General features: G+C 63.4%; 55 protein-coding genes, 1 tRNA gene, 1 pseudogene and 1 riboswitch (2 of these 58 cut by a window edge). Of the genes and pseudogenes, 25 read left to right on the top strand and 32 right to left on the bottom strand.

Features of this window, described 5'->3' with window-relative positions; genetic code table 11:
• The 3 genes from LB556_RS20360 to LB556_RS20350 form a co-directional block, all read right to left on the bottom strand.
• Positions 1-1026, bottom strand: partial view of a site-2 protease family protein gene (locus LB556_RS20360; protein WP_224569523.1) — the 5' portion only. It extends 225 nt beyond the left edge of the window; the window shows 1026 of its 1251 coding nt (coding positions 1-1026); it begins with the start codon at positions 1024-1026; its stop codon lies off the left edge, out of view.
• 444 nt (positions 1027-1470) lie between these two features.
• The gene (locus tag LB556_RS20355) at positions 1471-2007 is read right to left on the bottom strand and encodes a hypothetical protein (protein ID WP_224569522.1); all 537 of its coding nucleotides are present in this window, start codon (positions 2005-2007) and stop codon (positions 1471-1473) included.
• Positions 2008-2022: 15 nt separating this feature from the next.
• Positions 2023-3429 (bottom strand): trypsin-like peptidase domain-containing protein, encoded by a 1407-nt coding sequence (locus LB556_RS20350; RefSeq protein WP_224569641.1) that lies wholly within the window; start codon positions 3427-3429, stop codon positions 2023-2025.
• Between the two features lie 288 nt (positions 3430-3717).
• On the opposite strand from LB556_RS20350, the gene LB556_RS20345 reads away from it, so the two are divergent.
• Together LB556_RS20345 and LB556_RS20340 are read left to right on the top strand one after the other, a co-directional pair.
• Positions 3718-4977 (top strand): AAA family ATPase, encoded by a 1260-nt coding sequence (locus LB556_RS20345; RefSeq protein WP_224569521.1) that lies wholly within the window; start codon positions 3718-3720, stop codon positions 4975-4977.
• Positions 4970-5638 (top strand): HNH endonuclease, encoded by a 669-nt coding sequence (locus LB556_RS20340; protein ID WP_224569520.1) that lies wholly within the window; start codon positions 4970-4972, stop codon positions 5636-5638. Before LB556_RS20345 ends, LB556_RS20340 begins: the two co-directional genes overlap by 8 nt.
• A 41-nt stretch (positions 5639-5679) precedes the next feature.
• Here LB556_RS20340 and LB556_RS20335 read toward each other — a convergent pair whose 3' ends face one another.
• Positions 5680-6105 (bottom strand): hypothetical protein, encoded by a 426-nt coding sequence (locus LB556_RS20335; protein ID WP_224569519.1) that lies wholly within the window; start codon positions 6103-6105, stop codon positions 5680-5682.
• 140 nt (positions 6106-6245) lie between these two features.
• Here LB556_RS20335 and LB556_RS32020 point away from each other — a divergent pair, with 140 nt between their 5' ends.
• Both LB556_RS32020 and LB556_RS20325 read left to right on the top strand, forming a co-directional pair.
• Positions 6246-6395 (top strand): CRISPR-associated endonuclease Cas1, encoded by a 150-nt coding sequence (locus LB556_RS32020; RefSeq protein WP_224569640.1) that lies wholly within the window; start codon positions 6246-6248, stop codon positions 6393-6395.
• Between the two features lie 326 nt (positions 6396-6721).
• On the top strand, positions 6722-8668 hold the full coding sequence (locus LB556_RS20325) for a caspase family protein (RefSeq protein WP_224569518.1): 1947 nt from the start codon (positions 6722-6724) through the stop codon (positions 8666-8668).
• A gap of 382 nt (positions 8669-9050) precedes the next feature.
• Here the strand turns inward: LB556_RS20325 and LB556_RS20320 are convergent, their stop codons facing one another.
• The 22 genes from LB556_RS20320 to LB556_RS20215 all read right to left on the bottom strand — a co-directional run bounded on the left by LB556_RS20320 (position 9051) and on the right by LB556_RS20215 (position 32239).
• Entirely contained in the window at positions 9051-9779 is a 729-nt protein-coding gene (locus LB556_RS20320; protein WP_224569517.1) for an ABC transporter ATP-binding protein, read from the bottom strand.
• The gene (locus LB556_RS20315) at positions 9731-11017 is read right to left on the bottom strand and encodes a lipoprotein-releasing ABC transporter permease subunit (protein ID WP_224569516.1); all 1287 of its coding nucleotides are present in this window, start codon (positions 11015-11017) and stop codon (positions 9731-9733) included. Before LB556_RS20315 ends, LB556_RS20320 begins: the two co-directional genes overlap by 49 nt.
• Complete coding sequence (proS, locus tag LB556_RS20310) at positions 11014-12342, bottom strand: proline--tRNA ligase (RefSeq protein ID WP_224569515.1); 1329 nt, start codon at positions 12340-12342, stop codon at positions 11014-11016. Before proS ends, LB556_RS20315 begins: the two co-directional genes overlap by 4 nt.
• Before the next feature lie 653 nt (positions 12343-12995).
• Positions 12996-13280 (bottom strand): DUF1467 family protein, encoded by a 285-nt coding sequence (locus tag LB556_RS20305; protein ID WP_224569514.1) that lies wholly within the window; start codon positions 13278-13280, stop codon positions 12996-12998.
• The gene (mce, locus tag LB556_RS20300; protein WP_224569513.1) at positions 13277-13681 is read right to left on the bottom strand and encodes a methylmalonyl-CoA epimerase; all 405 of its coding nucleotides are present in this window, start codon (positions 13679-13681) and stop codon (positions 13277-13279) included. Before mce ends, LB556_RS20305 begins: the two co-directional genes overlap by 4 nt.
• Positions 13682-13854: 173 nt before the next feature.
• Positions 13855-15525 carry a ribonuclease J gene (locus tag LB556_RS20295; protein WP_224569512.1) on the bottom strand — a complete coding sequence of 557 codons (1671 nt, stop codon included), beginning with the start codon at positions 15523-15525 and terminating at the stop codon, positions 13855-13857.
• Positions 15526-15618: 93 nt separating this feature from the next.
• Positions 15619-16440 (bottom strand): biotin--[acetyl-CoA-carboxylase] ligase, encoded by an 822-nt coding sequence (locus LB556_RS20290; RefSeq protein ID WP_224569511.1) that lies wholly within the window; start codon positions 16438-16440, stop codon positions 15619-15621.
• Positions 16441-16444: 4 nt separating this feature from the next.
• Positions 16445-17881 carry an NADH-quinone oxidoreductase subunit NuoN gene (gene nuoN / locus LB556_RS20285; protein WP_224569510.1) on the bottom strand — a complete coding sequence of 479 codons (1437 nt, stop codon included), beginning with the start codon at positions 17879-17881 and terminating at the stop codon, positions 16445-16447.
• Positions 17882-17900: 19 nt separating this feature from the next.
• Complete coding sequence (locus tag LB556_RS20280; RefSeq protein WP_224569509.1) at positions 17901-19406, bottom strand: NADH-quinone oxidoreductase subunit M; 1506 nt, start codon at positions 19404-19406, stop codon at positions 17901-17903.
• Positions 19406-21379 (bottom strand): NADH-quinone oxidoreductase subunit L, encoded by a 1974-nt coding sequence (nuoL, locus tag LB556_RS20275; RefSeq protein WP_224569508.1) that lies wholly within the window; start codon positions 21377-21379, stop codon positions 19406-19408. Before nuoL ends, LB556_RS20280 begins: the two co-directional genes overlap by 1 nt.
• A gap of 10 nt (positions 21380-21389) precedes the next feature.
• Positions 21390-21698 carry an NADH-quinone oxidoreductase subunit NuoK gene (gene nuoK / locus LB556_RS20270; protein ID WP_010910101.1) on the bottom strand — a complete coding sequence of 103 codons (309 nt, stop codon included), beginning with the start codon at positions 21696-21698 and terminating at the stop codon, positions 21390-21392.
• A 1-nt stretch (position 21699) separates the two neighbouring features.
• Complete coding sequence (locus tag LB556_RS20265) at positions 21700-22320, bottom strand: NADH-quinone oxidoreductase subunit J (protein WP_224569507.1); 621 nt, start codon at positions 22318-22320, stop codon at positions 21700-21702.
• Between the two features lie 130 nt (positions 22321-22450).
• Positions 22451-22942: an NADH-quinone oxidoreductase subunit NuoI gene (gene nuoI / locus LB556_RS20260; RefSeq protein ID WP_023763316.1), complete on the bottom strand. Its 492-nt coding sequence runs from the start codon at positions 22940-22942 to the stop codon at positions 22451-22453.
• Positions 22942-23985 carry an NADH-quinone oxidoreductase subunit NuoH gene (nuoH, locus tag LB556_RS20255; protein ID WP_224569506.1) on the bottom strand — a complete coding sequence of 348 codons (1044 nt, stop codon included), beginning with the start codon at positions 23983-23985 and terminating at the stop codon, positions 22942-22944. The genes nuoI and nuoH overlap by 1 nt, the downstream gene beginning before the upstream one ends.
• A gap of 2 nt (positions 23986-23987) precedes the next feature.
• Positions 23988-26069 carry an NADH-quinone oxidoreductase subunit NuoG gene (nuoG, locus tag LB556_RS20250; protein WP_224569505.1) on the bottom strand — a complete coding sequence of 694 codons (2082 nt, stop codon included), beginning with the start codon at positions 26067-26069 and terminating at the stop codon, positions 23988-23990.
• Between the two features lie 73 nt (positions 26070-26142).
• On the bottom strand, positions 26143-26835 hold the full coding sequence (locus LB556_RS20245) for an NADH-ubiquinone dehydrogenase (RefSeq protein WP_224569504.1): 693 nt from the start codon (positions 26833-26835) through the stop codon (positions 26143-26145).
• A gap of 66 nt (positions 26836-26901) precedes the next feature.
• On the bottom strand, positions 26902-28206 hold the full coding sequence (gene nuoF / locus LB556_RS20240; RefSeq protein ID WP_224569503.1) for an NADH-quinone oxidoreductase subunit NuoF: 1305 nt from the start codon (positions 28204-28206) through the stop codon (positions 26902-26904).
• Between the two features lie 10 nt (positions 28207-28216).
• Positions 28217-29491, bottom strand: a complete 1275-nt coding sequence (locus tag LB556_RS20235; RefSeq protein ID WP_224569502.1) for an NADH-quinone oxidoreductase subunit E — start codon at positions 29489-29491, stop codon at positions 28217-28219.
• Positions 29492-30682 carry an NADH-quinone oxidoreductase subunit D gene (locus LB556_RS20230; protein WP_224569501.1) on the bottom strand — a complete coding sequence of 397 codons (1191 nt, stop codon included), beginning with the start codon at positions 30680-30682 and terminating at the stop codon, positions 29492-29494.
• A gap of 9 nt (positions 30683-30691) precedes the next feature.
• Positions 30692-31297: an NADH-quinone oxidoreductase subunit C gene (locus LB556_RS20225; RefSeq protein ID WP_224569500.1), complete on the bottom strand. Its 606-nt coding sequence runs from the start codon at positions 31295-31297 to the stop codon at positions 30692-30694.
• Between the two features lie 4 nt (positions 31298-31301).
• Complete coding sequence (locus LB556_RS20220; RefSeq protein ID WP_015317338.1) at positions 31302-31883, bottom strand: NuoB/complex I 20 kDa subunit family protein; 582 nt, start codon at positions 31881-31883, stop codon at positions 31302-31304.
• Positions 31874-32239: an NADH-quinone oxidoreductase subunit A gene (locus LB556_RS20215; protein ID WP_010910112.1), complete on the bottom strand. Its 366-nt coding sequence runs from the start codon at positions 32237-32239 to the stop codon at positions 31874-31876. The genes LB556_RS20220 and LB556_RS20215 overlap by 10 nt, the downstream gene beginning before the upstream one ends.
• 333 nt (positions 32240-32572) lie before the next feature.
• Here LB556_RS20215 and LB556_RS20210 point away from each other — a divergent pair, with 333 nt between their 5' ends.
• The 8 genes from LB556_RS20210 to LB556_RS20175 all read left to right on the top strand — a co-directional run bounded on the left by LB556_RS20210 (position 32573) and on the right by LB556_RS20175 (position 42542).
• Entirely contained in the window at positions 32573-33772 is a 1200-nt protein-coding gene (locus LB556_RS20210; RefSeq protein WP_224569499.1) for a winged helix-turn-helix domain-containing protein, read from the top strand.
• Between the two features lie 29 nt (positions 33773-33801).
• A riboswitch (cobalamin riboswitch) is annotated at positions 33802-34010 on the top strand.
• A 37-nt stretch (positions 34011-34047) separates the two neighbouring features.
• Complete coding sequence (locus LB556_RS20205) at positions 34048-34476, top strand: DUF1636 family protein (RefSeq protein WP_224569498.1); 429 nt, start codon at positions 34048-34050, stop codon at positions 34474-34476.
• 2 nt (positions 34477-34478) lie between these two features.
• Positions 34479-35516, top strand: a complete 1038-nt coding sequence (cobW, locus tag LB556_RS20200) for a cobalamin biosynthesis protein CobW (protein WP_224569497.1) — start codon at positions 34479-34481, stop codon at positions 35514-35516.
• Positions 35517-35535: 19 nt separating this feature from the next.
• A complete protein-coding gene (gene cobN, locus LB556_RS20195; RefSeq protein ID WP_224569496.1) occupies positions 35536-39015 on the top strand; it encodes a cobaltochelatase subunit CobN in 3480 nt (1159 codons plus the stop codon).
• Positions 39012-40391: a precorrin-3B synthase gene (gene cobG, locus LB556_RS20190; protein WP_224569495.1), complete on the top strand. Its 1380-nt coding sequence runs from the start codon at positions 39012-39014 to the stop codon at positions 40389-40391. Before cobN ends, cobG begins: the two co-directional genes overlap by 4 nt.
• Before the next feature lie 2 nt (positions 40392-40393).
• Positions 40394-41026, top strand: coding sequence for a precorrin-8X methylmutase (locus LB556_RS20185; RefSeq protein WP_224569494.1), 633 nt, complete (start codon positions 40394-40396; stop codon positions 41024-41026).
• Positions 41023-41781: a precorrin-2 C(20)-methyltransferase gene (locus tag LB556_RS20180; RefSeq protein WP_224569493.1), complete on the top strand. Its 759-nt coding sequence runs from the start codon at positions 41023-41025 to the stop codon at positions 41779-41781. The genes LB556_RS20185 and LB556_RS20180 overlap by 4 nt, the downstream gene beginning before the upstream one ends.
• Positions 41778-42542 carry a precorrin-3B C(17)-methyltransferase gene (locus LB556_RS20175; protein WP_224569492.1) on the top strand — a complete coding sequence of 255 codons (765 nt, stop codon included), beginning with the start codon at positions 41778-41780 and terminating at the stop codon, positions 42540-42542. The genes LB556_RS20180 and LB556_RS20175 overlap by 4 nt, the downstream gene beginning before the upstream one ends.
• Here the strand turns inward: LB556_RS20175 and LB556_RS20170 are convergent.
• Positions 42506-43264 carry a cobalt-precorrin-6A reductase gene (locus LB556_RS20170; RefSeq protein ID WP_224569491.1) on the bottom strand — a complete coding sequence of 253 codons (759 nt, stop codon included), beginning with the start codon at positions 43262-43264 and terminating at the stop codon, positions 42506-42508. The genes LB556_RS20175 and LB556_RS20170 overlap by 37 nt on opposite strands.
• 154 nt (positions 43265-43418) lie before the next feature.
• On the opposite strand from LB556_RS20170, the gene cbiE reads away from it, so the two are divergent.
• The 10 genes and pseudogenes from cbiE (at position 43419) to LB556_RS20120 (ending at position 51059) form a co-directional block, all read left to right on the top strand.
• Positions 43419-44645: a precorrin-6y C5,15-methyltransferase (decarboxylating) subunit CbiE gene (gene cbiE / locus LB556_RS20165; RefSeq protein ID WP_224569490.1), complete on the top strand. Its 1227-nt coding sequence runs from the start codon at positions 43419-43421 to the stop codon at positions 44643-44645.
• Positions 44642-45028, top strand: coding sequence for a cobalamin biosynthesis protein (locus LB556_RS20160; protein ID WP_224569489.1), 387 nt, complete (start codon positions 44642-44644; stop codon positions 45026-45028). The genes cbiE and LB556_RS20160 overlap by 4 nt, the downstream gene beginning before the upstream one ends.
• A complete protein-coding gene (gene cobM / locus LB556_RS20155; protein ID WP_224569488.1) occupies positions 45025-45789 on the top strand; it encodes a precorrin-4 C(11)-methyltransferase in 765 nt (254 codons plus the stop codon). Before LB556_RS20160 ends, cobM begins: the two co-directional genes overlap by 4 nt.
• Entirely contained in the window at positions 45786-46604 is an 819-nt protein-coding gene (gene cobA, locus LB556_RS20150) for a uroporphyrinogen-III C-methyltransferase (RefSeq protein WP_224569487.1), read from the top strand. Before cobM ends, cobA begins: the two co-directional genes overlap by 4 nt.
• A complete protein-coding gene (locus tag LB556_RS20145; RefSeq protein ID WP_224569486.1) occupies positions 46601-47914 on the top strand; it encodes a cobyrinate a,c-diamide synthase in 1314 nt (437 codons plus the stop codon). Before cobA ends, LB556_RS20145 begins: the two co-directional genes overlap by 4 nt.
• Before the next feature lie 2 nt (positions 47915-47916).
• A complete protein-coding gene (gene cobS / locus LB556_RS20140) occupies positions 47917-48693 on the top strand; it encodes an adenosylcobinamide-GDP ribazoletransferase (protein WP_224569485.1) in 777 nt (258 codons plus the stop codon).
• 40 nt (positions 48694-48733) lie between these two features.
• Positions 48734-49744, top strand: coding sequence for a nicotinate-nucleotide--dimethylbenzimidazole phosphoribosyltransferase (gene cobT / locus LB556_RS20135; RefSeq protein ID WP_224569484.1), 1011 nt, complete (start codon positions 48734-48736; stop codon positions 49742-49744).
• 90 nt (positions 49745-49834) lie between these two features.
• Complete coding sequence (locus LB556_RS20130) at positions 49835-50233, top strand: hypothetical protein (RefSeq protein ID WP_224569483.1); 399 nt, start codon at positions 49835-49837, stop codon at positions 50231-50233.
• 142 nt (positions 50234-50375) lie between these two features.
• Positions 50376-50471, top strand: a pseudogene (locus LB556_RS20125) (nicotinate-nucleotide--dimethylbenzimidazole phosphoribosyltransferase); the annotation flags it as partial.
• A 276-nt stretch (positions 50472-50747) separates the two neighbouring features.
• Positions 50748-51059, top strand: coding sequence for a hypothetical protein (locus LB556_RS20120; RefSeq protein WP_224569482.1), 312 nt, complete (start codon positions 50748-50750; stop codon positions 51057-51059).
• Between the two features lie 247 nt (positions 51060-51306).
• Here LB556_RS20120 and LB556_RS20115 read toward each other — a convergent pair.
• Positions 51307-51382: transfer RNA gene (locus LB556_RS20115), tRNA-Lys, on the bottom strand.
• A gap of 128 nt (positions 51383-51510) precedes the next feature.
• Positions 51511-52419: a PhzF family phenazine biosynthesis protein gene (locus LB556_RS20110; RefSeq protein ID WP_224569481.1), complete on the bottom strand. Its 909-nt coding sequence runs from the start codon at positions 52417-52419 to the stop codon at positions 51511-51513.
• Positions 52420-52520: 101 nt separating this feature from the next.
• On the opposite strand from LB556_RS20110, the gene LB556_RS20105 reads away from it, so the two are divergent.
• The 3 genes from LB556_RS20105 to LB556_RS20095 are packed head-to-tail and all read left to right on the top strand — an operon-like array spanning position 52521 to position 55745.
• Positions 52521-53813, top strand: a complete 1293-nt coding sequence (locus LB556_RS20105; RefSeq protein ID WP_224569480.1) for an efflux RND transporter periplasmic adaptor subunit — start codon at positions 52521-52523, stop codon at positions 53811-53813.
• Positions 53814-53817: 4 nt separating this feature from the next.
• On the top strand, positions 53818-54525 hold the full coding sequence (locus LB556_RS20100) for an ABC transporter ATP-binding protein (protein WP_224569479.1): 708 nt from the start codon (positions 53818-53820) through the stop codon (positions 54523-54525).
• A 2-nt stretch (positions 54526-54527) separates the two neighbouring features.
• Positions 54528-55745, top strand: coding sequence for an ABC transporter permease (locus LB556_RS20095; RefSeq protein WP_224569478.1), 1218 nt, complete (start codon positions 54528-54530; stop codon positions 55743-55745).
• A 64-nt stretch (positions 55746-55809) separates the two neighbouring features.
• Here the strand turns inward: LB556_RS20095 and LB556_RS20090 are convergent, their stop codons facing one another.
• The 3 genes from LB556_RS20090 to LB556_RS20080 form a co-directional block, all read right to left on the bottom strand.
• The gene (locus LB556_RS20090; protein WP_224569477.1) at positions 55810-56235 is read right to left on the bottom strand and encodes a type II toxin-antitoxin system VapC family toxin; all 426 of its coding nucleotides are present in this window, start codon (positions 56233-56235) and stop codon (positions 55810-55812) included.
• Positions 56232-56486 (bottom strand): FitA-like ribbon-helix-helix domain-containing protein, encoded by a 255-nt coding sequence (locus tag LB556_RS20085; RefSeq protein WP_224569476.1) that lies wholly within the window; start codon positions 56484-56486, stop codon positions 56232-56234. Before LB556_RS20085 ends, LB556_RS20090 begins: the two co-directional genes overlap by 4 nt.
• A gap of 109 nt (positions 56487-56595) precedes the next feature.
• Positions 56596-56792, bottom strand: partial view of a hypothetical protein gene (locus LB556_RS20080; RefSeq protein WP_224569475.1) — the 3' portion only. Its footprint extends 520 nt past the window's final position; the window shows 197 of its 717 coding nt (coding positions 521-717); its start codon lies beyond the right edge, outside the window; it ends in the stop codon at positions 56596-56598.

Genomic DNA, 56792 nt, shown 5'->3' with positions numbered 1-56792 from the left:
GGCCGAAAGCAGCGAGAAGGACGCCAACGCCAGGACGATCGGCCCCGGGCAGATCTGGCGCAGCACCTGGCCGCCGTCGAATTTCCACACCGGCACCAGATTGGCGATGTTGAACAGGGCAGCGCAGCCCGCCAGTGCGGCCAGCAGCGCCGCAGCCGCCTTGTGCCCCTCGCCGCCGGCAAGCACGCTGGCGGCGATGACGATCGGCACCAGGAAGGCTGAGAACCCCGCCCCCATCAAGGCCACGAAGGCCACTTCGAAACGGCTGTTATAGGGCCGACCGCCAATGGCGATGCCGCCAAGCAGCGGGATGAAGATCATGCGCGCCCTGCGGTGGCCCGTCAGCCGGAACGCCGCCATGTGGCCGAGTTCGTGCAATGCCACCACCGAAGTAAGGATCGCGGCCAGCGCCAGCCCGCCAAGGTGAAGGCCGAAGAACGGCCACAGCATCAATGCCGACAACACGGCAAAGCCGACCTGGCTCAGCGGATGCTCGAACCAGCCGCCCTTGCGATACTGCCCGGTCTTTGCCCAACGCTGCAGCTTGGAGAGCTCGCGGCGCATGGCGAAGTAACGGAACACCAGGAAGGCGATGCCGCGATACCGGTCGGTGCGACTGAGCGTTACCCGTGTGCCGCTGCCTTCCGAAACCAGTTCGGCGGTCTCGCCATAATCCTTCCAGAACGAGCCATCGAGCGCGGTGTCCTCGATCACCCGCATCGAGAAGCGACTGCCCTCGACGACATCTTCAAACCGCGCCCTGCGCTCTATCGGCCTGCCGTCGCGGCCTTCCCACGACAGCATGATGCGGGCTACGCCCTCTTCATCCAGCGGCTGCGCCGACAGGATCTCGCCGGACCAGCCGGCATCGCTGCCGAGCGGCCACAGCGCCTGCCACAGGCGCTGCCGGTCCATCGCCACGATGCGGCTTGACCGGACCGTGCGCAAACCAAGCGGCACGGTCATCAAGAGAAAGATCAGCCCGAGATTGCTGGCCACCAGAATGGCAGTGACGATGGGCGACACCTGGACGTTTCTCCTGCCTGAACGGCGCACCCTAACGTCGCCGCGGCAAGAAAAGCTTAACGGTGGAGCGGCTCTTGCCCTTAGGGAACAGCGACGGCGGATGCCGCCAAATCACATGGCTCCGATCCAGATCGCCATGGAAACAAGAAACGCGCTCATGCAAACCAGCGAGACGACATCCTGAACCAGATCGGTCATAACTCTCTCCTGTTGTTGATATGTTCGCAGTTTGTTCTAATTTTGTTTCAATGTCAACGAACAGGGGGTATGGAGATAGGTCGAGAAATTAGCACGGTTACCGGAGAGTTAACCGGCCGCGTTTGAACCCGTGATCTGAATACGAATGCAAGCTAGCTGGCTCTCACGGAGGATGTGCGGAGATACAACCGCGCCCGATTTGCCAAAGCCCTTTAAGGGGGGCCGCCAGCGGCTGGCGAACAGAACCTAGTGCACCATCTTCCAGAGCAATTCCGTGAGCTTCGGGTCAATCTCTCCGTTCCGGTATACATCATTGCCAACAATGGTGCGGTGCGGTAGGTCCATGATAAGATGTACCCCGAGCCGGTAGCCGTAATGATAGTCAGGATGCACACTCTTGTGGAGCGTCATAAGGCTGAGCTTCTTGACGTCTTTGGCATAGTTCGTGTTGTTTTTGTTGACCGCTCGCTTGGCCTCTATCACTAGGATATTCAGTTCGGTGTGCGGTCGATGGATGATGATGTCGGGGCGTATCGGCTTGCTCTGCAGCTTGCCGTCTTCGTCCTGCCATATGATTTGTTTCATCTTGTCTTTGCGGCTAGTCCAATCAGCACTAACCCGCCACTCCGGGAAGTGTGGTTGCAATTTCATCGCCAGGTCGGGGGTGATCGAAAATTCTTGAGGTGCGGCCTTAACTAGGTCATCGTCGGCCAACATCTCCGTCACAGCTTTTGAAAAGCGATGCAGAATAATTTCGTCCGCGATATCTGCAACTTTGTCCATAATTTGTCGTCTCTGCTAGTTCACACACCGGAGGAACACGGAGATCGATTTAGCTCTATCGGCTAAATCGGCCGAAGATAAAGGCTTCTCTATATTACCAGCCTCTGCCTCGACGCCGGTGGATTGCAAAAAACTAATTAGGACTGAGGTTTTAATTGCGAAGTTGACGTTTTGTGGGACGTCATCGATCGCCCCGGCGACCTTCAAGACATTCAGTTTGGCCACCACCACGCCAACCACATTCCCATATTGATCGAGGACTGGCCCACCACTGTTTCCGGGTTGAACCGGCGCTGAAATTTGAATGTACCGACTATCGTCACCGACGCCCGCCAGGGCCGATACATTTCCGGCAGTGAAGTTACCGGCGCTCGCCAGCAAGCCGTGAAGAGGATAGCCGAATGCTGCGATGTCCTCACCCACACGAACACCTGATCGCAAAGGTGCGTAAGTGGGCGCCTTTCCTGCAATCTTGAGCAAGGCAAGATCGTTGGCAGTGTCTTTAGCAACTAACTCGGCGTTGGCTTGGGGAACTGCAAAGGCAGCGGCGCTAAGAGTGGAGCAGTTTCTGACCACATGCGCGTTGGTTATGACGTAACCCTCTGAGGATACAAAGAACCCTGTCCCCGTCACCCCAACGCTTTGCTCTGGCTGCTTCTGCGTAACACCAGTCCCTGAACTAGGCTCGGCCGCAGACGAACTTGCTGATTTCGCGGTGTTTGCTGCGGAAGAGTTAATGGTCGCCATCGCCGCCGCAACTTCGGGATCGTTGGGGACAGTTCGGCTGTACATGATCAGATCGCCTGCGGCAGACGTTAAACCTCCCATGGCGAGGTGGGCAAAGCCCCGCTGTCGCAGGGCGGTCAAGTTGTTGGGTTCTTGGGAAATCACACGAGAAAGGTCTTCGATTGCCTCGCTTGTGCGGCCGGCTTCCACTTTGATCCGTGCCCGTTCAATAATGAACCCCGTATTGCTCGGGTCGAGCGAAATCGCTTGGTCGAAATCGCTCAACGCTGCGCTAAACTGCTTCAAACCATCAAAAACAAGGCCACGGCTGTGGTAAACAAAGGCCTCACGTGGGGCCAATTCCACCGCGTGATTGGCGTCCGAAAGAGCTTCTTGATAGAGGCCAAGGGATCGTAGAGCAGTCGTACGATTATCGACATAGCCGGCAACTGTCGGGTCCGCTTGGATGAGGCGCGAGAAATCTTTAACAGCCTCGGAGAATATACCGAGTTGCGCTAACGCATTTCCCCTTCGAAGAAGGAGGCGCTCCGTTGTCCTCCTGTCGAAGCTACCCTTCAGCGCAATTGAGCAAGAGTAAACTTTGTCATTCGGTGTCTTGGCGCGGATACAGCGTTCTACCGTTGAGTCGGATTTCTTTGCGTAGGACGTGCCAACAAGGGAGGCGCTCAGGATCACGCCCAACCCCACAGTCTTGCCAATTCGGGAAGCCCAAGCCACTACGATGCTCCGCCTACTTTTAGGCACACACTATCACGACAAATTTGCAAATGACGAGATAGGGCCGACCGACCCATTCCGCGCACTTGATCGCCGACGTAAAGGCGGCGGCTATGCGGTGCGTGCCGGCGGCGCCGAAATTTTGATTTTCAATACACAGCGGCTTGGGGGCAAGCTGGCCAACTGGCATGGGATCAGGTTGCGGTTGCGACGCTCTCGACTTAGGTTTCTAAAAAGGGGGGAGTGATGAGCCTGCGATTCGATAAGTTAATTGTCCACGATTGGCGCCAGTTCGCTAACTTGGACATCGACTTTCACAGGCGGCTTACCGTAATCACTGGCGGCAACGGCGCGGGGAAAAGTACCGTGCTGCGCGTGTTGGCACAGCACTTTGGGTGGAGCGTCACCCTGCTTGCAACGCCGAGAATTGGAAAGTCTGGCAATCTCACCTATTCTTCAGGCCTCTGGGAGTTGCTGCAGAAAGACTCCCAGGCGCATGGGGCAGTTATTGGGGAACTAACATATACGAGTGGCCATACATCAAAGCTGAGAGTTCCGTCCGTCGGGGGCGTTCAATATAACCTTTTGATAGAAAGTCAGCAGCCTGTAGAAGGTGTTAATATAAGCTCTCACCGCCCACTCAGCGGTTATCAGCAGATAAATAACATCCCAACTAATGCCCTAGACGCACAGCAGGCGTACCAATTCTATTTTAACGAGACGATGAATCGCTATCAAAACTCGTATACTCAATTCAGTCCAACTTATCGAATGAAAGAGGCCATTATCTCTATGGCTATGTTCGGCCCCGGCAACGAGTACGTGCAGCGTAATGATCGCGTGCTGCGTGTTTTTGAGGGCTTCAAACAGGTTTTGAGTAACATTCTGCCTCGGTCGATCGGTTTCAGAGATATAAGCGTGCGCATCCCAGACGTCGTGCTGGTGACAGATTCTGGTGAGTTCGTTATTGACGCTTCATCAGGTGGCATTATGTCTCTGATCGATCTGGCATGGCAGATTTATTTATATTCGCAAGGTAAGGACGACTTTGTTGTTATACTTGACGAGCCGGAGAACCACCTTCACCCAACAATGCAAAGAAACATCCTGTCGAGTTTGGTTGAATCATTTCCGAGCACGCAGTTTGTAGTCGCAACCCATAGCCCATTTATAGTATCTTCTGTGAAGGACTCGCATGTCTATGTGCTAAGGCACAGTGTTTCTCAAGAATCTGCTGATGGCGGCGCCAGAAACTCCGTCCACTCCTTGCGACTTGACAATGCAAACAAGGCCGGGACGGCGAGCGAAATTCTCAGAGATGTGCTGGGAGTTCCCGTTACGTTGCCAGAATGGGCCGAGACCGAAGTGAAGGCAATTGCCGCCGACTTTGAGTTAAACGCTTTAACGGCTGAAAACCTAGGCGATCTTCGGGGAAGGCTTGATAACGCCGGACTCGGCGAGTTCTACCCAGACGCACTGAAACACATCGTCAGCAAGCATGATTAAACTTCAGAAGGCGAACAGGCCTCCCATTTTGGAGGCGAATGGTAACACATGGACCAATATCTTACTAAGTAAAGTTGCGGCAGGTGGAAATCCTACCGACGCTGAAAAAACTCGATATCGTCACCCGCAGATTAAATCTGCCTTGGTTGATGAAACATCAGGAAAGTGCGCTTACTGCGAGAGTAAGCTATTACACATCCATCACGGCGATGTTGAGCACATCATGCCAAAATCGCTTGATCTCACGAAAATTTTAGAATGGGCTAACTTAACACTTGCTTGTGAGATTTGTAACCAAAACAAATCAAATCGCGATCCGAACGCATCGCACATCATCGATCCATATGTTGATAATCCAGATGAGCACCTAGCCTTCACCGGGCCATTGGTGCTTTCAAAAGGCACCGAAAAGGGGATATGCAGCCGAAGCATACTTGACCTAAACAGGGGGGAGTTGATGGAACGGCGCAAGGAGAAGCTTGAAAGTCTAGCGATCGTGGCAGAGATGATTTTTCGTCCGGACCTGCCTTTACCGGCGCGAAAAGCCATGTATCAGAATCTTGTGGCCAACGATATTGCCCCAGGAGCGCCTTATGCGGCCATGGCCCGGGCCTTTGTTCACCAAATCAAAGGGCATTTACCGGAGGAGATTACTGCATGATGCTTTTTGCTTGCGTCACGGACCGATGAGGCTTAACGGATTCAGCCGCGTCGGACTATGGCCGCTTGCGGCGTCTTCGGGCGTCCTGCCAGTTTCGCTTCCAGGATTTTCCTTGCCCCTCTGGAAATCGCGTCCATTCCTTGACCCTTAGCTTTGGCCAGGGTTGCCGCGCTCATGCCAATTTTCCTAGCGAGCTTGCGCACGCTGATGTCCTCCGTCAGGGCGGCGAAGATTTTCTCCAATGTCGTGGCATCACCGATGCCGAGCTCCAACAGAGCGTCTTTGTCGTAGCCTGTAAAATATTGCTCCTCCAAAGCATTGCTCTCCTTACCGATGTAGGATGGGAGCAAGGCTTCGACGTGCTGTCGTTCGGTCGTGCCAGAATCGTGGAAATCGGCATTGGCGAACTTCGCTTCGGGATGGAGGTGATATCGGGCAATAGCCTTGTGGTAGGTTTTCAACCGCATTGGATCGATCTTTTCCCCGGTGTGGGGCGGCTATGACCAGCGTTCCTCCATGGTGACGACCACGGGAAATTCCAAAGCAACGCACCCGATTAATGCCATCCTGAATTAGGGCTATCGCGTCAAAGGAAAGCGAATTGCTTGTGAGGTGCCTTGCCGACGGTTTTGACCCCCGAACTGGCATTTTGCATGAGCTTGAGGACGGCCGAAATTCATTTCTCTGCGACCTTATCGAGCTGGAGCGAGCGGCGGTCGATTTGAAGGTTCGAATTCCTGCGCAGCACCGCTTTTGAAATCGGCGATTTTACTCTCCGACTAGGCGGGATTGTCCGGCTAAATCCGCAAATGGCTTGCAACATTGCTGGGCTTATTAGCAAGGACGCGGTTCGTGAAATTTCGGGCATCTTGCAATTGGGTTGGGTGATCCAAGCTCTGTTCAATCCCGACCTAACTGGCGGGCGTCGCCTTTCGATTTTACCACCCTCCGGCCTATCTGGCCGCTCACGGCGGGGTTCGGGCTTGCCAATGCCCGCTCCTGGCGTCAATCTTGCCCCGAAGAGCCGGTCATCCGGTGGATGTCGGTTTAGGCAACCAGACCATAATAAGGATGGGTTTTGCCATGCTGAAACGCTACGCGTTCCTTGCTGTCTTCATCCTCATGAGCCTCTCGGCGTTCGACGCTCGCGCCGATCGACGGGTTGCGCTCGTGATCGGCAATTCGCAGTACCGGGAAATTCCGACGCTCAAGAATCCGGACAAGGACGCTGAGGACGTTTCGAACACGTTCCGGCAGGCCGGCTTCGACGTGTTCGTTGCCAAGGATCTCACGAAGCTGCAGTTCGAGGAGCAGTTCCGCAACTACCTCTCGGCGGCGGACGGCGCCGATCTCGCCGTCGTCTATTATTCCGGCCACGGCTTTCAGATCGGGGGCGAGAATTTCCTGATCCCGGTCGACGCGTCGTTGAAGGATGCGGCCGACATGGAGGTCCAGACAATCAGGCTTGACGACGTGCTGCAGCAATTGCGCGCGAAGTCGAAGATCCAGGTGATCATCCTCGATGCCTGCCGCAACAATCCGTTCCCGCGCAAGGACTACTGGCTGCGCGACCAATTGATCGTCTCCGGCGGCACCGGGCTCGCGCAGGTAACAGGCTCGCAGAATGCGCTGATTGCCTTTGCCACCGGGCCCGACGCTGTCGCTTATGACGGGTCCGGCAATCTCAGCCCCTTCTCATCCGCCTTTTCCCGCCGCGCGCTGGCGCCGAACCAGGAAATCCGCGCCGTCATGGCCGCCGTGCGCCGCGATGTGGTCAAGGCGACCAATGGCAGGCAGGTTCCGTGGGAGAATTCCTCGCTGATCGACGATGTCGTGCTGATGCGCGCGGCGGGGCAGCCGGCGCTGCCGGCGCCCGAGGTCCAGCAAAACCAGCAGGTGGCGGAGCGCGGGATCCAGGTCGCCACCGCCGCCGAAGCTATCGAAAATCGCGACATCAGCGTCCCGGTCGGCGTCGGTCCGGTTGCGCTGAAGCTGGATTTTCCGGCCAAGGATGTCTCGATCAGCCTCAAACTCGCCGGCTATCCGGCAGCTGGAACGTTGTCCCTGCCGGATCGCGTCCTGTCGCCGCAGTCGAGCCTGATGGCCGCTGAAGTCGACCAATTGCGCTACGAGCCGCAGATCGGCTCGGCGGCTCCCGTCGAGATTGACTTTCAGATCCGCGCCGGCAACACGTCGAAACGGGCTAAGATGAAGCTGTCGCCGAGCGTCGACCCCTGCGACCAGTCCGCCGGCGAGCCGCTCGACCTGCAAGGCGTCGTCCCCGGCCGGTTGCCGAACGAGATCGCAGACGGCGCGGTCGGGGCCTGCGAGGCGGCGGTGAAAGCCTATCCCGATGTCGCCCGCTTCCGCTACGAACTCGGGCGGGCGCTGTTGGTCGCCGGCAACATCGACGAGGCTGGGAAGGCCATCCAGGAAGCGTCCGACAAGGGACACGTCCGCGCCGTCTACGAACTCGGCTACCTCGCCTCCTCGGGAATAGGGATCCCCGTGGATGCCACGCGAGGTAATGGTTTCTATTCGCAAGCGTCCGACAGCGGCGACCCCTACGCCATGAGCGCGTGGGGAAAGGCCCTGTTCAATGGCGTCGGCGTCCAGCGCGATACCGGCAAAGGGCTTGACCTCATGCTCAAGGCAGCAGCGATGGGGCATATCAACGCCATGAATGATCTCGCGATGATCTTCAAGGAAGGCCGCAATGGCGTCCCCGCCGATGCGGCCCGTGCCTTGGCTTTCCTCAGGGCCGGCATCGAGCGGCAAGAGGCTTATTCGATGGGCATTCTCGGTCTTTCGCCCAGGCGAAGCACGCTGACGGTCGCGGCGTGCACGCCCAAGGTGGTGACAAAAGTCATCACGAAAATAAAGGAGATCCGTACACCTGTGCCAAAAGCTCCGCCGCCGAAGATCGCCAAGCCAGAGGCTCCGATCGTGCCAGGCGAAACCGGACCAATTTTCTGGCGCGGCAATGGCGGCGACCCTGACCACAACACTAGCAGTCGCGGCAATGGCTGATGGCGGCAGCGACATCATGGCCGCACCATCCGAACAGGCCGTGTCGAAACTGATTATTCCGCACCCGACTGTACGCTGACTTACTTGTCGGTGACGATCTTGACCTTGTCGCCGGCCGAAACCGCAGCCCCCGTAGATCGCCGAGGGCTGGGCCGCCAGTTAACCGTTCATTAACCGTGCTAATTTCCCGACTGATCTCCATACCCCATGTCAACGAACAGAATCCGGCCGCAGCCGGAATCTCCAGGCGATCAGATCGGCAGGGTTAAGAAAAGGTTGACAACCAGAAGTCTATCCACAGGCAGGAAGGGCGGGCGTCGAGCGCTCGCGAAATCCGCATGTGTCGAGCTTCAGGCCAGGCAGGCAACACGTGGTGCACAGCCTAAAGCGGCACCACCTTGCCGTCGGCCAGTGTGACACGCCGGTCCATGCGCGATGCCAGCTCGTGATTATGCGTGGCGATCAGCGCGGCGAGGCCCGATTGCCGCACCAGTGCCTCCAGCGCCTCGAATACATAAGAGGCTGTGACCGGGTCGAGGTTGCCGGTCGGCTCGTCGGCGAGCAGCACCAGCGGCGCATTGGCGACGGCGCGGGCAATGGCGACACGCTGCTGCTCGCCGCCGGACAGCTCGGATGGCCGGTGCGACGCCCGCTTGCCGATCTGCATGTAGTCGAGCAGCTGCGCCGCGCGCTCGCCCGCTTCCTTGCGCGACAGCCCCTTGATGAGCTGCGGCATCATGATGTTTTCCAGCGCCGAAAATTCCGGCAGCAGATGATGGAACTGGTAGACGAAGCCGACGTCGTTGCGGCGGATCGAGGTGCGCTCGTCGTCGGACAGCCGCCCACAGGCGCGGCCGGACAGGATCACGTCTCCAGCGTCAGGGCGCTCCAGCAGTCCCGCCGTGTGCAGCAACGTCGACTTGCCGGTGCCCGATGGCGCCACCAGCGCCACCATCTCGCCGCGACGCAGCGAGAAGTCGGCGCCGTTCAGGATGGTGAGCTTGCGCGGCCCCTGAACATAGTGCCGCTCGACGCTCTTCAGCTCGATAATGACCTCGGCCACTACTCGTACCTCAGGGCTTCGACCGGATCGAGGCGGGCGGCCCGCCATGCCGGAAACACCGTTGCCAGGAAGGACAGCGCCAGCGCCATGATGATGACATAGGTGGTCTCGCGCGGATCCATCTTCGCCGGCAACTGGCTGAGAAAATAGAGCTCCGGGTTGAACAGCACCTTGCCGGTCATCCAGGAGAAGAACTGGCGGATCGATTCGATGTTGGTGCAGATCAGGACGCCGAGCAGCACGCCGGCGAGCGTGCCCGTCACGCCGATCGCCGCCCCTGTCATGAGGAAGATACGCAGGATGGCGCCGCGCGAGGCGCCCATGGTGCGCAGGATGGCGATGTCATGCCCCTTGTCCTTCACCAGCATGATCAGTCCGGAAATGATGTTGAGCGCGGCCACCAGCACGATCAGCGTCAGGATCATGAACATGACGTTGCGTTCGACCTGCAAGGCGGAAAAGAATGTCTCGTTGCGCTGACGCCAGTCGACGAGGTCGATGGGGCGTTGCGCCGCCTCTTCCACCTTGGGCTTCAGCGCGTCGACATCGTCGGGATTGTCGACATAGATCTCGATCGTCTGCGCCCGCCCGTCCATATTGAAATAGAGCTGCGCCTCCGAGAACGGCATGTAGACGATGGAGCTGTCATACTCCGACATGCCGACTTCGAAGATCGCGGCGATCTTGTAGCCTTTCATCCGCGGCGTGGTGCCGAGCGGCGTCACGTCTCCATCGGGCGAGATCAAGGTGATGGTGTCGCCGAGCGCCAGGCCGAGATTCTCGGCCATGCGCTTGCCGATGGCGACGCCCTCGCCCGTATCGAAGCCGTCGAGCGAACCCTGTTTGATGTTCTTGGCCACGATGGCGATCTTGCCGAGGTCTTCACCCCGGATGCCGCGCACCAGCGCGCCGGTGCCGCCGCCGACATTGCCTTGCGCCAGCACCTGGCCATCGATCAGCGGAATGGCGTATTTGACCCCTGGCACGCCGTTGATGCGGCCGGCGACCTGGGCATAGTCCTCGAGCGGCGAATCGAGCGGCTGCACGATCAGATGGCCGTTGACGCCGAGGATGCGCGTCAAAAGCTCGGCGCGGAACCCGTTCATCACGGCCATCACCACGATCAGCGTGGCGACGCCCAGCATGATGCCGAGAAAGGAGATCGAGGCGATCACCGAGATCACCGTCTCCTTGCGCCGCGAACGCAAATAGCGCCACGCAACCATGCGTTCGAAGATGGAAAAAGGGCCGGCGCTCGCCGATCTTGCTGCCGCAGCCTCGCTCATGCGGCGGCACCGAAACGTTTTTTCGCGTCGGCGACCGGCAGCGTCACGCGCTCGCCGCTCTTGCGATTCTTGATCTCGATCTCGCCGGCTGCCACGCTGCGCGGTCCCACGATCACCTGCCAAGGCAAGCCGATGAGGTCGGCGGTGGCGAATTTGCCGCCCGGCCGCTGGTCGGTATCGTCGTAGAGCACATCCTTGCCGGCGGCGGTGAACGCAGCGTTGAGCTCGTTGCAGACGCGGTCGCAATCGGCGTCGCCCGCCTTCATGTTGATCAGGCCGATATCGAACGGCGCCACCGCTTCCGGCCAGATGATGCCGTTCTCGTCGTGGCTGGCCTCGATGATCGCAGCGACCAGCCGCGACGGGCCGATGCCGTAGGAGCCGCCCGAGGCGAAGTGATCCTTGCCGTCGGGCCCGGTCACCTTCGCACCCATCGGCTTGGAGTATTTCTCGCCGAAATGGAAGATATGCCCGACCTCGATGCCGCGCGCCGACACCTGGTCGCCCGTCGGGACCTTCTCCCAGGCCGCCTCGTCATGCATCTCGTCGGTGGCGGCGTAAGGCGTTGTCCACGTCTTGACGATATCGGCGATTTCGCCGTCATCGGCGAAGTCGGTGTTCGCGCCGGGCACGGCAAGCGACAGATAATCGCGATGGCAGAAGACCTGGCTCTCGCCAGTATCGGCCAGGATGATGAATTCATGGCTGAGATCGCCGCCGATCGGCCCCGTGTCGGCCCGCATCGGGATCGCTTGCAGGCCCATGCGGGTGAAGGTCCTGAGATAGGAGACGAACATCCTGTTGTAAGCGGCCCTCGCGCCCTCGAAGTCGAGATCGAAGGAATAGGCGTCCTTCATCAGGAATTCACGCGAACGCATCACACCGAAGCGCGGCCGCACCTCGTCACGGAACTTCCACTGGATATGGTAGAGGTTGAGCGGCAGGTCCTTGTAGGATTTGACGTAGGCGCGAAAAATCTCGGTGACCATTTCCTCATTGGTCGGACCGTAGAGCATGTCGCGGTCCTGCCGGTCCTTGATGCGCAGCATCTCCTTGCCATAGTCGTTGTAGCGGCCGCTCTCGCGCCACAGATCGGCCGACTGGATGGTCGGCATCAGGATCTCCAGCGCACCGGCGCGGTTCTGCTCCTCGCGGATGATCTGGCACACCTTGTCCAGCACTCGCTTGCCCAGCGGCAGCCAGGAAAAACTGCCCTGCCCCTGCTGGCGGATCATGCCGGCTCGCAGCATCAGCCGATGCGAGACGATTTCAGCCTCGCGCGGATTTTCTTTGAGGATAGGCAGGAAATAGCGCGACAAACGCATGGACTGGTCCGTGAATGAGAATGGCCACGCCAGAATCGGCGCGGCGCAGGCTTGCTTGCCCCGGCTTCATAGCGATTTCATGACGGAATGGAAACCCGGCCGTCCCGCCACATCAGCCCCTTCCGCCTCGCAATCCCTCGCTTCCGGATCAGTCGGCGCCGACAGTGGAACGCACCGAACCTCTTCGGATTGAGCCGCCAATTCTTTGCGCGCGTCAATTGCGAACATGCCGCAAAGGCTCTGTCGACCCTGACTGGCCGTTTCAAAAGCAAAGCCTGCCACACTATTGTGCAGTGCAGCACGAGAATGCCCGTTTCAAGGCAAAATTCTTCGTGACATTTTCATTTCCGTTGGGCTAATGTGCCCTAATAACCGAGAGGGCGGAGAAAAATCTGCTCTCCTACGCGGTCAAAGTCTTGGGAGGATGCGATCTAGGCGCGGTTACTCGCTGCCGCCGGAAACCGGAAACAGATCGGACGCGTTTAATTGCAAGGCCTTGTGCCTTGCATTTTTTTTGTGCAATCATCTGGTTAGCGTCGGGAATTGCCAGGCTACGTGACCCTGCGTCAGCAGCCCATGGCCGCCAGACAGGGTGGCATCCCGATCCCATCCGTAGCGCTCCGATCTCGCCGGAGCATCCCTGCAGCGGCTCTTTATTTCCCTGGGGTCGGGCCGAACTCCGGTACGATGTGCGGGATGTCGTTGAGGCTGTATCCCAGCCCGTGCGTCAAACCGTAGAATATGCCCATCAGGATGGCCGTGACGACCGTCGTGCGGATCACGGCACGCAACATATGCGGCCCGCGCGGCGCGCTCGCAACCGTGCCCAGCGTCACGTCGTGATCGTCGTCCTGTGTCCTGATGCTGAACGGTAGAACGGCAAACAGCACCACCCACCAGGTCGCGAAAAACAGGGCGGTGAAAGAGACCCAGTTCATGATTGCTCCAGTTCGATCAGTGTGCCGAAGAAATCCTTCGGATGCAGGAACAACACCGGCTTGCCATGCGCGCCGGTCTTGGGATTGCCGTCGCCAAGCACGCGGGCTCCGGCGGCCATGAGCTGGTCGCGCGCGGCCAGGATGTCGTCGACCTCGTAGCACAGATGATGCATTCCGCCCGACGGGTTCTTCGCCAGGAACGGCGCGATCGGCGAACTCTCGCCAAGCGGCTCCAGCAATTCGATCTTGGTGTTGCCGACATTGACGAACACCACGGTGACGCCATGCTCCGGCAAGGCCTGCGGCTCGGTCACTTCGGCGCCGAGCGTGTTGCGATAAACAGCAACGGCAGCGGTCAGATCCGGCACCGCGAGCGCGACATGGTTCAGCCGTCCGAGCATGTCCGAGCGTTTTCTCCCAGGTCCATGTTGGCGTCATACGTCAAATCGACCGAGACCGACAGCCATTCGGAAGGCGCGCACTGTCGCACCTGGTCCAACCGACGACCTTGCATCGGCGATCACATGCCATTTCCAAGCCTGGACTCCGTCGAAATCGGCGAGGCCCGCCACCCTCACCTGGTGACGAAAACCGTCACCAGCGGTTTCTTGCCCCAGGCTTCGTTTGCCGCGCCGCGCACCGCCCGCCGCACCGCCTCCTGCACGAGGTCGAGGTCCCTGCGGCGCTGGCGCGGGATCGAATCGACCGCGCCGACGGCCGCATCGATCATCAGGTCCTCGAGCGTCTCGCCACGGCCATCGGCCTCAGCGACACCGATTGCGACCAGATCCGGGTCACCGGCCAGCTCATACTTTTCATCGAGCACGACATTGACCGCGACATGACCGGCAAAGGAAAGCTTGCGCCGGTCGCGAATACCCATCGCCTGGTCGCTGCCGATCAGATTGCCGTCCTTGTAGACGCGGCCGAACGGCACCTGGTCGATGATGGTGGCGGGGCCTGGCGCGAGCCGCAGCATGTCGCCGTCGCGCACCTGCGCCACCTGGCCGATGCCGGACGTCGACATCAGCGAGCCCTGCGCCACCAGATGCGCGGCCTCGCCATGAACGGGAACGCCGATCCGCGGACGCACCCATTCATACATCTTGCGCAGTTCGCTGCGCCGCGGGTGCCCGGAAACATGCACCAGCGCGTCGCCGTCCTCGATGATCTTGATGCCGAGATCGATGAGGCGGTTCTTGATTTCCAGGATCGCCTTCTCGTTGCCGGGAATGGTGCGCGAGGAAAAAACGACCGTGTCGCCCGCCGTCAGCGACACCGATTTCATCTCGTCGCGCGACAGTTTCGCCAGCGCCGCCAACGGCTCGCCCTGGCTGCCGGTGCAGATGATGACGAGGTTCTCGCGCGGGATGAAACCGAAATCCTCCTCGGCGATGAACTCCGGCAGCCCGTCCATGTAACCAAGCTCGTCAGCCACATCGATGACGCGCTTCAGCGAACGGCCGAGCACCAGGCACTGGCGGCCGGCATCGCGCGCCGCCCTGGCGATCGAGACGATACGTCCGACATTGGAGGAGAAGGTGGTGACGGCGACGCGGCCCTTGGCGGCCTGGATGACGCCTTTCAGGCCCTCGCCCACGGCCACTTCCGAAGGCGACTCGCCTTCGCGCAGCGCATTGGTCGAATCGCAGATCAGCGCCAGCACGCCCTTGTCGCCATAGGCGCGGAAGCGCGCCTCGTCGGTCTTGGGTCCGATCGTCGGCTCGGGGTCGATCTTCCAGTCGCCGGTATGAATGACGGTGCCGGCCGGCGAGGTGATCGCCAGCGACATCGGCTCGGGAATGGAATGCGCCACCGGTATGGCTTCGATCTCGAAGGGGCCGACCGTGAATTTTTCGCCCGCCCGGTAAACCGTCACCGGGATCTTCGGCGCGCCCTGCTCGCCCTGCCGTTTGGCTTCCAGCAGCCCGGCGCTGAACGGCGTCATCCAGACCGGCGCCTTCAGCTTCGGCCAGATGTCGAGCAACGCGCCGTAATGGTCCTCGTGCGCGTGGGTGATGATGATGCCGCGCAGATTGGCGAGGTTCTCCTCGATGAAGCGCGTGTCTGGCAGGATCAGGTCGACGCCCGGATGCGCCGCGTCGGGAAAGGTGACGCCGACGTCGATGACGATCCACTCGCGCGCGCTCGGCGGGCCATAGCCGTAGAGGGCGAAGTTCATGCCGATCTCGCCGACACCGCCGAGCGGCACGAAGACGAGTTCGGCGTTGTCCGCTTTCGCCATGATTTTTTCCTTCTGGCCCTCAGGCCAAGCCGTTAAAGCAATTCCGGCAAAACCGTCTAACGGTTTTCAGTCCGGTATTGCCCAAAAACAAAACTAAACCCGCGCGGACGCGACCGCGCCGAAATGCACATCGCCGGCGGCGACCGTCAAAACAGCCCCCTCATCGTCGCGGATCACGAAACGGCAGTCCTCGTCAATGGTTTCGAAGACGCCACGCACCACATTACCGTCAATTCTGACAGCAACTTCGCCGCCAAGGCCCGCGGCGCGGGCCAGCCAACGTTTCCTGATGGCGGCAAGGCCACGCCCTTCGTCCCAAAGGCGGGAGTTCTCGCTCCAGGCATCCGAGAGCGCTAGGAACAGGGTTTCGGCATCGCAGGCCGCACCCAGCGCATGAAGGGATGTCGCGGGATACGGCAAGTCCCGCGGGTGCGCCACCACGTTGACGCCGATGCCCACCGCCACCGCGAAACGGCCACCGTCGAGCATCGCTGATTCCAGGAGGATGCCGGCGAGTTTGGCCCCGGAGGCGAGCACGTCGTTCGGCCATTTCAGCTCGAAGCGGTTCTGTCCCTGGCTGGCGCCGTCGAGGCCGATCGCGATCCGGCCCTTCGGCACCACCGCGTCGAGCGCGTCGGCCAGCGCCAGTCCGGCGACAAAGCCGAGTGTCGCGGCGAGGCGAAGTTCGCCGCCGGTGATGAGGAGCAGCGTCGCCGCCAGGTTGCCTTCCGGCGTTGCCCAGGCACGGCCACGCCGGCCGCGCCCGCTTTCCTGCTTCTTGGAAACGACCCAGAGCTTTCCCGGGTCACCCGACCGGGCATGGTCCAGCGCCAGCGCGTTGGTGGAGCCGACACTGTCATGCGCCTCGAGCCGGAACCCTTCCGACGCCGAGGTTGGAGCCAGCCGAAATGCCATCCCGTCAGAAGAATGTCTTGGCGGCGGCTTCGGCATAGGTGCCGATCGGCCCGCCGATCAGCACGTAGAACAGCACGAAGGCGCCGGAGACGCCGAGCACGAGGCGCAATTCGCTGGCCATCGGCACAAACCCGCCGACCGGCTCATCGAACCACATGATCTTGATGATGCGCAGATAATAATAAGCGCCCACCACCGAAGCCAGCACGCCGATGATGGCCAGCGCGTAAAGGCCGGCGTTGATGGCGGCGAGGAAGACGTACCACTTCCCCCAGAAGCCGGCGAGCGGCGGGATGCCGGCCAGCGAGAACATCAGGATGGTCAGGATCGTCGCCATGATCGGGTTGGTCGACGACAGGCCCGCGAGATCGCTGATCTGTTCGACATTGCCATCCTTGCGCCGCATGGCGAGGATGAAGGCAAAGGTGCCGAGCGTCATCACCAGGTAGATCAGCATGTAAATGACGACGCCGCGTACGCCGGCCTGGCTGTTGGCGGCAAGGCCGACCAGCGCGTAGCCCATATGGCCGATCGAGGAATAGGCCATCAGCCGCTTGATGTTGGTCTGGCCGATTGCGGCGAAAGCGCCAAGCGCCATCGAGGCGATCGAGATGAAGACGATGATCTGCTGCCAGTCGGAAGCGATCGGCTTGAACGCGCCCATGGTGACGCGCACGATCAGCGCCATCGCGGCCATTTTCGGCGCCGCCGCCAGGAAGGCCGTCACCGGCGTCGGCGCGCCTTCATAGACGTCGGGCGTCCACATGTGGAACGGCACCGCCGAGATCTTGAAGGCAAGCCCGGCCAGCACGAAGACAAGGCCGAAGACGAGGCCAAGCTGGCGTTCGCCGCCGCCAAGCGCGGTCGCGATCTCCTGGAAGCCGGTGTTGCCGGTGTAGCCATAAACCAGGCTGATACCGTAGAGCAGCATGCCCGAGGACAAGGCCCCGAGGACGAAATATTTCAGGCCGGCCTCGGTCGAACGCAGATTGTCGCGGTTGATCGCCGCCAGCACATAGATCGCCAGCGACTGCAGTTCGAGGCCGAGATAAAGCCCGATCATGCCGTTGGCCGAGATCATCAGCATCATGCCGAGCGTGCAAAGCAGGATCAACACCGGATATTCGAACTTGTCGAAACGCTCCGCCTTGGCAAAGCGCATCGACATGACCAGCGTCACCGCCGAGCCGACCAGCGCCAGCACCTTCATGAACCGGGCGAAGGAATCCTGGACGAAGGCGTTGCCATAGGCGCTGCCCTGCCCTGCATGAAAGATAAGCCAGGCGCCGGCGATCACCAGCACGGCGACGGCGAGGCCGGTCACCGTATTGGCCGTGTTGGAACGCGAATACGCCCCGACCATCAGCAGCGCGAGCGCGCCGATGGCAAGGATCAGTTCGGGCGTCGACAGCGACAGGCTGGAGAGAAGGTCCGGCGTCATGGTTCGCAAAACCCCTGGGTCAGTTCGCCGCCGCGGTCTGCGCGGCGCCGATGGATGCAGTGACGTTGGTGACGAGCGACTTGACCGACTGGGCCGTCGCGTCGAAGACGGGGGCGGGATAGACGCCGAAGAAGATGACCAGCACGACCAGCGGATAGATGATCGCCTTCTCGCGGGTCGACAGATCGAGCAGCCCCTTAAGGCTGTCCTTGGTCAGCGCTCCGAAGATCACCCGGCGGTAGAGCCAGAGCGCGTAGGCGGCCGACAGGATGACGCCGGTCGCGGCGAAGAACGCCACCCAGGTGTTGACCCGGAACACGCCGAGCAGGGTCAGGAACTCGCCGATGAAGCCTGACGTGCCGGGCAGGCCGACATTGGCCATGGTGAAGATGAGGAAGACGGTGGCGTATTTCGGCATGTTGTTGACCAGGCCGCCATAGGCAGCGATCTCACGCGTGTGCATGCGGTCGTAGATGACGCCGACACACAGGAACAGCGCGCCCGAGACGAGGCCGTGGCTCAGCATCTGGAAGATCGCGCCCTGCACGCCTTCCTGGTTCATGGCGAAGATGCCCATGGTGACGAAGCCCATATGGGCGACCGACGAATAAGCAATCAGCTTTTTCATGTCCTCCTGCATCAGCGCCACCAGCGAGGTGTAGATGATGGCGACGACCGACAGCGTGAACACCAGCGGCGCGAACATCTCGGAGGCCAGCGGAAACATCGGGAGCGAGAATCGCAGGAAGCCGTATCCGCCCATTTTCAGCAGGATGCCGGCCAGGATGACGGAACCTGCCGTCGGCGCCTCGACGTGCGCGTCGGGAAGCCAGGTATGCACCGGCCACATCGGCATCTTCACCGCGAAGGACGCGAAGAAGGCGAGCCACAGCCAGGTCTGCATGTTGGCCGGGAAGCTGTGCGTCAAGAGCGTCGGGATGTCGGTGGTGCCGGACTGGTAGAACATCGCCATGATGGCGAGCAGCATCAGCACCGAGCCGGCCAGCGTATAAAGGAAGAATTTGAACGAGGCGTAGACGCGCCGCTTGCCGCCCCACACGCCGATGATGATGAACATCGGGATCAGGCCGGCCTCGAAGAAGACGTAGAACAACACGATGTCGAGCGCGCAGAACACGCCGATCATCAGCGTCTCGAGCAGCAGGAAGGCGATCATGTAGGCCTTGACGCGCTTTTCGATCGCTTCCCACGACGCCAGGATGCAAAGCGGCATCAGGAAGGTCGTCAGGATGACGAACAGCATGGAAATGCCATCGACGCCCATATGGTAGGAAATGCCGGAGTCGAGCCAGGCGACCTTTTCGACGAATTGGAAGCCGGCCTGCGAATTGTCGAAGCCGGCCCAGATGAACAGCGACACCAGGAAGGTGAATGCCGTGGTTATGAACGCGATGGCGCGGATGTTGCGGCGCGCGTTTTCGCTGTCATCGTTGATGAACAGGATCAGCAGCACACCAACCAGCGGCAGGAAGGTGACCAGCGAGAGGATTGGCCAGGCGGTCATCAGAGCATCATCCAGGTGACGAGTGCGGCAACGCCGATCAGCATGGCGAAGGCATAGTGGTAGAGGTAGCCGGTCTGCAGCTTGACGACGCGGTTGGTGACATCGACGACGCGCGCCGAAATGCCGTCAGGCCCCAGGCCATCGATGATGGTCCCGTCGCCGGTCTTCCACAGGAAGGAACCGAGACGCTTGGCCGGCCGCACGAACAGGAAGTCGTAAAGCTCGTCGAAATACCACTTGTTGAGCAGGAAGGCGTAGAGCCCGCGATGCTGCGCGGCGAGGTTGACCGGCATTTCCGGCGAGCGGATGTAGAACTTCCAGGCCAGAGCCAGGCCGATCAGCATGGCGATGAAGGGCGACAGTTCCACCCACAACGGCAATTCGTGGATTTCGTGCAGGATGTGGTTGTCCGGCAGCGTGAACAGCGACGCCTTCCAGAACTCGGCATAGCCTTCGCCGATGAAGGCGCCGTGGAAGATGATGCCGGCAAACAACGCGCCGGCCGCCAGCACGTAAAGCGGCCCGAGCATCACCGGCGGAGATTCATGAACGTGATGCATCACCTCGTGGCTTGCCCTCGGCTTGCCATGGAAGGTCATGAAGATCAGCCGCCAGGAATAGAAGGACGTGAAGCCCGCCGCGACCACAAGCAGCACGAAGGCGAGGCCCGCGACCGAATTGTGGCCGGCGAAGGAGGCCTCGATGATGGCGTCCTTGGAGAAGAAGCCGGCGGTGCCGATGACGGTCACCGGAATGCCGACGCCGGTCAGCGCCAGCGTGCCGATCACCATCATCCAGTAGGTGGTCGGGATCAGCTTCCTCAGACCGCCCATCTTGCGCATGTCCTGCTCGTCGGAGACCGCATGGATGACCGAGCCCGAGCCGAGGAACAGCAGCGCCTTGAAGAAGGCGTGCGTGAACAGATGGAAGATCGCCGCGCCATAGGCGCCGACGCCGAGCGCCACGAACATGTAGCCGAGCTGCGAGCAGGTCGAGTAGGCGATGACGCGCTTGATGTCGTTCTGGACGAGGCCGACCGTCGCCGCGAAGAAGGCGGTGAAGGCGCCGATGAAGGTCACCACTGTCAGCGCCGAATGCGACAGCTCGAACAACGGCGACAGCCGCGCCAGCATGAACACACCCGCCGTCACCATCGTGGCGGCATGGATGAGCGCCGACACCGGGGTCGGGCCTTCCATGGCGTCCGGCAGCCAGGTGTGCAGCGGCACCTGCGCCGACTTGCCCATGGCACCCATGAAGAGCAGCAGGCAGACGACGGTCATCGCCGCCTGCTTATCCAGGGCATGACCGAGGAAAGTGAGCACGGCCGCTCCCTGCGGTGCGCCTTCGGCCGGGATGAACGTCGCCGCATTGGCGAAGATGGTGCCGAGATTGACCGAGCCGAACAACACGAAGACGCCGAAAATGCCGAGCACGAAGCCGAAATCGCCGACGCGGTTGACGACGAAGGCCTTGATGGCGGCGGCATTGGCCGAGGGCTTCTTGTACCAGAAGCCGATCAGCAGGTAGGACGCGAGGCCCACCCCTTCCCAACCGAAGAACATCTGCACCAGGTTGTCCGCCGTCACCAGCATCAGCATGGCGAAGGTGAACAGCGACAGATAGGCAAAGAAGCGAGGCCGGTTCGGATCGTGATGCATGTAGCCGATCGAGTAGATGTGGACCAGCGCCGACACGGTGTTGACCACCACCAGCATCACCACCGTCAGCGTGTCGATCCGCAGCGCCCAGGAGGCGTCCAGGCCGCCGGACTGGATCCAGTGCAGCACCGGCACGGTGAACACCTCGCCATGACCGAAGCCGACGGAGAAGAAGGCGACCCATGACAGCACGGCCGCGATCACCAGGAAACCGGACGTGATGTATTCGGATGCCTTGGCACCGAGCGCGTTGCCGAACAGGCCTACGATCAGGAAGCCGAGCAGCGGAAGGAAGACGATCGCTTGATACATAGTCGCCCCGTCAACCCTTCATCATGTTCACGTCTTCGACCGCGATCGAGCCGCGGTTGCGGAAGAAGACGACGAGAATGGCAAGCCCGATCGCGGCCTCGGCCGCAGCGACCGTCAGCACGAACAGCGCGAACACCTGGCCGACCAGATCGCCGAGCGCCGCCGAGAAGGCGACGAAATTGATGTTGACCGCCAGCAGGATCAGCTCGACCGACATCAGGATGACGATGACGTTCTTGCGGTTCAGGAAGATGCCGAACACGCCAAGCGTGAACAGAACAGCCGATACGGTCAGATAATGTGCGATGCCGACGACCATCTCAGACTCCTTCGCCCGACTTGACCTTGCGGATTTCCATGCCGGTCGCCGCGGTGCGGCCGACCTGGGCTGCGATCGACTGCCGCTTGATCCCTTCCTTGTGGCGTAGCGTCAGCACAATGGCGCCGATCATGGCGACCAGCAGGATGAGGCCCGAAATCTGGAAGTAGTAGAGGTAGTCGGTATAGAGGATGTCGCCCAGCGCTGCCGTGTTCGAGCGCGCGGCGAGATCCGGAATGGGCTTCGCAACCGTCGAGGCGAGCTTCGGCGCGAAAGTGTAGCCGCCGAGCACGACGATCAGCTCCGCCGCCAGGATCAGCCCGACCAGCGCGCCGATCGGCGCGTATTGCAGGGCGCCGCTCTTCAGTTCCGCGAAGTCGACGTCGAGCATCATGACGACGAACAGGAACAGCACCATGACGGCGCCGACATAGACGACGAGCAGGATCATCGCCAGGAACTCGGCGCCGGTCAGCATGAACAGGCCGGCGGCGTTGAAGAAGGTCAGGATCAGGAACAGCACCGAATGCACGGGGTTGCGCGACGAAATGACCATGAACGCCGACGCCACGGCGACAAAGGCGAAGAGGTAGAAAAAGGCCGCCTCTAGTCCACTCAGCATTGGGGATCCCCCGGGTTCCTATTCCGACTCCGTCCCGACCCCGGTCCGAATTCGCGTGTTCCTTAGACGGGCGACGTTGCGCCGTCCACTTTCTTGTTTCTTCTCCCTTTTGCGGGGAGAAGGGCGCCAATCACCGATAGGGCGAGTCCAGCGAGATGTTGCGCGCCAGTTCGCGCTCCCACCGGTCGCCATTCGCCAGCAGCCTGTCCTTGTCGTAGTAGAGTTCCTCGCGCGTCTCCGTCGCGAACTCGAAATTCGGCCCCTCGACGATGGCGTCAACCGGACATGCTTCCTGGCAGAAGCCGCAATAGATGCACTTCACCATGTCGATATCGTAACGCACCGTGCGGCGCGTGCCGTCATTGCGGCGCGGGCCGGCCTCGATGGTGATCGCCTGCGCCGGGCAGATCGCCTCGCACAGCTTGCAGGCGATGCAGCGTTCTTCGCCATTGGGATAGCGGCGCAACGCATGCTCGCCGCGGAAGCGCGGGCTGACCGGCCCCTTCTCGTGCGGATAGTTGATCGTCTCCTTCGGCGCGAAGAACTGGCGCATCGACAGGAAGAAGGCGCTGACAAAATCCTGCAGCAGCAGCGATTTTGCGGCTTGGGACAGAGCGGACATCACGCAAACCCCGTGATCTTGAGGAAGGCCGCGGTGGCGACGACCATGAACAGCGAGATCGGCAGGAACACTTTCCAGCCCAGGCGCATCAACTGGTCGTAGCGGTAGCGCGGCACGAAGGCCTTTACCATCGAGATGCCGAAGAACACGAAGCAGACCTTCAGCACGAACCAGATCACGCCGGGCACCCAGGTGAAGGGCGCGAAGTCGAAGGGCGGCAGCCAGCCGCCGAGGAACAGAATGGTGGCCAGCGCGCACATCAGGACGATGGCGACATATTCGCCAAGGAAGAACAACAGGAACGGCGTCGACGAATATTCGACCATATGGCCGGCGACCAGCTCCGATTCGGCTTCGACGAGATCGAAAGGCGGCCGGTTCGTCTCGGCCAGGGCCGAGATGAAGAAGATGATGAACATCGGGAACAGCGCCAGCCAGTTCCAGTCGAGGAAGGTGTTGGGCAGGCCAAGCCGCGTACCCAGGCCGTCATGCTGCGACAGCACGATATCGCTGAGGTTGAGCGAGCCGGCGGTGAGCAGCACGGTGACGATGACGAAGCCGATCGAGACTTCGTAGGACACCATCTGCGCGGCCGAGCGCAGCGCGCCGAGGAACGGATATTTCGAATTGGACGCCCAGCCGCCCATGATCACGCCGTAGACCTCGAGCGAGGAGATGGCGAAGACGTAGAGGATGCCGACATTGACGTTGGCGATCGCCCAGCCCTCATTGACCGGGATCACCGCCCAGGCCGAGATCGCCAGCACGGCGGAGACCAGCGGCGCCAGCAGGAAGACGCCCTTGTTTGCACCGGACGGGATGACCGGCTCCTTGAAGACGAACTTCAACAGGTCGGCGAAGGCCTGCAGCGTGCCCCAGGGACCGACGACGTTCGGACCGCGGCGCAATTGCACCGCCGCCCAGATCTTGCGGTCGGCATAGAGGATGTAGGCGACGAAGATCAGAAGCACCACGATCAGCACGACTGACTTCAACAGGATCAGCAGCGCCGGCAGCACGTAGAAGGAGAAGAAGGTGTCCATGCTTATTCCGCCGCCTGCTTGAAGCCGCTCTTGGCCAATGCCGAGCATTCGGCCATCACGGCCGACGCGCGGGCGATCGGATTGGTCAGGTAGAAATCCTTGACCGGCGAGGTGAACGTGCCCTTGTTCAGCCGCCCGCCGAGCTTCGCGACCCTGGCGATATCCTCGGCGTTGCCGGCCGCCACCTGATCGATGCGGGCGAGATGCGGGTATTCGCCGTAGAGCTTGGCGCGCAGCTGCGGCAGCGAATCGAATGGCAGTTTCTTGCCCAGCACGTCGGACAGCGCCCTGAGGATAGCCCAATCCTCGCGCGCATCGCCTGGTGCGAAGCCGGCGCGGTTGGTCTGCTGCACGCGCCCCTCGGTGTTGACATAGGTGCCGGACTTTTCGGTATAGGCCGCCCCCGGCAGGATGACGTTGGCGCGGTGTGCGCCGGCGTCGCCATGCGTGCCGATATAGACGACGAAGGCGCCGCCGGTCTTGCCCATGTCGATCTCGTCGGCACCGAGCAGGAACAGCACATCCGTCTCGCCCAGCATCTCGGCAACGTTCTTGCCGCCCTCGCCCGGAACGAAACCGAGGTCGAGGCCGCCGACGCGCGCCGCTGCATTGTGCAGCACGGCAAAGCCGTTCCAGTCGGCGCGAGCGGCGTTCACGGCCGCGGCGAGCCTGGCCGCCTGGCCAAGCACGGCCGCGCCATCGGTGCGCGCCAGCGCGCCCTGGCCGACGATGATCAGGGGATGCGTCGCCTTCTTCAGCGTCTGAAAGAACTTGCCGTTGCCGTCCGCCAGGTCCTTCAGCGAGTCCGGCCCGGCGCCCAACTGTTCGTAGTCATAGCGCGTGTCGCCGATATCGCCGATAACGCCAACCGGCAGATTGCCGAGGCGCCAGCGCTTGCGGATGCGGGCATTGAGCACCGAGGCCTCGAAGCGCGGATTGGCGCCGATGATCAGCACCGCGTCGGCCTGCTCGATGCCTTCGATGGTCGGGTTGAAGATATAGCCGGCGCGCCCGAGCGCCGGATCGAGTGCAGCGCCATCCTGGCGGCAGTCGACGTTCTTCGAGCCGTGCGAAGCCATGAGCAGCTTCAGTGCGTAGATTTCCTCGACCGCCGCGAGATCGCCCGCGATCGCGCCGATCTTCTCGGGCGTCGTCTTCGACACCGCATCCTTGATCGCCGCGAACGCTTCGGCCCAGCTCGCCGGAACCAGTCTGCCGTCCTTGCGCACATAGGGACGATCGAGGCGCTGCGTGCGCAGGCCGTCCCAGATGAAGCGTGTCTTGTCGGAAATCCATTCCTCGTTCACGGCTTCATTGACGCGCGGCAGGATGCGCATCACTTCACGCCCGCGGCTATCGACGCGGATCGCCGAACCGACGGCATCCATCACGTCGATGGATTCGGTCTTGGTCAGTTCCCACGGCCGCGCCTGGAAGGCGAAGGGCTTGGAGGTCAGCGCGCCGACCGGGCAGAGATCGATGACATTGCCCTGCAACTCGGAGGTCATTGCCTGTTCGAGATAGGTGGTGATCTCGGCATCCTCGCCTCGGCCGATCAGGCCGAGTTCGGAAATGCCCGCAACCTCGGTGGTGAAGCGCACGCAGCGCGTGCAGTGGATGCAGCGGTTCATCACTGTCTTGACCAGCGGGCCGATATACTTGTCTTCCACCGCGCGCTTGTTCTCATGGTAGCGCGAGGAATCGACACCGAAGGCCATCGCCTGGTCCTGCAGGTCGCACTCGCCGCCCTGGTCGCAGATCGGGCAGTCCAGCGGATGGTTGATCAGCAGGAATTCCATCACGCCTTCCCGGGCCTTCTTGACCATCGGCGTGTTGGTGAAGATTTCCGGCGGCTCGCCGTTCGGACCGGGGCGCAGGTCGCGCACGCCCATGGCACAGGAGGCCTGCGGCTTGGGCGGCCCGCCCTTCACCTCGATCAGGCACATACGGCAATTGCCGGCGATCGACAGCCGCTCGTGGAAGCAGAAGCGCGGCACTTCCGCGCCCGCGTCCTCCGCCGCCTGCAGCAGCGTATAATGGTCGGGTACAGTGATTTCTTTCCCGTCGACCTTGAGCTTTGCCATTCGTCTCAAACCCCTGCGGATTTCCCGCAATCTCATTTTCCGGGCGCGGCTGACGCAGCGCCCGACATTTCTTTCACGCCTTGGCGGCCAGCGCCGCGGCCTGGGCAGTCCAGTCGTCACGGCCGATGCGGCCCTTGAACGACAGATAGTCGTCGACCCATGCGATCTCTTGCGGCGACCACGCGGCGATCTGGGCGAACGTCCAGATACCGAGCCCGTTCAGAACCGTCTCCAGCTTCGGACCGATGCCCGATATCGCCTTCAGATCCGAAGGCTCCGCCGGCCTGTCCATCGCCTTGGGCTGACGGAAATCCTCGGGCATCAGCACACCGGGAGCATCGCCCGTTGCCGGAGCGGCATTTGCGGCCGGCGCCGCAGTGGCGGCTTCCTTGGCGGCGATGTCCGTAACTTCCTGCGCGAAGGACTGTGCGTCGGCGATCATGGTCTTTGCCGTCGCCCGAGCCCTGGTGGACGACGAGTTCACGTCCTCGACCTGCTCGACGCGCGCCTCGAATTCCTCCAGCGGCTGCATGAGGCGCTGTGATGCCTCGACGGCTCCCGAAAGCGCGCCTATCCAGACGCCGAACGCGTGGTTGGCAAGTCCGATGCCAAGCGCCGACATCGTTACCGCCCCCGCGACAGGGTGTGCGAAAAGGTTGACGGCGCTGGCCATCTCCTTCGGCATCATCCTGGTCAGGTCCCGGTTCATCTTCTCGATCTGTTCCAAATTGGGCATCAATGGGTAAGCTGTCGAATAAGGCGCCATAGAGTTCTCCTGGTCGTTTCTTAGTTCGCCCCGCCCCGTTTTCTTCCCGCGTTCAAAAGTTTCTTCTTATTCCGCCGCCACCATCACCGGTTCGGCCCGGTGCGCGTTGCGTGAAAATTCGTCGATGCGACGCTCCACCTCGCCACGGAAATGCCGCATCAAGCCCTGGATCGGCCAGGCAGCCGCATCGCCCAGCGCGCAGATCGTGTGGCCCTCGACCTGCTTGGTGACATCGAGCAGCATGTCGATCTCGCGCTTCTGCGCCTCGCCGCGCACCAGCCGCTCCATGACCCGCCACATCCAGCCGGTGCCTTCGCGGCACGGCGTGCACTGGCCGCAGCTCTCGTGCTTGTAGAAGTAGGAGAGCCGCGCGATCGCCTTCACGACATCGGTGGACTTGTCCATGACGATGACGGCCGCCGTGCCGAGGCCGGATTTGAGGTCGCGCAACGCGTCGAAATCCATCGGCGTGTCGATGATCTGCTCCGCCGGCACCAACGGCACCGAGGCGCCGCCCGGAATGACGGCGAGCAGGTTGTCCCAGCCGCCACGGATGCCGCCGCAATGCGTCTCGATCAGCTCGCGGAACGGGATCGACATCGCCTCTTCGACGGTGCACGGATTGTTGACGTGGCCGGAGACGCAGAACAGCTTGGTGCCGACATTGTTGGGCCGGCCGAAGGACGAGAACCAGGCCGCCCCCCGGCGCAGGATGGTCGGCGCGACCGCGATCGATTCGACATTGTTGACGGTGGTCGGGCAGCCATAGAGGCCGACATTGGCCGGAAACGGCGGCTTCAGCCGGGGCTGGCCCTTCTTGCCCTCGAGGCTTTCCAGCAGTGCCGTCTCTTCGCCGCAGATATAGGCGCCGGCGCCGTGATGCATATAGACGTCGAAATCGTAGCCCGACGTGTTGCCTTTGCCGATCAGCTTGGCCTCGTAGGCCTCGTCGATGGCGCGCTGCAGCGCCTCGCGCTCGCGGATGAATTCACCGCGCACGTAGATGTAGGCCGCGATGGCGCCCATCGCGAAACCGGCAAGCAGAGCGCCCTCGACCAGCGTGTGCGGGTCGTTGCGCAGGATATCGCGATCCTTGCAGGTGCCGGGCTCGGATTCGTCGGCGTTGATGACCAGATAACTCGGCCGGCCGTCGCTCTGCTTGGGCATGAACGACCATTTGAGGCCGGTCGGGAAGCCGGCGCCGCCACGGCCGCGCAAACCCGACGCCTTCATTTCGTTGACGATCCAGTCGCGCCCCTTGGCGACGATGCCGGGCGTGTTGTCCCAGGCGCCGCGTGCCATGGCGCCGGCCAGCGACTTGTCGAAGAGGCCGTAGATGTTGGTGAAGATGCGGTCTTTGTCCTGAAGCATTTTTCGTTCCTCAGACCGGCTTCTTGCCGAAGACGCGGATGTATTCGGCGACGCCGCCCTTGGCGAGCGCCGTGGCTTGGGCAACCCAGTCGTCGCGATCGATGCGGCCGTGGAAGGAGAGATAGCCATCGACCCATTCGCGCTCGGCGCTATTCCAGGAGGCGACCTGAGCGAAAGTGAAGATGCCAAGCGTATGCAGTATGCCCTCGATCTTCGGGCCGACGCCGGAGATCAGCTTGAGATCGTCGACCGTGGCCGGCCGGTCGATACCGGCCGGACGGTTCTTGTCCTGCAGCGACGGTTTTGCCGGCTTCGCGGCAGGCACCTTGGCTTCCGGCGCCTTGAAGGCGGATGCCGGTTCGGCCCTGGCCGTCGGTCCGTTGCGCTGCTTGGAAACCATCTCGACTTCCGGCGCTGCCTTGTTGGCATTGGCAGCCGAATGCGGCGGGGCCGAAACGCTCGCGGCCTTCTCGGCCACCGGCGCCACCTTGGCCTTCGAAGGCGTCTTCAATGCCGGGCTGGTCTCCGGCGCATCGGTCTTCGGCTTGCTGGCATTGGACGGCGCGGTAGGGGCGCCAGCCGGTGCCGGCGTCGCGACGATCGCGTCCGGCGCTGCCTTGGCGGCCTTTGCCGCTTCCCGGGCTTCACGATCGCGGGTCGACTTCAGGATCGCCTTTTCGCTCTTCAGTGTTGTCAAACCGGAGGCCGGCTCCGAGCCGGTGCGGCCGTTCTGCGGCCCCGGCGCCACCGAGGCGCCCTTGCCGGCATCATAGAGATCGATGATTTCGGCCAGCCGTTCCGGTGTCAGATCCTCGAACGTATCCTTGAACACCATGACCATTGGCGCGTTGACGCAGGCCCCCAGGCATTCGACCTCCTCCCACGACAAGGTGCCCCTGTCGTTGGTGTGGAACTGGTCGTGGTGGATTTTCGAACGGCACACATCCATCAGCGCTTCCGAGCCGCGCAGCATGCAGGGCGTGGTGCCGCAAACCTGTATATGCGCGCGTGTGCCGACCGGATTCAGTTGATACTGCGTGTAGAAGGTCGCGACTTCGAGCCCGCGGATACGCGGCATGCCGAGCATGTCCGAAATCGTCTCGATCGCCGCCTTCGTGACCCAGCCTTCCTGCTCCTGCGCCAGCATCAGAAGTGGAATGATTGCCGACTGCTCGCGGCCTTTCGGATACTTCTTGATCCATTGCTTGGCAGCCGCCGCGTTCGCCCTGTTGAAGGCGAAGGATGCGGGCTGGAGGCTGGCTTCTGCGAGACGGCGGACTGACATTTAGCGATCGACCTCACCAAACACGATGTCGAGAGAGCCAAGAACGGCGGTGACGTCGGCCAGCATGTGGCCGCGGCACAGGAAATCCATGGCTTGCAGATGCGCGAAACCGGGCGCGCGCAGCTTGCAGCGGTAGGGCTTGTTGGTGCCGTCGGAGACCAGGTAGACGCCGAACTCGCCCTTCGGCGCCTCGACCGCCGCATAGACCTCGCCTGCCGGCACGCGATAGCCTTCGGTGTAGAGCTTGAAGTGGTGGATGAGCGCTTCCATCGAACGCTTCATCGCCTGGCGCTTGGGCGGCACCACCTTGCCGTCGAGGTTCGACACCGGACCGGTGCTTTCCTTGCCGAGCAGCAGATCGACGCACTGGCGCATGATCCGTGCCGACTGGCGCATTTCTTCCATGCGCACGAGATAACGATCGAAGCAGTCGCCGTTCTTGCCGATCGGGATGTCGAAATCCATTTCCGAATAGCACTCATAGGGCTGCGACTTGCGCAGGTCCCACGGCGAGCCCGAGCCGCGCACCATGACGCCCGAAAAGCCCCAGGCCCAGGCATCGGCTAGCGAAACGACACCGATATCGACATTGCGCTGCTTGAAGATGCGGTTGCCGGTGAGCAGCCTGTCGAGATCGTCGATCGACTTCAGGAACGGATCGATCCATTTGCCGATGTCCTCGACCAGCTGCCGCGGCAGGTCCTGGTGGACGCCGCCGGGCCGGAAATAGGCGGCGTGCATGCGCGAGCCGGAGGCGCGCTCATAGAACACCATCAGCTTTTCGCGCTCTACGAAGCCCCACAGCGGCGGCGTCAGAGCGCCGACATCCATCGCCTGCGTCGTCACATTGAGGATGTGCGACATGATGCGCCCGATCTCGCAATAGAGGACGCGGATCAATTGGCCACGCCTCGGCACCTCGATGCCGAGCAGCCGTTCGGCAGCAAGCGCGAAGGCGTGCTCCTGGTTCATCGGCGCGCAATAGTCAAGCCGGTCGAGATAAGGCACCGCCTGCAGATAGGTTTTGTGCTCCATCAGCTTCTCGGTGCCGCGGTGCAGTAGCCCGATATGCGGATCGACGCGATCGACCACTTCGCCGTCCAGCTCCAGCACGAGGCGCAACACGCCGTGTGCGGCCGGATGCTGCGGGCCGAAGTTGATGTTGAAATTGCGGACGGAGGTTTCAGCCATTCTGGCGCCTCAATTCGTCTTGGCTTTTTCGTCCCCGGGCAGCACGTAGTCAGTGCCTTCCCAAGGGGAAAGAAAATCGAAATTGCGGAATTCTTGCTTGAGCTCGACCGGCTCGTAGATGACGCGCTTGGCCTCGTCGTCGTAGCGCACTTCGACGAAACCCGTCAGCGGGAAATCCTTGCGCAGCGGATGACCTTCGAAACCGTAGTCGGTCAGCAGGCGGCGCAGATCGGGATGGCCCGAGAACAGCACGCCATAGAGATCGTAGGCCTCGCGCTCGAACCAGTCGGCGCCGGGATAGACGCCGGTGATCGAAGGCACCATGGTCTCCTCATCGGCCTGCACCTTGACGCGGATGCGCAGATTCTGTTTCGGCGACAGCAGGTGATAGACGACGTCGAAGCGCTTGGCCCGCGACGGATAGTCGGCGCCACAGACATCGATGATCGAGATGAACTGGCAGCGCGCATCGTCGCGCAGGAAGGTCATCACTTCGACCAGGTTTTGAGGCTCGACGTGAACGGTGAGCTCGCCATAAGCGAGCATCGCATCGCCGAAGCGGCCAGGCAGCTTCTCGCCGAGATAGGTCGACAGTTCACTCAGTGATGCGGCCATGGATTTACCGTTCGATCGTGCCGGTGCGGCGGATTTTCTTCTGCAGGAGAAGAATGCCGTAGAGCAGGGCTTCGGCGCTCGGCGGGCAGCCGGGCACATAGATGTCGACCGGCACGACGCGGTCGCAGCCGCGCACCACCGAATAGGAATAATGGTAGTAGCCGCCGCCATTGGCGCAGGAGCCCATCGAGATGACGTAGCGCGGCTCCGGCATCTGGTCATAGACCTTGCGTAGCGCCGGCGCCATCTTGTTGGTCAGCGTACCAGCGACGATCATGATGTCGGACTGGCGCGGAGACGCGCGTGGCGCGACGCCGAAGCGTTCCGAGTCGTAGCGCGGCATCGAGGTGTGGATCATCTCGACGGCGCAGCACGCCAGCCCGAAGGTCATGAACATCAGCGACCCGCTGCGCGCCCAGGTTATCAGCGCCTCGGTCGAGGTGACCAGAAAACCCTTGTCGGCAAGCTCATTGTTGATTTCGAGGAAGAAGGGATCGTCCTCCCCCACCGGCCGGCCGGTGTTGGGATCGATGATGCCCTTGGGCTTTGGCGCGACGAGGGTGCCTGAACTGTCGTTCAATCCCATTCCAGCGCTCCTTTTTTCCATTCATAGGCAAAGCCGATCGTCAGCACCGCCAAAAATACCATCATAGACCAGAAGCCAAGCATGCCGATCTTCGAGAAGGATACCGCCCAGGGAAACAGGAAGGCCACTTCGAGGTCGAAGATGATGAACAGGATCGACACCAGGTAGAAACGGATGTCGAACTTCATGCGGGCGTCGTCGAACGAGTTGAAACCGCACTCGTAGGCGGAAAGCTTTTCGGGATCGGGGTTGCGATACGCCACCAGGAACGGTGCGGCCAACAGCGCCAGGCCGACGACGAGTGCCACGCCGATGAACAGGACGATGGGCAGGTACGAACTGAGGAGTGCGTTCATGCAGCGGCTTTCCGTTGGCGCCAATCCACGTTGATTACAGCACCGGACCTTAATGCGGAAGCGTGACAGTTTAACCGCTGAACCGTTTTAAGGAGCCTTTGCTGCAACGCGGCGAGGGTTAGCGCAGCACTTCCAGCGAAGCAAGTCAAACCTTGTTCAAAACACGGGGCTGGACGGCATTCCGGGAGAAACTGGTCTCATGCGCTCCTGTTTGATTTCCTTCCGTTTCTACTCCACTTTTCTCTCCTGACAGGCTTGCCGTCAAAACCCTGCTAGCATGGGCTGGAATCACGCTTCGCAACGACGCCGGAAAGTCCATCAGAGACGCATCGCATGAAGGAAAAGATCTCGCTTGCCGCCGCCCGGCGCATCGCGCTCGCCGCTCAGGGGTTTCTCGATCCCCGCCCCGCCGCCACGCCCGACCGCCGCCACTTCGCCCGGGTCCTGTCACGGACTGGCCTGTTGCAGATCGATTCCGTCAGCGCGGTGGTGCGCGCGCACTACATGCCACTCTATTCGCGTCTTGGCCCCTATCCCCTCGCCTTGCTCGACAACGCAGCGGTGACGCGCAAGCGCACGGTCTTCGAATATTGGGCGCACGAGGCTTCGTTCCTGCCCGTCGAGACCTATCCGCTGATGCGCTGGCGCATGCAGCGCGCCGAGCGAGGCGACGAAATGTATCTGGGGTTGGCCAAATGGGGCCGCGAACATGCCGCCTATATAGAGGAGATCTACCGCGAGGTCGCGGACCGCGGCCCGATCGCCGCTTCGGCGCTCGAAGGCCAGAAAGGTTCGGGCGGCTGGTGGGGCTGGAGCCACGCCAAGCATGCCTTCGAATGGCTGTTCTGGGCCGGGCGCATCACCACCGCGCACCGGCGGGGCTTCGAGCGCTTCTATGACCTGCCTGAGCGCGTGCTGCCGCAGGCGATCCTCGATATGCCGGTGCCATCAGTCGAGGAGGCGCATCGCGAATTGCTGCGCATTTCGGCCCGCGCCCACGGCATCGCGACATCAGGCGATTTACGCGACTATTTCCGCTTGTCCCCGGCCGACATGAAAGGCCGGCTTGAGGAGTTGGTTGAAACGGGCGATCTGCTTCCGATGCGGGTCGAAGGCTGGGACAAGCCGGCTTACCTTCACAAGGATGCTCGTTTGCCGCGCAAGATCGAGGCCAACGCCCTGCTGGCGCCGTTCGATCCGGTCGTCTTCGAACGCTCGCGCTCGGAGCGGCTGTTCGATTTCCGCTACCGCATCGAGATCTACACGCCGGCCGACAAGCGCCAGTACGGCTACTATGTCCTGCCCTTCCTGCTCGGTGACAGAATCGTGGCGCGCGTCGACCTCAAGGCCGACCGGCCGGCCAGTGTTTTGCGCGTCCATGCTGCTTACGCCGAACCCAGCGCACCGGCTGAAACCGCCGCTCAGCTGTTCGAGGAATTGAAGCAGATGCAGGGCTGGCTTGGCCTTGAACGCATCGAAGTGACACCTGCCGGCGATCTGGGCCCGGCGCTGTCCGACATCGCGGTGTCGTAAGCTCGCGTTGACACCGCTGCCCGCAAGAGCCTAAATCCAGTTTAGACGGTCTCCTCTCGGCAAAGGGAGGAGCCAAGAGGGAATGCGGTGCGGGATTGAAAGATTCCAAATCCGCGGCTGTCCCCGCAACTGTGAGCGAAGAGCCAAGGCCGAAAGCCACTGGGATTGTCCCGGGAAGGCGGCTACCCAAGGCGATGACCCGCGAGCCAGGAGACCTGCCGTCTGGAATGCAAGAATCCGATCGCCCGGCGGGTTTTCCGGGCAAGGAGCCTGATTTGGATAGCGACAGCAGTTTTTCGGCTGAAAAAACGGACATTTCGTCCGGCGGGGATGATTGCCTGGCCGGCATCACCGTCATCGTCTGCGCCTCCTGCCGCGACGAGACCGGCTCCGACGCCCATCCCCGGGCCGGCGAACTTTTGGCCGAAGATACGCGCCAGGCCGCCTCGGGCGAGGAAATCCGCATCCGCACGGTCGAATGCCTCGGCAATTGCAAGCGCCGCCTCAGCGCCGCGATCCTGCGCGAAGGCTGCTGGAGCTATGTCTTCGGCGACCTGACCACCGCCAGCGGCGCCGACCTCGTCACCGGCGCGAAACTCTTCGCCACCTCGAGCGACGGCCTCATCCCATGGCGCGGCCGGCCCGATTCCCTCAAGCGCGGCCTCGTTGCCCGCATCCCTCCCCTCGACATGCTGAAAGACTGACCATGACCACATCCGTTTCCCGCGTTCCCTGCACCGTCGTCACCGGCTTCCTCGGCGCCGGCAAGACGACGCTGGTCCGCCATATCCTGGAAAACGCCGGCGGCAAGCGTATCGCGATCATCGTCAACGAGTTCGGCGACATCGGCATTGACGGCGAAATCCTGAAGGGCTGCGGCATCGAGACCTGCCCCGAGGAAAACATCGTCGAACTGGCCAATGGCTGCATCTGCTGCACCGTCGCCGACGATTTCGTGCCGGCACTCGACCAGATCCTGTCGCTGACGCCGAAGGTCGACCACATCCTGATCGAAACTTCGGGCCTCGCCTTGCCCAAGCCGCTGGTGCAAGCCTTTCAATGGCCGACGGTGAAGAGCCGCGTGACCGTCGATGGCGTGATCGCGGTGGTGGACGGTCCCGCACTGGCCGAAGGCCGCGTCGCCAACGACATGGACGCCCTCCAGGCGCAGCGCGCCGGCGATGAAAGCCTCGACCATGACGATCCGGTCGAGGAGGTATTCGAGGACCAGATCGCCTGCGCAGACCTGATCATCCTGTCGAAGAGCGACCTGATGGACGCCGCCGGTTCGGCGCGCGCCAACGCCATCGTCAACGAACACTCCGCCCGCGCCGTCAAGATCGTGCCGACCTCTCACGGCAAGGTCGATCCCTCCATACTGCTCGGGCTCGGGCTCGCCGTCGAGGACGACATCGAGAACCGCAAGTCCCATCATGACGGAGCCTTCGACCACGAGCATGACGATTTCGACACCTTCATCGTCGACATTCCCTCGATCGCCAACCCGGATGAACTGGCAAAACGTGTTGCCACCGCCGCCGAACAGGAAAACGTGCTGCGTGTGAAAGGTTTCGTCGAGGTCGGCGGCAAACCGATGCGGCTCTTGCTGCAGGCCGTCGGCCCGCGCGTCAATCACTACTATGACCGCGCCTGGACCGCCGAGGACGACCGCCGCTCGCGCCTCGTCGTCATCGGCCTCAAGGGGCTGAACCGCCCTGCGATCGAACGCATACTCGCCGGCTGATCTTTAGGCACGGGCCGCGATGCACATCCTCACCACGACCTCCGCCTCGCTCGACGACCTCGTCGAGCCTGTCGATCTGCGGCAGACGCCGGCGGATGTCGTGGCCCTGTCCTTCACCGACAGCGATCTCGCCGGGCTGGCGGCGGCATGGAAGGCCGACGCCGACCGCCTGCCCTCGATGCGGCTCGCCGCACTTCGCGACCTGCGCCATCCCATGTCCGTCGATCTCTGGATCGACAGCGTCGCCCGCCATGCCAAGGTCATCCTGGTGCGCATCCTCGGCGGCTACGATTGGTGGCGCTATGGCTGCGACCAACTTGCGGCCATTGCCCGCGAGCGCGGCATAGGACTGGCGCTGCTTCCGGGCGAAAGCCATGACGAGGATCTCAGGCTGATCGAAGCCTCGACGCTGCCGCGCGCCGAACTCGACGGCCTGCTCGGCTATTTTCGCGAGGGCGGCCCAGCCAATATGAGTTCGCTTGTGCGGAGGTTGGCAGGGCTGGCAGGACAGGATGAAGCAGCAGCAGCGCCGGTAACTGTGCCCAAAGCGGGCTACTACGAGCCAGGACGTGGCGTCGTCGAACGCGGCGTCCCCCTCCCCCCCGAGGGGAGGGTCCGGCCGCAGGCCGGGGGTGGGGTCCTATCCAAAACGCGCCGACTCAAAGAAACGTCGCGTCCGGTCGCACCGACCCCACCCGACCCTGCGGGCCACCCTCCCCTCGAGGGGGAGGGAAAGATCGTGCCCATCCTGTTTTACCGCTCGATGCTGCTCGCTGCCGATGTCGCGCCAATCGATGCGCTTTTTGAAGCACTGCAGCAGCGTGGCATCACCCCCGCGCCGATCTTCGTCTCCAGCCTCAAAGACCCGGCGTCCCTCGCCTTCGTCGAAACCGCCCTCGCCGCGCTGAAACCGGCCGCCATCATCACCGCGACCGCTTTTGCGTCCGGCGCGGAGCCCGGTGTCGAAACCCTGTTCGACCGCGCCGGCGTCCCGGTCTTCCAGGTCATCGTCGCCACCACCCGCCGCGATATCTGGGAGAACAACCAGCGCGGACTAGCCCCCGCCGACCTCGCCATGCATGTCGTCCTGCCCGAGCTCGACGGCCGCATCCTTGCCGGCGCCATCTCCTTCAAGGGCGAAAGCGATGTCGACCCGGCGCTTGGCCACCGGGCGTTGGCCAACCGACCGGAACCGGATCGTGTGACGCAGGTGGCCAAGCGCGTGGCGGCCCTCATTCGCCTGCGGGAGATCCCTAGCGCCGAACGCAAGCTGGCGGTGCTCATTCCCGACTATCCCAGCGCTCCTGGCCGCACCGGCTATGCGGTCGGGCTGGATGTACCGTCCAGCGTGATCGCCATGCTGCGGGACCTTAAGCAACAAGGATATGCCGTTGAAGGGATTCCGCGAACGCCGCGTGAATTGCTGGATTTGTTGGAGCGCGGCGACGCCGGGCTGAGGCTGGACGACTATCGCGCCCTTTCGGCAGAGCTGCCGGGACCGGCAATGGCCGCGGTCGAGGCTGCTTGGGGCAGAGCGGAAGACGGAACAGGTCTTGGTGAGGCGCCCCCCAACTTCGCTTTCCGCGCCGCGCATTTCGGCAACATCACCGTCGCACTCGCTCCCGACCGTGGCCGGTCAGCCGACCGCCGCGCCGATTACCACGACCCGACGCTCCCCCCGCGCCATGCCTTGCTCGCCTTTGGCCTATGGCTGCGCAAATCGCTAGGCGTCCACGCCCTCATCCATGTCGGCGCCCATGGCACGCTGGAATGGCTGCCCGGCAAGACGGTTGCGCTCTCGCAAGCCTGCTTCCCCGAGATCGTGACCGGCGCGCTGCCCGTCATCTATCCCTTCATCGTCTCCAACCCCGGCGAAGCAGCACAGGCCAAGCGGCGCATTGCCGCCGTCACGCTCGGCCATCTGCCGCCGCCGCTGACAGGCGCCGGGCTGGACGAGGAACAGCACAAGCTCGAACGGCTGGTCGACGAATACGCCCAAGCCGACGGGCTCGACCGCCGCCGGCGCGACCGCTTGGCGAAGCTGATCGTCGATACCGCGCAAAAAACCGGTCTCGCCGCCGAAGCCGGCGTCGCCAGGACCGATGCGCCCGACGAAGCGCTGCGCCGCATCGATGCCTGGCTATGCGACCTCAAGGATTTCGCCATCAAGGACGGGCTGCATATCTACGGCCGCACCTCCGAGGGTGAGCCGGACCCCATGCGCCGGCAAAGCGCCGACGCCGAGAAGGCCGCGTTGCTTGCCGCGCTGGATGGCCGCCACGTCAAGGCCGGTCCGGCCGGCGCACCCGCGCGTGGCCGCTCCGACGTGCTGCCCACCGGCCGCAATCTGTTCACCTCGGACCCGCGCACCATGCCGACGCCGACCGCCTATGAGATCGGCAAGGCGGCGGCCGAGGAGGTCGTGCGCGCCTACATGCAGGCGCATGGCGACTGGCCGCGCTCCCTGGTCATCGATCTCTGGGGCTCGGCCTCGCTGCGCACCGGCGGCGAAGAGATCGCGCAGGGTCTGGCGTTGATGGGCTGTCGGCCGCAATGGGACAGCGCGACCGGCCGCATCACCGGCATCGAGGTGCTGCCGCCGGCCACACTCGGCCGCCCGCGCGTCGACGTCACCTGGCGCATATCGGGCCTGTTCCGCGACATGTTCCCGACCCAGATCGCGCTGATCGACACCGCCGCCAACACCGTTGCCGCGCGCGACGAGGACGATTCGGAAAATCCGCTCGCCGCAAGGACACGCGCTGATGGCAAGGTCAGCCCGCGCATCTTCGGCACCTCGCCCGGCACTTACGGCGCCGGCGTCGAGGACCTGTTGTCGAGCGGCGGCTGGGACGCAAGGGAAGACATCGGCCGCGCCTATCTCGACGCCACCTCGCACGCCTATGGCGGCGCCGGCGGCGACGGCATCTCCGCACCCGGCGCCTTCGAGGGCCGCATCGCCGAGGCCGATCTTCTCGTCCACACCGGCGACGATCCCGGTCGTGATATTCTCGAAGGCTCTGCCGATGTCGCCTTCATCGGCGGCTTTTCGGCCGCCCTTGCGGCCATCGGCCGGAATGCCGACGTCATCGTACTCGACACCACGGATCCGCAAAAGCCGAAGCCGCGCTCGGTCGGCGAGGCTGTGTCGCGGGTGGTGCGGGCCCGGGCCGTCAATGCCCGCTTCATATCGGGGCAGATGCGCCACGGTCCGCGCGGCGCATCCGAATTCGCCGAGACCGTCGACCGGCTGGTTGGCTTCGCCGAAACCACCCACGCCATTTCAGGCGCGCTGATCGAGGCCGTGCACGATGCCTATGTCGGCGACCCAGAAGTTCGCGCCTTCATCCTGCGCGAAAATCCCGCCGCCGCCAAAGTCATTGCCGAGCGGTTCCTGTCGGCGCGCCGGCGCGGCCTCTGGCATCCCTTGCGCAATTCCATCGACGACGATCTCGCCGCTCTGATTGCCGAGGCGGAAGCCCTCGGAGTCGCGGCATGAACGCCTTCTCGCGCCGTGGCGCCTGCCCAGCCCTGTCGGCGCCGATGCAAACCGGGGATGGCCTGCTGGTGCGGCTCAACCCGGTCGCCGGAGGCCCATCTTCCGGGGGATTGTCGCCGAAGCTGTTGATCGAAGTCGCAGAATCCGCCTTGCGGCATGGCAACGGCATCATGGAGGTGACCGCGCGCGGCAGCCTGCAGATACGCGGCCTGACGACGGAAAGCGCCGCCTTGCTGGCGGCGGAGGTCGATGCGCTGGGCATCGCGGTGCGCACCGGCGTACCTGTCGAGACCGGCCCTTTGGCCGGCGTCGACCCGAAGGAGATCGCCGATCCGCGACGGCTGGCTGAACGCATTCGGGTGGCCATTGAGGACGCCGGGCTGGCAACCAGACTGGGGCCGAAGGTTGCGGTGATCGTCGACGGCGGTGGCCAACTGGCGATGGATGCAGTGACGGCCGATGTGCGGCTTGTTGCAACGCGCACAGACGTCGGAATCCAGTGGTGCGTGTCTGTTGCTGGTGATCGGCAGACTGCCAGGCCGCTCACTGTGGCGAGTGAAGATCCGGCACGCGACATTGCTGTCGCGGCTCTCAGGATGGTAGCCGAAAAAGGCCGCGAGGCTCATGCACGCGATTTGTCGGATAGACAGTTGGTATCGCTCGCAGGCTGGCAATCCTTCACACCCCCCTCTGCCGTGCCGGACATTCTTGCGGGGGAGATGGCCGGCACGCCAGAGGGGGGAGCGACGGAGCGCCTCCCTATCGGTCTATTCCCATTGAGCCGTTTCCACGCCCTCGGTATCGGCCTGCCCTATGGCAGCATGCCGGCGGACAAGATCATCGGCCTTGCAAAAAGCGCCCTCGCCCTCAGCACCACCGAAATCCGTCTCGCGCCTGGCCGTGCCTTGCTCTTCCTCGGTCAGCCAGCGGACGCCAACCAATCTCTCCAGGACGTCGCCGCCGCCCTGGGCTTCATCATCTCCCCCACCGATCCGCGCACCCGAATCGCCGCCTGCCCCGGCACGCCGGCCTGCGCATCCGGCCGCATCGCGACCCGCGACATCGCCGAAGCGATCGCCGCCGAAGGCGTTGATAGTCTCGACTTCACACTGCATGTCTCCGGTTGCGCCAAGGGCTGCGCCCACCCCGGTCCGGCTGCGCTGACTTTGGTCGGCGGCGAAAACGGAGCCGGACTTGTCGTGAACGCGACGGCAAAGGCTCTTCCTGCCGGCTACAGGCCGGGCTATGACGCCGCGCGCGGCATCAGCCGCGTCGCGGCGGTGATCCGCAGCGCACGATCTCAAGGCGAAACCGACGCCGCTTGCCTGACAAGGCTTGGCGCGGCGGCAATCGCCGAAATGTACCAACAGGAATGAGCATGGCCGCCTACGACTATATCCACGACGGCACGGCGATCTACGAGCGCTCCTTCGCCATCATCCGCTCCGAGGCCGATCTGTCGCGCTTTTCCGAAGCCGAGGCCGATGTCGCCATCCGCATGATCCATGCCTGCGGCCAGGTCGAAGCCGCGAGCCATTTTGTCTTCTCCCCCGATTTCGTCACCGCCGCCCGCAAAGCCCTCGCGGCCGGGGCGCCGATCTTCTGCGACGCTGAAATGGTCTCGCACGGCGTCACCCGTGCCCGGCTGCCGGCCGGCAACGAGGTGATCTGCACCTTGCGCGACCCGCGCACGCACGAAATCGCCAGGGAGATCGGCAACACCCGTTCGGCCGCCGCGATCGACCTGTGGGGCGAGCGCATGGCCGGTTCGGTCGTCGCCATCGGCAATGCGCCAACCGCGCTGTTCTACCTGCTTGAAAAACTGCGTGATGGCGCACCGAAGCCGGCGGCCATCATCGGCATGCCGGTCGGCTTCGTCGGTGCCGCCGAATCGAAGGATGCGCTGGCCGAAAATTCCCGTGGCGTCCCCTACGCCATCGTGCGCGGCCGGCTTGGCGGCAGCGCGATGACCGCCGCCGCGCTCAATTCTCTGGCGAGGCCCGGCCTGTGAACGCAATTTCCAAAGGCAGGCTTGTCGGTGTCGGCACCGGTCCCGGCGACTTCGAATTGTTGACGCTGAAGGCCGCGCGAGCGCTGGCCGAAGCCGATGTCGTGGCCTATTTCGCCAAGCGCGGCAACAACAGCAATGCGCGCGCCATTGTCGAGGCGCGCTTCCGGCCAGATATGCTGGAACTGCCGCTGCTCTATCCCGTGACTACGGAAATCGACAAGGATCACGACGATTACCGGTCGCAGATCACCGGCTTTTACGAAGAGTCGGCCGAGAGGGTCGCCGAGCATCTGGAATCGGGCATGATGGTTGCCGTGCTGTCCGAGGGCGATCCGCTGTTCTACGGCTCCTACATGCATCTGCATGTGCGCCTCGCCCATCGCTTCCACACCGAGGTCATCCCCGGCATCACCGCCATGTCGGGCTGCTGGTCGGCGACCGGCCTGCCGATCGTCCAGGGCGACGATGTGCTGACCGTGCTGCCCGGCACGATGAGCGAGTTCGAGCTGACGCGTCGCCTCGCCGACACCGATGCCGCCGTCATCATGAAGGTCGGCCGCAACCTGCCCAAGATCAGGCGGGCGCTGGAGGCAACCGGCAAGCTGACGCGCGCCGTCTATGTCGAGCGCGGCACCATGGCCGGCAGCGTCTCGATGAAGCTCGCCGACAAACCGGACGACAAGGCGCCCTACTTCGCCATCGTGCTGGTCGCCGGCTGGTCCGCCCGGCCGGGCGTGGCGGGAGCGCAGGCATGAGCGGCCGTCTCACCGTCATCGGCCTCGGACCCGGCAATGCCGACCAGGTGACACCGGAGGCTAGCCGCGCTGTCGCCGAGGCAAAGTTCTTCTATGGCTACAAGCCCTATCTCGACCGGCTCGACCTGCGCCCGGACCAGACCCGCGTCGCTTCCGACAACCGCGAGGAGCTCGCCCGCTCCAAGGACGCCCTGACCAAGGCCGCCGAAGGCCACGACGTCGCCGTCGTGTCCGGCGGCGACCCCGGCGTCTTCGCCATGGCTGCGGCGGTCTGCGAGGCGATCGAGGCCGGCCCGGCCGAATGGCGTGCGGTCGACGTCGCCGTGGTGCCGGGCGTCACCGCCATGCTCGCGGTCGCCGCCCGCATCGGTGCGCCGCTTGGCCATGATTTCTGCGCCATCTCGCTGTCCGACAATCTGAAGCCATGGGATCTGATCGAACTGCGCCTGCTGGCGGCGGCGGGCGCCGGTTTCGTCATCGCGCTCTACAACCCGATCAGCAAGGCGCGCCCCTGGCAGCTTGGCCGCGCCTTCGAATGCCTGACGGCGATTCTGCCCGGCACCACGCCGGTGATCTTCGGCCGCGCTGCCGGCCGGCCGGACGAGCGCATCGAGGTCTATCTGCTGGCCGATGCCGACGCTGAAAAGGCTGATATGGCGACCTGCATCATCATCGGTTCGCCGGAGACCCGGATCATCAAGCGTGGCGACAAGCCGGCGCTGGTCTACACGCCGCGCTCGGCGGCGGGCTCGACGAAATGATCGACCATCGCGGCCAGCGCTTCGACGGTTTCAGCCGAAGGCACCTCCGGCAGCGCGGGCCTGCGGACCATGACCACATCCATGCCAAGCGCCCGCGCAGCCGCAATCTTGCCGTAGGTGGCCGCGCCGCCACTGTTTTTGGACACGACGATGTCGATGCTTTGTCCTTCCAAAAGCACACGCTCATCCCTCTCGTGGAACGGCCCTCGCGCCAGCAGGTAGGTCGCATCCAGCACCGCCAACTCTGGCTCGACCGGATCGACGCTGCGTATGAGATAATGGTGTTGCGGGGCGGCTTCGAACGCGGCGGCCTCCTGCCGGCCGATTGCCAGGAAGACGCGGCGCGGTGCCGATCCAAGCGCTTTTACGGCAGTGCCGACCGTGTCGACCTCGATCCAGCGGTCGCCTTCGACAGGCTCCCAGCCCGGGCGGCGCAAGGCAAGGATCGGCACACCGCTCAGCCGCGCGGCCTGCGCCGCGTTGGCGGAGATTCGCGCCGCATAGGGATGCGTGGCGTCGATCAGCAGGTCGATAGACCTGTCCTTGAGGTAGGCGGCCAACCCATCGGCGCCGCCAAACCCACCGCTTCGCACCGGAACGCCTTGAGCGACCGGACTTTCCGTGCGGCCGGCCAGCGACAGCGTGACCGAGGCGCGCGTGGCCAGCTGTCCCGCCAATTGGCGCGCTTCCGTTGTGCCGCCGAGGATCAGGATCGTCTTCATAGGCACCCTAGTGGACCACGTCGGCGCTGCCCCTCACCCTTACCCTCTCCCCGTAAAGACGAGGAGAGGGGGATCGCCAGCGTTGCGGCTAGTCCCTTCTGCCCGTCACTGTACGGGGAGAAGGTGCCGGCAGGCGGATGAGGGGCGGCGCGACATGTCAAAAAATCAGCCAACGCTCCAATGGCTCACGATCGTCGGCATCGGCGAGGACGGTTTAGCGGGTCTCGGCGACGAGGCCAAGCGGCGGATCGCCGAGGCGGAGTTCATCTTCGGCGGCAAGCGGCATCTGGCGCTGGTCGCTTCCTTCGCCAAGGGCAAGCCATGCCCCTGGCCGGTTCCGTTCGATGCCGGGATGGCCGATGTCCTGGCGCTTGCCGGCAGAAACGTCTGCGTGCTCGCCTCCGGCGATCCCTTTTTCCATGGCGTCGGCGCCACCCTCGCCCGCAAGGTCCAGCCACGGGAGATGCATGTCATCTCAGCCCCGTCGGCGATTTCGCTGGCCGCCGCGCGGCTCGGCTGGGCGCTGCAGGATATCGAGATCATCTCACTGCACGGCCACCCGATCGACCTGATCCGTCCGCTGCTACAGCCCAACGCACGCATCCTGGCACTGACATCGGATGGCGGTGCTCCGGTGGCAATGGCCCGGCTGCTCACCGAGCTCGACTTCGGCGCTTCGCGGTTGACGGTGCTGGAGGCGCTGGGCGGGCCGAACGAAAACCAGCGCTCCGCCCGCGCCGAGGCCTTCAACCTCGAAAACATCAATCCGCTCAACGTGCTGGCCATCGAAATTGATTCGGCCCCGCAAGCCCGCGTCCTGCCGCTCACGTCAGGCCTTGCCGATCACCTGTTCGACCATGACGGCCAGATCACCAAGCGCGAGATCCGCGCGGTCACCCTGTCGGCGCTGGCGCCGAGGCGCGGCGAATTGCTGTGGGATGTCGGCGCCGGCTCCGGCTCGATCGGCATCGAATGGATGCTCGCCCACCCTTCGATGCGCGCCATCGCCATCGAGGCCGACCCGGCCCGCGCGGCCCGCATCGGCCACAACGCCGTCGCCTGCGGCGTTCCTGGCCTCGTCATTGTGGAAGGCAGCGCGCCCAAGGCGCTTATGAAACTGGAGACGCCCGATGCGATCTTCGTCGGCGGCGGCGGCAGCGACGCCGGCGTCCTGAACGCCGCCATCAAGGCCTTGCGCACCGGCGGCCGCCTCGTTGCCAACGCGGTGACGCTGGAGATGGAAGCCCATCTTCTCGGCCAGCACACGAAACTGGGCGGCGATCTCACCCGGATTGCTGTCTCCCGCGCTTCGCCGGTCGGCTCCATGCAGGCTTGGCGGCCGGCCATGCCTGTCACGCAATGGAGCTGGGTGAAGCCATGATTGTCGCGGGCATCGGCAGCCGCAAAGGCGTGCAGGTTGAAGACGTGCTCGCCGCGATAGAAACCGCACTCGAAGCGCATGGGCTGGCAATGTCCGCTCTCTCGGCACTGGCCACCGCCGCACTCAAGAAGGAGGAAGACGCGATCGCTGCCGCTGGCCGCAAGCTGAACCTTCCCGTCATAATCGTCGATCCCGCGGACCTTCAGGCCGCCGCGCCGGGGACGCTCAGCAGCTCCAGCCTGTCGCGGGAAGTGGCCGGCACGCCATCGGTTTCAGAAGCCTCCGCCCTTGCGGTCGCGGGCAAAGGCGCCAGCCTGCTTGGACCGCGCATTGTGCTCGGCGCGGTCACCTGCGCCATCGCCATCAGCGGAGACGTGCCATGACCGTCCATTTCATCGGCGCCGGTCCAGGCGCCGCCGACCTCATCACATTGCGGGGCGCAAGGCTCCTGGCGAATTGTCCGGTCTGCCTCCACGCCGGCTCCATCGTCGCGCCGGAACTGCTGGGGCACTGCGCGCCGGGAACTAAATTGATCGACACCGCGCCGATGTCGCTCGACGAGATCGAGGCAGAATATGTGGCCGCCCATAAGGCCGGTTATGACGTTGCCCGTCTGCATTCCGGCGACCTGTCGGTGTGGAGCGCCGTCGCCGAGCAGATTCGGCGGCTGGAAAAGCATGGCATCCCTTACACGCTGACGCCGGGCGTTCCTTCCTTCGCCGCCGCCGCGGCAGCCCTTCGCCGCGAACTGACCATTCCCGAAGTCGCGCAAAGCCTGGTGCTGACCCGCGTTTCGGGACGTGCGTCGAAAATGCCGCCCGGCGAAACCCTGGCCGGCTTCGGCCGCACCGGCGCCACGCTGGCCATTCATCTTGCCATCCACGCCATCGACCGAGTCGTCGCCGAACTGACGCCGCACTATGGTGGCGATTGCCCGGTCGCGATCGTCTTCCGCGCCTCCTGGCCGGACGAGCGGGTGCTGACCGGCACATTGGAGACCATCGAGGCGCTGCTGGCCGCCGATCCGATGGAACGTACGGCGCTCATCTTCGTCGGCCGTTCGCTGGCGGCGGAAGGCTTTGGCGAGAGTTCATTGTATGACGCCCATTATCAGCGGCGTTTTCGCGGACGGGACGGATTGTGAGCGGCAGCACCAGAAACAACGGCGAAAACGCCACGCTCGAACAGGCGCTGGCACGGCTGAACTTCAAGCCGCGGCCGCTTGAGCCAGGCCATGTCTGGCTGGCCGGAGCCGGCCCCGGCGACCCCGGCTGCCTGACCGTGGAAGTACTGGCGGCGCTGACCGAAGCGGACGCGCTGGTCTACGACGCGCTGGTTTCGCCCGATGTGGTCGCCGTTGCCGGAAATGCCGAGCTTTTCTTTGCCGGCAAGCGTGGCGGCCAGCCCTCGATGAAGCAGGACGACATCACCGCCTTGCTGGTGCGGCTGGCGCGTGAAGGCCGCCGCGTGGTCAGGCTGAAGGGCGGCGATCCCTATATTTTCGGCCGTGGCGGCGAAGAGGCGCTGGCGCTGGCGCGCGAAAAAATCCCGTTCCGAGTGCTGCCGGGCCTGACATCGGGCCTCAGCGCGCTGGCCGCCACCGGCATCCCGGCCACCATGCGCGGCATCAACAAGGCTGTCATCCTGGCGACCGGCCACGCCGCCGGCACCGATGACGACATCGACTGGGCGGCGATAGCCCGAACCGGCCAGCCTGTCGTCATCTATATGGGCATGGCCAATCTGCCATTGATAACAGCCGCCCTGCTCGACGGCGGCCTGTCACCATCGACGCCGGCAGCCGTCATCGTCGCCGCGACGACGCCCAAGGAGCGGATCGTGGTCGCCACGCTGGCCACCATTGCCGAGGCTGCGGCGGCCGCCGGGCTCGCCTCACCGGCGCTGATCGTCGTCGGCGGCATCGTCGCCATGCGCGCGGCACTGGCGGGGCAAGCATGACGGCCCGGGCGATCATCATCGGCGCGCCGCGCTCCGGCTCGGGCAAGACCAGCGTCACCATCGGAATCCTGCGCGCGCTCACCCGGCGTGGGCTGAGGGTGCGTGGCGCCAAATCCGGCCCCGACTACATCGACCCTGGCTTCCATACCGCCGCCACCGGCCTGTCCGGCGTCAACCTCGACAGTTGGGCGATGACGCCATCGCTGCTCAACGCGCTTGCCGCCCAACAGGCCGACGATACCGACTTCGTCGTCCTCGAAAGCGCCATGGGCCTGTTCGACGGCATTCCGGTCGCATCGGGTCGCACCGGCTCGGCTGCCGATCTGGCGCGGCTTTACGGCCTGCCGGTGCTGCTGGTGCTCGACGTGTCGGGCCAATCGACCACGGCGGCAGCCGTCGCCAAGGGCTTTGCCACTTACGATCCGGATGTGCGCATGGCCGGTGTCGTGCTCAACCGGCTGGGCAGCGAGCGCCACCGGCGGCTCTCCGGCGATGCCATCGAGGCGATCGGCCTGCCGGTCGTCGGCGCCATCCTGCGCGACCCCACGCTCAATCTGCCGGAGCGCCATCTCGGCCTCGTCCAGGCCGGCGAGTATGATGACCTGATGGCGCATCTCGACCGGCTGGCGGACATGGCGGAGAAGTCGCTCGACCTCGATGCCGTCATGGCGCTGGCGACACCCCTGGCCCCGGCAGCTGGCGACTTCGCTGACGCGCTACGGCCGCCCGGCCAACGCATCGCGCTGGCCGAGGACGCGGCCTTCACCTTCCTCTACCCGCATGTCGCCGCCTGTTGGCGAAAGGCTGGGGCGGAGATCGTTCCGTTCTCGCCGCTCGCCGACGAAGCGCCCGACGATGACTGCGATGTCTGCTGGCTGCCCGGCGGCTATCCCGAGCTTCATACCGGCAAACTGGCAGCCGCCACGAATTTCCATGCCGGGATGACGCGTTTCGCCGCGACAAAGCCGGCCCATGGCGAGTGCGGTGGCTTCATGGTGCTTGGTGAAGCGATCGAGGATGCCGGCGGCGAGACGCATCGCATGCTTGGCCTGCTCGGCCATTCCACCAGCTTCGCCAGACGCAAGATGAATCTCGGCTACCGTGAGGCACGGCTGCGCGCCGATTGTCCGCTGGGGGCGCAAGGCGCGCTGATCCGCGGGCACGAATTCCACTATGCGCAGATGATGGCCACCGGCAATGACGAGCCGCTGGCCGACCTTGCCGACGGCCAGGGCAATCCGCTCGGCGCTTCCGGCTATCGGCGCGGCCATGTCAGCGGCACCTTTTTCCACGCCATTGCGCGGGCCTAGCCATGAAGCTCCCAAGAATCACCCTGTCGCCTCGGCAAATCCTCGATGACATCGCCCTTTGCCTGGTCTTCTTCACCCGCCTGCCGCTGCCCGTGTTCGATTTTCGTGGCCGCGACCTCGCGGCCGCGATCTGGGCTGCCCCGATTGCCGGCCTTGTCGTCGGCCTGATCGGCGCCATCGTCTTTGCCACGGCGGAACGCTTTGGCCTCGCCATGGGACCGTCGGCCGCCCTTGCCCTTGTTGCAACCGTGCTCACCACGGGCTGCCTGCACGAGGATGGGCTGTCCGACGTCGCCGACGGCTTCGGCGGCGGCAAGTCTCGCGGACGCAAGCTCGAGATCATGCGCGACAGCCGCATCGGCGCTTATGGCGCCATGGCGCTGGCGCTGTCGCTGCTCATCCGCTGGAGCGCGCTGTCGCAAGTGGTCGAACCCACGCAGGCTCTGTTTGCTCTCCTGGCCGCCCATGCGGCCTCGCGTGGCGTGCTCGGTGGGCTGATGCATCTTTTGCCGCCGGCACGATCCGACGGCCTCTCGGCCAATGCCGGCACCGTATCGCGAGAGACGGCCGTGGCCGGCACCGTGCTCGGCGCCATTCCGCTTCTCTTGCTCGGCCCCGGCGGCGCCATCGCCGCGCTCATCCTGCTCGGCCTGCTGTTTGCCGCGTTCCACGCCCTTTGCCTCAACCAGATCGATGGCCAGACCGGCGACACGGTCGGCGCGTTGCAGCAGTTGAGCGAAATCGCGGTGCTTCTCGTCGCTTCCGTAGCCCTTTCCTGAGCCCCTTTTGACCTGATTCCCTTCTGGAGACCTTGCCCCCATGCCCTTCAAATCCCTCGATGAACTGCGCGCCGCCTGTCTCGACCTGCCCGCCGGCAGCGATGCCTCGGCAAACGCCGTTGCCCGCCGCCAGGACACGCTGACCAAGCCGCAAGGCAGCCTCGGCCGGCTTGAAACCATCGCCGCCTGGCTGGCGCGCTGGCAGGGCCGCGACATGCCGAAGCTCGACCGCGTGAAGGTCTTCGTCTTCGCCGGCAACCACGGCGTTACCGCTCAAGGCGTGTCGGCCTACCCGTCGGAAGTGACCGTGCAGATGGTGGCGAATTTCGCCGGCGGCGGTGCCGCCATCAACCAGCTCGCCCGCATCGCCGGCGCCGAGCTCGACGTCATCCCGCTCGATCTCGATCACCCCACCGGCGACTTCACGCAAGTGCCGGCAATGGACGAGAAGGCATTCCTTGCCGCTGTCTCGGCTGGCCATGACGCGGTGACGAAGGACATCGACCTCGTCTGCTTTGGCGAAATGGGCATCGGCAACACCACGCCGGCAGCCGCCATTTCGGCGGCGCTGTTCGGCGGCGGGGCGGAAAAATGGACCGGGCGCGGCACCGGCGTCGACGATGCCGGCCTGAAGCGCAAGGTGGTCGCCATCGAAGCCGGCTTGGCGCGCCACGCCGCCGCCCTTGCCGATCCGCTGGCGATCGCCGCCTCCCTTGGCGGGCGCGAACTCGCCGCCATCTTCGGCGCCACGCTGGCCGCGCGGCATCTGGGCATACCCGTGCTGCTCGATGGCTTCGTCTGCACCGCCGCCGCCGCACCGCTGGCAAAACTGCACCCGACCGGCCTTGCTCATACAGTCGCCGCACACGTCTCCGCCGAATCGGGCCATCGCGGCCTGCTCGAAACGCTAGCCCTGCCGCCGCTGCTCGATCTCGGCATGCGCCTTGGCGAGGGCTCCGGCGCCTGTCTGGCCGTCAACATCGTGCGCTCGGCGCTGGAATGCCATGCCAGGATGGCAAGCTTTGCCGAGGCTGGGGTTTCGGAGAAATAATCCGTCAAACTTTCAACGTGATTGAGCCAAAATAATAACGTCGTTTTGATTGTTACATGAGATCAGTAGATCTCATGTGGAGATAAGGCGATGTATTTGAAGGCGATAATTGTCATTGCACTGCTTTTCGGCACTGCTGCGCCGGCTTTTTCGCAGTATGTCGATGAGAACGGCCGCTTCCGGCGCGCGGGCGACGATGGGCTGGCCAAGGTCCAGTCCAGCCTGACCATGACCCTTCCGGTCAAGGACGAAGAGGATGTCGCCACACAGCAGCAAGCCGCGCTGCGTTCGTTCTACAAGGTCGCTGCCGGCAGTTGCGCCATGGTGCTCGATACTGTCGCCGACACGTGCGAGGTAACCAGCGTGACCACGAACGTCAACGCCAGGGATCGCGGCATGGGAGGCGCTGCGGGATCGCAGATGACGGTGACCGGGCAGATCGCCATGAAGGTCAAGTTCAAGGCCAGTATTGGCAAAGCGGCGCAGTGAACGGCCGTTGCGGTACGAGACGCGCCAAACGCGTCTGCCTCAGGGTCTTTCCACCAAGTCTTTGAAGAATTTGGTGGGTGCGCACAGATTGAACTGTGGACCCGCTGATTAAGAGTCAGCTGCTCTACCAACTGAGCTACGCACCGGCGCCTGTCTGGCCGTCAACATCGTGCGCTCGGCGCTGGAATGCCATGCCAGGATGGCAAGCTTTGCCGAGGCGGGAGTGTCGGAGAAGTAATGCGCGGATCGCCTTGATGTACAGCCCCTCATAGCTTTCGGAGCTCCAAAACAGGGCTTGCGATATCCTTGCTCGGACTGACTGAATTTCGACCGCAGAAGGAGGCACCGCAGTTCGGCCTTCTGAAGGCTCTAGCGACGGGACATATTAGCAATAAAGAATATATTAACGGCTGTGATGCAGCCTTCCCAACGGGGACGGGAAATGCCTCCTCATCGGACGTTCCAAACGCGCGCCTTCGAGCGCCGGGACGCTCGACCAATGCGGAGCAAACGCATGAGCATCGGAGCAGCTCTCGAACTATTGCTGCGGTTGATTCATAATCGAGCCATAAAGTTGGCGGCGTTGCCGGAGGATGAAAGGGATATACACTACGATCTCATCCGCCGCTCATGTTGCGAAGCCGCCGAGCATATCGGGCAAAACCCCGATAAGGCAGCCATCACGGCAAACGATATGGTCGAGTTTGTTCGCGCACTGGTGGGAATCATCGAAGTGGGCTGTGGATCAAACCAAGTGCCAAGTACCGATCGTCCGCCGCCCGCGCAACATTTTGGCAGCCAGGAGAACGGCATGACGCGCATCTAGAGCATGAGGCCGAAAAGCGTGACGCGGATTTAGGACGACATCATGCTCTTTGATTTAGAGGCGGATGAGTGTCACAAGCCTTGAACTGCAGAGGCGACCGGGCTTCTGGTCGGATTGAGCGGGAAAGAGACCCGGCACACAATCTCGGTGCTGGCCCAAATATTTTGGACGTTGCGCGGACACTGACTTCCGCCTGCATCCGTCAGGGTCCCTCACCTCGTCCAACAAATTGTTTTTGTTAGATTTTTGGTGGGTGCGCACAGGATTGAACTGTGGACCCGCTGATTAAGAGTCAGCTGCTCTACCAACTGAGCTACGCACCCACTCGGCCGGCAAGAACCGGCGTTGGCGGGCATATAGCCGCCGATGCCGGTCCTGTCTAGCCCTGCTGGAATCATTTCCCGACAAATCGCATCGGGCCTTGTCGTGCCGGCAAAGGACGCGAAGGCGATCAGACGAAAAGCTTGCCTTCCGCCACTTTGATCGCGTTGCCGCCAATGCGCGCGGATGCCAGTTTTCCGCCCTCGACATTCAGCTCGAGACGGATGCGTGACGGCCGGCCCATTTCCAGCCCCTGCTCGATCCACAGCTGCGAAATACCATCCGTCGGAGCATCGAAATGCATGATGGCGCCAGCGAAAGCCGCCGCCGCCGAACCGGTCGCCGGGTCTTCATAGGACGGCGTGCCGGGCACGATCATGCGGACATGGAACGCGCTTTCGTGATTCACCGTCTCGCGGCAATAGACGTACGGGCTGGCGAAGGCCCATTCGCTCTTGCGCGGCGCCAGTTCGGCCCACGCCTGGTTGTCCAGCCGGATCCGGCCCGCTGCCTCGAGGTCGGCAACCGGAATGGTCACATAGGGCACGCCCGCCGACCAGAACGCGACGCGGTGATTCTCGAAGCCGATCTCGTGCGGCGCCAGGCCAAGTGCCGCACCGATCGCCACCGGATCGGCTTCGAGTTTCAGCGGCTCCGGCAACTTCGCCAGGTCGAATTCGGCGAAGGTGGCGCCATCGTGCGTGCTGACCGCGCAACGCACCGGGCCGATGTTTTCTTCCAGCACGAAAATACCGGCGCCGCCCTCGCCGGCCAGTTCCGCCAGCGCGATTGCCGTACCTACGGTCGGGTGGCCGGCGAACGGCATTTCATAGTCGGGGGTGAAAATGCGGATACGGTTCCGGTGCTTGGGATTGCCCGGCGGCAGCACAAAGACCGATTCCGACAGGTTGAACTCGCGCGCGATGGCCTGCATCGCGGCGGTGTCCAGCCCTTTGCAATCCAACACCACTGCCAGAGGGTTGCCGGCCAGTCGCTCGGTCGTGAACACGTCATAAAGCAAGTAATTCCGGGTTTGCATTCCTGCCTCAATCCCAACATGGGCGAAATTTAATTTGATATTTGAACCGGTAAGCCTGATCTGTGCACAGATAGGGACACTGCGCATCATAGGGGTCCGACGTGGACCAGATTGTCAATCTGCCAAAGACGGAATCGGATTCCGCCATCGAGACGGCGCTTGGGCTCGATCAAACCGGCCGGCGCAGGACGCGCCGGCGTGGCTGGCTTTATGCGTTGCTGACCCTCATCGTGCTTGCCGCCGGTCTTGGCCTCTATCAGTGGTATGCGGGCACGCCGGCCAGGATCGACTATACGACCGTGCCGGCGGCGAAGGCCGACCTCACCGTCCAGGTGTCGGCGACTGGCACGCTCCAGCCGCTCACCCAGGTCGACATCTCCAGCCAGCTTTCCGGCATCATACGCTCGGTCGCGGTCAACGAGAACCAGCAGGTGAAGAAGGGCGACGTGCTGGCCGCGCTCGACACCGCCAAGCTGCAGGTCCAGATCGAGCGGGCTGAAGCGTCCGCGAAAGGGGCTGTCGCCAATGTCGAGGATGCCAAGGTGACGCTGGCCGAGAACGAGAGCGCGCTTGTCCGCGCGGCCGCGTTGACCAAGCGCGGCATGGCCACCGACCAGTCGCTGGAGGCGGCCACCGCGACGCGCGACCGCTCCAGGGCGGCGCTCGACAGCGCCGAGGCCAATCTCGCCATCGCCAATGCGGACTTGAAATCGCAGCAGACCGACCTCGCCAACAGCACCATCTACGCGCCGATCGACGGCATCGTGTTGACCCGCTCCGTCGACCCCGGCCAGACGGTCGCCTCTTCGCTGCAGGCGCCGGTGCTGTTCATCATCGCCGCGGACCTCAGGAACATGGAACTGGTGGCGGCGGTCGACGAAGCCGACATCGGCGCCGTCAAGACCGGCCAGCATGCCCGTTTCACGGTCGATGCCTTTCCGGACCGGCCATTCGATGCCGAGATCCGCGATATCTCCTACGCCTCGGTCACGACAGACGGCGTCGTCACCTATAACGCGCGTCTCGAAGTCGACAACAATGAGCTGTTGCTGCGCCCCGGCATGACCGCCACCGTTTCGGTTGTCACGCGACAGGCCAAGGATGTGCTCACCGTGCCCGCCAGCGCCTTCCGCTACCGCCCGGCGCAGCGAGCCGCGCCGGGCTGGAGTCTAAGGGACCTGTTCACCGGCCGCATGGGCCGCCCCGGCGGCAACCGGCAGCGTCAGGCCGCAACCGCGCCCACCGACGGCTCGCGCACGCTCTATGTGCTGGAGAACGGCCGGCCGCATCCGGTCAACGTCAAGATCGGCTCCACCGACGGCGAACTGACCGAGATCACCTCCGGCCTGGAGGAAGGCGCGCAGATCATCACCGCCTCGCAGTCGCGGAGCTGACGCCGTGGCCGCCGGTGCTGCCCTCATCGCCTTCGACAAGGTCTGGAAAAGCTACGGCCAGGGCGAAGCCAAGGTGCATGCGCTGGCTGGCGTCGACCTTGCCATCCGGCGTGGCGAATTCGTCGCCATCATGGGGCCGTCGGGCTCCGGCAAGTCGACGGCGATGAACATCATCGGTTGCCTCGACACCCCGACGGCCGGAACCTATTCCTTCATGGGCGTCGACGCCGGCCGGCTGGACCGCAACCGCCGCGCCATGCTGCGCAACCTCTATGTCGGTTTCGTCTTCCAGGGCTACAACCTCCTGGCGCGCACCACCGCGGCCGAAAATGTGGAGCTGCCGCTAATCTATCGCGGCGTCGCCGCCCGCGAGCGCCGCGACCTTGCAATGCAGGCGCTGGCCGAGGTCGGCCTTGTCGGCCGCGAGCATCACACGCCGGCGGAACTTTCCGGCGGCCAGCAACAGCGTGTCGCGATCGCCCGTGCTATCGTCACAAGGCCGACGCTGCTCGTCGCGGACGAGCCTACCGGCAATCTCGACACCGCCCGCACGCATGAGATCATGGAACTGCTGACGCGGCTGAACAGGGAGCTTGGCCTGACCATCGCCATGGTCACGCACGAGGCCGATGTCGCCGAATATGCCGAGCGCACCATCCGCTTCCTCGACGGCCATGTCGCCTCCGACACGATGAGCATGGAGACGGCCTGACCATGATCTGGGAAACCGTCCGCCTCTCGCTGCGCTCGATCCGCCGCAACGTGCTGCGCTCGTTCCTGACGCTGCTCGGCATCGTCATCGGCGTTGCCGCCGTCATTGCCATGCTGACCATCGGCTCCGGCACCACGCAAAAGGTCAAGGCCGACATTTCCAAGCTCGGCAGCAACCTGCTGGTCGTCCGGGCCGGCCGACCTGCGGGTCCGGGAGGCCCGGGCGGGCTCGACCAGGTGGTGCGGCCGCTGGCGGAAAAGGATCTGGCGGCGCTGGCCGCGCATCTCACCGGCGCGCGCGCCATCTCGCCGGCCTCGCAGAAACAGCTACGCGTCATCTTCGGCACCGAAAGCCTGACCTCCGGCGTCACCGGCACCGACAGCGCCTATCTCGATGCGCGTGACTGGAAGTTGGTGTCGGGGCGCCCGTTCAGCGATTCCGAAACCCGCTCGGGCACCGGCGTGTGCCTGATCGGAGAAACGGTGCGCCAGCAGTTCTTCGGCGCCGGCGATCCCGAGGGCGAGATCATCCGCGTCAACCGCACCTCCTGCAAGATCATCGGCCTGCTCGAACCCAAGGGCTACACCGGCTTCGGCCAGGACCAAGACAACGTGGTGCTGATGCCGCTGCACGCCTTCCAGCGCCGCATCGCCGGCAACCGCGACATCGACAACATCTACATCGCCGCCGACGACCGCACGCCGACCAGCGAACTGCAGCCGCGCGTCGAGGACATTTTGCGCGATGCCAGGCGCATCACGCCGGACCGCGAGAGCGATTTCGCCATCCGCGACATGACGCAGATCGCCGACGCCATGGCCAGCGCCACCACCACCATGACCGGCATGCTGGGCGCGGTTGCCGGCGTCAGCCTGTTGGTCGGCGGCATCGGCATCATGAACATCATGCTGGTGTCGGTCACCGAGCGCACGCGCGAGATCGGCATCAGGCTCGCCATCGGCGCGCATGAAAAGCACATCCTCATCCAGTTCCTGGTCGAGGCGACGGTGCTGTCGCTGCTCGGCGGCATCATCGGCATCCTCATCGGGCTGGCGCTGGCCGGCCTCGCCTCGATGACCTTGACCATCCCCTTCGCGCCAAGTCCGGCCGTCATCCTGCTCGCCGTCGGCTTCTCGGCGCTGATCGGCATGGTGTTCGGCTTCTTCCCGGCCCTGCGCGGCGCTAGGCTCGACCCGATCGACGCACTGCGGCACGAATAGCGTGGCCGCGTCGGCCGGACTTGTCCTATCTCCTGCTCCCTATGGCTCGGTAGGGAACGCCCGGTTATACCGCTGCTTCCCACGGATTAACGGTACTCAGTCCGGCGGCCGCGAATGGATCGGTGTCACGTGTGGCGACAGTGAGACCGTGCGCTACGGCGGTCGCCGCGATATAACCGTCGGCGTTGCCGATCGCCTTGCCTGCGGCTCTCGCCTGTACCATCAGGTTGGCATAGGCGCGCGACGCGTCGAGGTCGAACGGCAGAATGCGGCCCGCAAACAGCGGCAACGCGTCCTGCTCAAGACGATCATGCAGGATCGTGCGGCGCTTGCCGGAAGGCATCGCCGCGATCCCGAAACGCAACTCAGCCAGGGTGATGGCCGAAAGATATAGGGTTTCGACGGCCTGGGCGTCGATCCACCCGATAACGCGGGGATCGGGTGCGGGTCTCCACGGCTCGGAAATGACGTTGGTGTCGATGAGGATCATTCGAACCTCATCGGCCCGCCCGGTGTTTTGTCGCGGAGTTGCTGCAAGGCATCGACATCCCCATGCGACAATCCGGCCTCGCGGCCGATGGCGGCGAGCAGCGAGCCGAGCTTGACCCGATTGGCCGGCCGCACGGCCGTTTCCAGGATTTCACGCATCTCGGCTTCAGTGCTGCGGCCGTGATGCGCAGCCCGCACCTTCAAGGCTCGAAGCGTTTCCTCAGGCAAATTGCGGATGGTGACGGCGCTCATCGATAGCAATCCACCTACAATGATGTCGTTGATAGCATTTTACCAAGCTTGGTATCGAAACGCAATCTCTCGGCGCTTCTCCGCAAGACGCACGCAACGGTACAACGATTTAGCCTTCGTTCGAAAAATGCCACTCTATCAGCGGCTTCATGTGTGGCGACAGACCGTCCGGCAGGTCACCGGCATGGCGGATGATCACCGGCCCCTCGATCTCCGGATCGGCTTCGGTGGCGACGAAGGCTGAGATTCGGCGCGCGATCTCATCGGCCGACCCATCGGCATGATAGCGGCGGAAGATGACGGTGC

It is taken from the genome of Mesorhizobium sp. ES1-4 (assembly GCF_020164745.1).
GTDB lineage: Bacteria > Pseudomonadota > Alphaproteobacteria > Rhizobiales > Rhizobiaceae > Mesorhizobium.
This window is presented reverse-complemented; position numbering and strand designations above follow the sequence as displayed.

Coding starts and splice junctions, on each gene's coding strand:
- cobW (WP_224569497.1), top strand. CDS start 34,479: ATGACCACATCCGTTTCCCGCGTTCCCTGCACCGTCGTCACCGGCTTC.
- nuoL (WP_224569508.1), bottom strand. CDS start 21,379: ATGTATCAAGCGATCGTCTTCCTTCCGCTGCTCGGCTTCCTGATCGTA.
- LB556_RS20220 (WP_015317338.1), bottom strand. CDS start 31,883: ATGGGATTGAACGACAGTTCAGGCACCCTCGTCGCGCCAAAGCCCAAG.
- cobS (WP_224569485.1), top strand. CDS start 47,917: ATGAAGCTCCCAAGAATCACCCTGTCGCCTCGGCAAATCCTCGATGAC.
- LB556_RS20130 (WP_224569483.1), top strand. CDS start 49,835: ATGTATTTGAAGGCGATAATTGTCATTGCACTGCTTTTCGGCACTGCT.
- LB556_RS20225 (WP_224569500.1), bottom strand. CDS start 31,297: ATGGCCGCATCACTGAGTGAACTGTCGACCTATCTCGGCGAGAAGCTG.
- proS (WP_224569515.1), bottom strand. CDS start 12,342: ATGCGTTTGTCGCGCTATTTCCTGCCTATCCTCAAAGAAAATCCGCGC.
- LB556_RS20345 (WP_224569521.1), top strand. CDS start 3,718: ATGAGCCTGCGATTCGATAAGTTAATTGTCCACGATTGGCGCCAGTTC.
- nuoK (WP_010910101.1), bottom strand. CDS start 21,698: ATGGTCGTCGGCATCGCACATTATCTGACCGTATCGGCTGTTCTGTTC.
- LB556_RS20265 (WP_224569507.1), bottom strand. CDS start 22,320: ATGCTGAGTGGACTAGAGGCGGCCTTTTTCTACCTCTTCGCCTTTGTC.
- LB556_RS20280 (WP_224569509.1), bottom strand. CDS start 19,406: ATGACCGCCTGGCCAATCCTCTCGCTGGTCACCTTCCTGCCGCTGGTT.
- LB556_RS20090 (WP_224569477.1), bottom strand. CDS start 56,235: ATGATCCTCATCGACACCAACGTCATTTCCGAGCCGTGGAGACCCGCA.
- LB556_RS20230 (WP_224569501.1), bottom strand. CDS start 30,682: ATGGCTGAAACCTCCGTCCGCAATTTCAACATCAACTTCGGCCCGCAG.
- nuoH (WP_224569506.1), bottom strand. CDS start 23,985: ATGGACACCTTCTTCTCCTTCTACGTGCTGCCGGCGCTGCTGATCCTG.
- nuoF (WP_224569503.1), bottom strand. CDS start 28,206: ATGCTTCAGGACAAAGACCGCATCTTCACCAACATCTACGGCCTCTTC.
- LB556_RS20175 (WP_224569492.1), top strand. CDS start 41,778: ATGAGCGGCCGTCTCACCGTCATCGGCCTCGGACCCGGCAATGCCGAC.
- LB556_RS20340 (WP_224569520.1), top strand. CDS start 4,970: ATGATTAAACTTCAGAAGGCGAACAGGCCTCCCATTTTGGAGGCGAAT.
- LB556_RS20320 (WP_224569517.1), bottom strand. CDS start 9,779: ATGGCGGGCCGCCCGCCTCGATCCGGTCGAAGCCCTGAGGTACGAGTA.
- LB556_RS20170 (WP_224569491.1), bottom strand. CDS start 43,264: ATGAAGACGATCCTGATCCTCGGCGGCACAACGGAAGCGCGCCAATTG.
- cobT (WP_224569484.1), top strand. CDS start 48,734: ATGCCCTTCAAATCCCTCGATGAACTGCGCGCCGCCTGTCTCGACCTG.
- LB556_RS20305 (WP_224569514.1), bottom strand. CDS start 13,280: ATGAACTGGGTCTCTTTCACCGCCCTGTTTTTCGCGACCTGGTGGGTG.
- nuoN (WP_224569510.1), bottom strand. CDS start 17,881: ATGACGCCGGACCTTCTCTCCAGCCTGTCGCTGTCGACGCCCGAACTG.
- cobG (WP_224569495.1), top strand. CDS start 39,012: ATGAACGCCTTCTCGCGCCGTGGCGCCTGCCCAGCCCTGTCGGCGCCG.
- cobM (WP_224569488.1), top strand. CDS start 45,025: ATGACCGTCCATTTCATCGGCGCCGGTCCAGGCGCCGCCGACCTCATC.
- LB556_RS20295 (WP_224569512.1), bottom strand. CDS start 15,525: ATGGCGAAAGCGGACAACGCCGAACTCGTCTTCGTGCCGCTCGGCGGT.
- LB556_RS20145 (WP_224569486.1), top strand. CDS start 46,601: ATGACGGCCCGGGCGATCATCATCGGCGCGCCGCGCTCCGGCTCGGGC.
- LB556_RS20335 (WP_224569519.1), bottom strand. CDS start 6,105: ATGCGGTTGAAAACCTACCACAAGGCTATTGCCCGATATCACCTCCAT.
- cobN (WP_224569496.1), top strand. CDS start 35,536: ATGCACATCCTCACCACGACCTCCGCCTCGCTCGACGACCTCGTCGAG.
- LB556_RS20095 (WP_224569478.1), top strand. CDS start 54,528: ATGATCTGGGAAACCGTCCGCCTCTCGCTGCGCTCGATCCGCCGCAAC.
- LB556_RS20325 (WP_224569518.1), top strand. CDS start 6,722: ATGCTGAAACGCTACGCGTTCCTTGCTGTCTTCATCCTCATGAGCCTC.
- LB556_RS20290 (WP_224569511.1), bottom strand. CDS start 16,440: ATGGCATTTCGGCTGGCTCCAACCTCGGCGTCGGAAGGGTTCCGGCTC.
- nuoG (WP_224569505.1), bottom strand. CDS start 26,069: ATGGCAAAGCTCAAGGTCGACGGGAAAGAAATCACTGTACCCGACCAT.
- mce (WP_224569513.1), bottom strand. CDS start 13,681: ATGCTCGGACGGCTGAACCATGTCGCGCTCGCGGTGCCGGATCTGACC.
- LB556_RS20120 (WP_224569482.1), top strand. CDS start 50,748: ATGAGCATCGGAGCAGCTCTCGAACTATTGCTGCGGTTGATTCATAAT.
- LB556_RS20245 (WP_224569504.1), bottom strand. CDS start 26,835: ATGGCGCCTTATTCGACAGCTTACCCATTGATGCCCAATTTGGAACAG.
- LB556_RS20085 (WP_224569476.1), bottom strand. CDS start 56,486: ATGAGCGCCGTCACCATCCGCAATTTGCCTGAGGAAACGCTTCGAGCC.
- cbiE (WP_224569490.1), top strand. CDS start 43,419: ATGTCAAAAAATCAGCCAACGCTCCAATGGCTCACGATCGTCGGCATC.
- nuoI (WP_023763316.1), bottom strand. CDS start 22,942: ATGTCCGCTCTGTCCCAAGCCGCAAAATCGCTGCTGCTGCAGGATTTT.
- LB556_RS20185 (WP_224569494.1), top strand. CDS start 40,394: ATGGCCGCCTACGACTATATCCACGACGGCACGGCGATCTACGAGCGC.
- LB556_RS20235 (WP_224569502.1), bottom strand. CDS start 29,491: ATGTCAGTCCGCCGTCTCGCAGAAGCCAGCCTCCAGCCCGCATCCTTC.
- LB556_RS20160 (WP_224569489.1), top strand. CDS start 44,642: ATGATTGTCGCGGGCATCGGCAGCCGCAAAGGCGTGCAGGTTGAAGAC.
- LB556_RS20315 (WP_224569516.1), bottom strand. CDS start 11,017: ATGAGCGAGGCTGCGGCAGCAAGATCGGCGAGCGCCGGCCCTTTTTCC.
- LB556_RS20210 (WP_224569499.1), top strand. CDS start 32,573: ATGAAGGAAAAGATCTCGCTTGCCGCCGCCCGGCGCATCGCGCTCGCC.
- LB556_RS20215 (WP_010910112.1), bottom strand. CDS start 32,239: ATGAACGCACTCCTCAGTTCGTACCTGCCCATCGTCCTGTTCATCGGC.
- LB556_RS20355 (WP_224569522.1), bottom strand. CDS start 2,007: ATGGACAAAGTTGCAGATATCGCGGACGAAATTATTCTGCATCGCTTT.
- LB556_RS20110 (WP_224569481.1), bottom strand. CDS start 52,419: ATGCAAACCCGGAATTACTTGCTTTATGACGTGTTCACGACCGAGCGA.